Origin of the sequence: Polaromonas sp. CG_9.5, from assembly GCF_035984465.1 — a bacterium.
GTDB lineage: Bacteria > Pseudomonadota > Gammaproteobacteria > Burkholderiales > Burkholderiaceae_C > Polaromonas.
Genome location: NZ_JAXCHR010000013.1, coordinates 57,672 through 105,481, shown reverse-complemented (window position 1 = coordinate 105,481; position 47,810 = coordinate 57,672). Strand labels below are relative to the sequence as shown.

Genomic DNA, 47,810 nt, shown 5'->3' with positions numbered 1-47,810 from the left:
GCGTTCTTGCAGCTGAAGTTGCTGATACTGCTGGAGTTTTTTCATCTTCACACCTTAGTTGAATAAAGGTGTTGCACTTCAGATTTGAGTCCGCCATGCGCAAGCTGTCTTTTTGATGAAAAAATGATCGTTTTTTATTCAGAACGCATGCGCTCTGAAGCTCAAGAGCGCCGCGTCAGCAGTTGGGACGCCAATTGCTTCAAGGCGTCACTGTAAGGATTTTCGGGAAAGGTTTGCAAGGCGTCCAGCGCCCGTTGCGCTTCTGCTGCGGCAGCATCGCGCGTGGCTTGCATGGCGCCCGTTTGTTGCACGATGGCAATGATCTGTGCCATTTCCCCGGTGTGCCCGGTTTCAATGGCCTGCCGGATGGTGGCGCGCTCGGCGTCGGTGCCGCGCTGCATCGCAATGATGAGCGGCAGCGTCACCTTGCCTTCGCGCAGGTCATCGCCCAGGTTCTTGCCCATTTCCAGCACTTCGCCGTCGTAGTCCAGCACATCATCAATGACCTGAAAGGCCGTGCCCAGCGCCTGCCCGTAATCGGCGCAATGCTGCTCGACGGACGGGGAAGATTGCGCCAGCAGGGCCGCCAGCCGGGCGCTGGCTTCAAACAGCTTGGCCGTCTTGGAGCGGATGACGCGCAAATAGCCGTCTTCGGACAACGCTGCATCATGCATGTTCATGAGCTGCAAAACTTCGCCCTCGGCAATCACATTGGTGGCTTCCGCCAGCGTTTGCATGATGCGCATGTCGCCGACTTCCACCATCATCTGAAACGCCCGGGAATACAAAAAATCACCCACCAGCACGCTGGCCGGGTTGCCGAACACTTCATTGGCGGTCGAGCGCCCCCGGCGCAAGGTGGACTCATCGACGACATCGTCATGCAGCAAAGTCGCGGTGTGAATGAATTCCACCACTGCCGCCAGATTGAAGCGCTGGTCACCGCGGTAGTCCAAGGCACCGCACATCAGCAGCACCAGCGCAGGCCGCAGACGCTTGCCGCCCGCAGCAATGATGTATTGCGACACTTGGGCCACCAGCGGAACTTCAGATTGAAGCCGGCGGGCAATGACCGCATCCATGGCGCGCATGTCGTCAGCAATCAGGGACAGGGCAGCAGCGGTGCTTGAAGAGTTGGCAGACAAGAGAAAGTCCAGAGGTTGAGTGTGCGCAGATTATAGGAAGCCCAGCAGTCCCTTCATTACGCCAGAAATCGCGCAAAAACAAGCCGTACTCGACATTTTTTATGCATGATGCTAGAATCTTGGGCTCTGTGGAAATCCGTCCGCAGAACTCAATTTACGAGGGTTTACATGTACGCGGTCATAAAAACCGGTGGCAAACAATACAAAGTTGCTGCTGGAGAAAAAATTAAAGTAGAACAGATTGCTGCGGACGTAGGCCAAGAGATCGTTATTGACCAGGTATTGGCTGTCGGCGAAGGCAGTTCAATCAAGGTTGGTACGCCCTTGGTTTCCGGCGCAACTGTTACTGTCACGGTGCTGTCTCACGGCAGAGGCGACAAGGTTCGCATTTTCAAAATGCGCCGTCGCAAGCACTATCAGAAACGCCAGGGTCACCGGCAGAACTTCACTGAACTGCAAATCGGCGCGATCGTCGGTTAATCAGTTCAGCACCAGGAGTAACTAAAAATGGCACAGAAAAAAGGCGGCGGCTCAACGCGAAACGGGCGTGATTCACAGCCCAAGATGCTTGGCGTCAAGAAATTTGGCGGCGAAGTCATCAACGCAGGCAGCATCATCGTGCGCCAGCGTGGCACCCAGTTCCACCCGGGCGTCAATGTCGGCATCGGCAAAGACCACACCTTGTACGCACTGGTTGACGGTCAAGTCTCCTTTTCGATCAAGGGCTCGATGAACAAGCGCACTGTCAATGTGACCTCGGCGTAAGCTGATCACTTCGATGGCATCGAAGCCCCGACCTGTCGGGGCTTTTTTGTTTGTCGCCCGGCTGCCTGCATTAACCTCACTGATTTACCTGCGTCCCACACCACCATGAAATTTGTTGACGAAGCTTATATTGACATTGCCGCTGGCGATGGCGGGAGCGGTTGCGTCTCGTTCAGCCATGAAAAATACAAAGAGTTCGGCGGCCCGAACGGTGGCGATGGCGGGCGTGGCGGCCATGTGTATGCAGTTGCCGACATCAACCTGAACACGCTGGTCGACTTCCGGTTTTCGCGCCGGCATGAAGCACGCAATGGCGGGCACGGCATGGGCTCCGACATGTTCGGTGCCAAAGGCGACGACATCATCCTGAAAATGCCGGTCGGCACGATCCTGACCGATGGCGAAACCGGCGAAGTTCTTTTTGAAATGCTGGTGCCGGGCGAGCAGGTTTTGATCGCCAAGGGCGGTGATGGCGGCTTTGGCAATTTGCGTTTCAAAAGCTCGACCAACCGCGCACCGCGCAGCAAGACACCCGGCTGGCCAGGTGACCGCAAAAGCTTGAAGCTTGAGCTGAAGGTGCTGGCCGATGTCGGCCTGCTGGGCATGCCCAATGCCGGTAAATCCACGTTTATCTCGGCCGTGTCCAATGCCCGGCCGCGCATTGCCGACTATCCGTTCACCACCTTGCATCCGAACCTGGGCGTAGTACGGGTCGGACCCGAGCAAAGCTTTGTCGTCGCCGACTTGCCCGGTCTGATTGAAGGCGCTTCTGAAGGCGCGGGCTTGGGACATTTGTTTTTACGCCACCTGCAGCGCACCCGCCTGTTGCTGCATATCGTTGACATGGCCCCGTTCGATGAAAATGTCGATCCGGTCGCCCAGGCCAAGGCCATCGTCGGTGAGCTCAAAAAATACGATGAAGCGCTGTATAAAAAACCGCGCTGGCTGGTGCTCAACAAGCTCGACATGGTCGATGCCGACAAGCGTGAGGCGCTCGTCAAGGATTTCGTCAAACGATTCAAGTTCAAAGGCCCGGTCTTTGAAATTTCTGCACTGACGCGCGAAGGCTGCGAGCAACTCGTCAAGACGATTTACCAGCACGTCAAGAAAGTCCAGAAAAGCGAGCAACCCGAAGAAGAAATCGATCCACGCTTTGTGGAACTGCCGCCCGAGCCTAAAAGCCCGGCTTCTTCCGACTGATTGCTGCCCTCTTCCGGCAGCCAAAGCACTCTGGTTGCTCTGTAAATAATAGCTGGCTGCGCCCGCCCACCTTGCGCCAGCGCCTTAAAACACTGAAAAATGCAAGCTCCCTCAGGCTCTCCTGTTCTGCGCAACGCCCGGCGTATTGTGGTCAAGGTCGGGTCTAGTCTTGTGACCAACGAAGGCCGTGGCCTGGATGCCGAGGCCATCGGCCAATGGTCTGAGCAATTGGCGGCCCTGGTCAAGGACGGGCGCGAAGTCATCATGGTGAGCAGCGGCGCGATTGCCGAAGGCATGAAGCGCCTGGGCTGGCACACACGCCCCAAGGCCATCCATGAACTGCAGGCAGCGGCTGCCGTCGGCCAGATGGGCTTGGTGCAGATGTATGAAACCAAGCTGCGAGAAAACGGCATTGGCAGCGCGCAGGTTTTGCTGACGCATGCCGACCTGGCCGACCGCGAGCGCTACCTGAACGCCCGCTCTACCCTGCTGACCTTGCTGCAGTTGGGCATCGTGCCCGTTATCAATGAGAACGATACCGTCGTCAATGACGAGATCAAGTTTGGCGACAACGACACGCTCGGTGCCTTGGTGGCCAACTTGGTTGAAGCCGATGCGCTCATCATCCTGACCGACCAGATGGGTCTGTATACAGCCGATCCGCGCAAAGACCCTGATGCCCGTTTCGTGCATGAAGCCAAAGCCGGTGATACGTCTCTGGAAGCAATGGCGGGCGGCGCGGGGTCCAGCATTGGCCGGGGCGGCATGATCACCAAAATTCTGGCGGCCAAGCGGGCGGCAGGTTCCGGCGCATCGACCGTGATTGCCTGGGGCCGCGAACCGCAGGCGCTGATCCGTTTAACGCAAGGTGAAGCCATTGGCACGCTGCTGGTGGCACAAACCCAGAAAATGCAGGCACGCAAGCAGTGGATGGCCGATCATTTGCAGTTGCGCGGCGCGGTAACTGTAGACCCCGGCGCTGCCAGCATGGTGCAAGGCGGCGGAAAAAGCCTGCTGCCTATCGGCATGACGGCAGTTCAGGGTGATTTTTCACGCGGCGATGTCATTGCCATCAAGGATGCTTCGGGTTTTGAAATTGCGCGGGGACTGGCCAATTATTCCAGCTCCGAAGCCCGGCTGATTTGCCGAAAAATGTCATCGGAATTCGAAAAACTGCTCGGCTATACGGGCGAGGCCGAAATGGTCCACCGCACCAACCTGATCCTTAGCAGATAAGCAGGATCGTGATGCGGCTGCCAGTGCCGCAATCACATGACACGTCCCGTTATTGTGCTGTCCTGAAGTTAGGATTTTTCAATCGGCTGACTAATATATTCACTGACGAAGGCAGCCCCGCATTGTCGCAAGCGCCCGCCTGTGCAAAACGCAAGGCGTGTTTTGAGGGCATATTGCCAAACATGGTGCGCCATTCCGCGTTGTCGACCATGTTCCAGCGCCCTTCGGGCGAATAACGACCGTAGGTCTTGAATTCTCCGGTTTCACACCGTATCCCCTCATACATCACGTTGCGTGCGCCGCTTGCATTGGCAGCCACCATGACGTAGCGAACTACGCCGTCGCTTTGCGAGATGTTGATGGCCTCCGGATCAACACCAAAGACCAGCGAAGAGTTGGACGATACGTCAAACGTCACCAGTTTTTCGATATTGAAAGCCGGCGGTGGCGGCACACTGGACTCTTTCCACTCCGGCTCTTCGGGTACGGATTGCGCCCAGACTGTACTGGAAAAGCAGCATAAAAGTCCGCAAACAAACAGGGATGCCGACTTGAATTTCATGGTTTTTTCACCGGGGTATCTGCACCGAAATTGGTTTGTGGATCGGGCTCAAAAGTGGCGCCGGGCGGCAACTCAAAGGGCACGCCCGGCCTTAAGGAATAAGACAAGGGCCCTGAAACGTAGGGGTTTGATTCGGCGGTCTGGCTGGCCAGCAGATCGCGCTGGTGCAAGCCACCGCGCAAATAGCGGTTGCGTTGTTCAGGACGTCCGTCAAACCTGAAATCGCAGCGCGGCACGAAGCGCGACAACTCGGTCAGCGCCATTTCATAAACGCCCCGCTTGAATTCGACCACCACATCAAGCGGCACCCAGTAATCGTTCCAGCGCCACGCATCAAACTCGGGATGGTTTGTGGCGCGCAGGTTCAGATCCCAGTCGTGACCGACCAGCTGGAGTAGAAACCAGATTTGCTTCTGGCCTTTGTAATGTCCACGCGCATCGCGGCGGATAAACCGGTCAGGCACCTCATAGCGCAACCAGTCTCGGGTACGGGCCAGCACCTGAACGTGCTGCGGGTGCAAACCGACCTCTTCATGCAACTCGCGGAACATGGCTTGTTCAGGGTTTTCGCCCCGATCAATGCCGCCCTGCGGAAATTGCCATGAGTGGGTACGGATGCGTTTGCCCCAAAATACCTGACTTCGCTGGTTGAGCAAGATGATGCCGACATTGGGCCGAAAACCGTCCCTGTCAAGCATAATCAAACCTCAAATTTTTTAAACTGAGTCCATTATGCACAGCGAAGGCGGCCCCGCCAAGCGCACGGTCGGACGACAGTCTCCAAACCCAGAAAAATAGCCCATGAAAGCCTCTCAGTTCTTCATTTCCACCCTCAAGGAAGCCCCTGCCGACGCAGAAATCGTCAGCCACCAGTTGATGATGCGTGCCGGCCTGATTAAAAAACTGGGCGCCGGCATTTACAACTACATGCCCATGGGCCTGCGTGTGATCCGCAAGGTCGAAGCGATTGTTCGCGAGGAAATGAACCGCGCAGGTGCCATTGAAATGAGCATGCCGGTCATTCAACCGGCCGAACTCTGGCAGGAAACTGGTCGCTTTGAATCGATGGGCCCCGAGTTGCTGCGCATCAAAGACCGTCATGGCCGCGATTTTGTGGTGCAGCCGACCAGCGAGGAAGTCGTCACCGACGTGATGCGTCAGGACATTCGCAGCTACAAGCAGCTGCCTAAAAACCTCTACCAGATCCAGACCAAATTCCGTGACGAGCGCCGTCCACGTTTTGGCTTGATGCGCGGGCGCGAATTTATCATGAAAGACGCCTACAGTTTTGACCGCGACTCCACCGCCGCCAAAGTCAGCTACCAGAACATGGCACAGGCCTATCGCCGAATTTTTGATCGCTTTGGGCTGACTTACCGTGCTGTCGCGGCTGACAGCGGCGCGATTGGCGGCGACCTGAGCGAAGAGTTTCAGGTGATTGCCGCCACGGGCGAAGACGCCATCGTGTACTGCCCGACCAGCGACTACGCGGCCAACATGGAAAAAGCCGAAGCGCTGGCACCGGCAGGCCCACGCCCCGCCGCAACGCAAGCGCTGACCAAAACCGCCACACCCGGCAAAGCCACGTGCGCCGATGTGGCCGAGTTGCTGGGCATCCCGCTGGCAACCAGCGTCAAGTCACTGGTTCTGGCCACCGACCAGCTCAATGAAGCAGGCGAAGCCATCAAGACCCAGGTCTGGCTGCTGCTGCTGCGTGGCGACCACAGCATGAACGAAGTGAAGGTGGGCAAGGTCGCTGGCCTGGCCGGCTTCAGGTTCGCCAGCCTGGCCGAGATTGACGAACACTTTGGCTGCGAACCGGGTTATCTGGGGCCGCTGAACCTGAAAAAGCCGGTCAAGCTGGTGGTAGACCGCGAAGTCGCCGTGCTGGCCGACTGGGTCTGCGGTGCCAATGAAGCCGATTTTCATATGACGGGCGTCAATTGGGGCCGCGACCTGCCTGAACCCGACCTGATTGCCGACATTCGCAATGTGGTTGCCGGCGATCCCTCGCCTGACGGCAAAGGCGTGCTGGCCATTGAGCGCGGCATCGAAGTCGGCCATGTGTTCTACCTCGGCACCAAATACAGCCAGGCCATGAACGCCACCTTTCTGGGTGAAAACGGCAAACCGCAATTCCTGGAAATGGGCTGCTACGGCATCGGTATCACCCGCTTGCCTGCCGCAGCCATCGAGCAGAACCACGACGAGCGCGGCATCATCTGGCCCGACGCCATTGCGCCGTTCACCGTGGTTATTTGCCCGATCACGCCAGAGCGTTTTCCGGACGTCAAGGCGGCGGCAGAAAAGCTTTACCGCGAATTGTTGGATGCCGGCGTGGATGTCATTCTGGACGACCGGGGCGAGCGGCCAGGTGCCATGTTTGCCGACTGGGAACTGATCGGCGTTCCGCACCGTGTCACCATCGGAGATCGGGGCTTGAAAGAAGGCCATATCGAATACCAGCACCGCCGCGACACCGCCAGCAGCAAGCTGGAAGCAGCAGGCGCATTCGATTTCCTCAAGGCCAAACTCGCGTTGTAAAGCCAGCGCACTATTTTTTTATCCATGACTCTGCCGGTATCCCCTACTTCGATTTCAGCGCAAATTTCAAGAAGAAAGTGCCTCATACGCCTATCCAGCGGGGGTATGTTGCTATTATTTTCAGAGTATGCCAGCGCTGGCGGGCAGCTTGAAGAGCCGCTGATGGACTCGGTGCGCACGGCGCTGGGTTCAGCCATTGCCAACCACGCGCCGCCCGTGCCCGAGTTCAAGGACTCTGAAAGCAAAATAGCGTATTTGCGCTGGATGGGCGCGATGAGTGAGCGGCTCAAAAAGAAGATGCCGGAGCTGCAAATCCGCCAGGAATTTTTGCAGACGGTCTGGTACGAAAGCAAGCGTGCTGGCCTGGACGTGACGCTCGTCATGGGCCTGATTCAGGTTGAAAGCAATTTCCGCAAGTTCGCCGTCAGCAGCGTCGGCGCGCGCGGTTACATGCAGGTCATGCCGTTCTGGACGCGCGTGATTGGCGATGGCGACCCCGGCAAGCTGTTTCATATGCAGACCAATCTGCGCTTTGGCTGCGTGATCCTTCGCCATTACCTCGACCGGGAACGCGGCGACAATTTTCTGGGCCTGGGACGCTACAACGGCAGTCGCGGCCGGGCACCCTATCCGGAAGCCGTGTTTGCAGCGCAACGCAGCTGGTTGCCCGGTGATCGCGCCTTAGGCTGAATACAAGGTATTTTGCTGAACTTTAAACAGTGGCAACAGGCGCAGTCGTAATGCCTTCCGTCAGGCGCGACACCATCACCTGGTCGATGCGGTAGCTGTCAACGTCCAGCACTTCAAACTTGAAGCCTCCCCAAGTCACGCTGTCCGTGCGGCGCGGGACGCGGCGCAGCATCACCATCAGGAAACCGGCCAGGGTTTCATATTCCTCATCGTGCGGCAAGTGATCCAACCCCAGCGTTCGCAGCACGTCCTCAATCGGTGTGACACCATCAATCAGCCACGAGTTTTCGTCGCGCCGCACGATCAGCTCTTCATCGAACGGTGAAACCAGGTCGCCCATCACCGTACTCATCACGTCATTGAGCGTCACCACACCCACCACCATGCTGTATTCGTTGACGATGACGGCAAAGTCTTCGTGTGCCTGGCGAAACTGCTCAAGCACTTCCGACAGCGTCAGCCGATCGGGCACCACCAGCACCTTGCGCACCAGACTGTCGTCAGCCAGTGAAATCGGCTGGCTGTTAAGGACACGCTGAAAGAGATCCTTGGCATCGACATAGCCGACTACATGGTCGATGTTGCCCTCACACACCGGGTAAGTTGAAAACGGCTCGGCGGCAATGCGCAGCCGGATTACAGAGTCCAAGTCATCGCGCAAGAAAAAAGCAATACGGTCGCGCGGCGACATGGCGCTGCCCACCGTGCGCGTGTCGAGCTCAAACACATTGGTGATGACCTGCTGCTCGCGCGCTGCCAGAACGCCGGCCACAGCGCCGGCCTCCATCATGGCAAGGATGTCGTCGGACGTGATGCGGTCATCCCGCAGCGAAGACAGGCCGAACAGCCGAAACAGGGCATCTGCCCAGCGGCTGTAAAACCAGACCAGCGGACGCATCAGCATCATGCAGACCGCCATCGGCGACGAAACCCGAATGGCCAGCAGTTCAGGCGTCGCCATGCCCAGACGTTTAGGAAACAGGTCAGAGAACAGAATGAACAGCGACGTGACGATCAGGAATGAGCTCAAAAAACCTAAGGTCTGCGCCGTGGATGCGTCCAGCCAAAGCGCAAAAAGAGTGCTGAAATGCGGGCTCAGTGCGCCTTCCCCGACGATGCCGCCCAAAATGGCGACAGCGTTCTGGCCGATTTGCACCACCGTGAAATAGTCGCCCGGTTGCTCCTGAACCCGCAGCACCCGCTCGGCATGCAGATTGCCGTCATCGGCCATTTGGCGCAAACGCAGGCGGCGTGAGGCCGCCAGTGAAATTTCAGAGACAGAAAAAAATGCGCTGGCTGCAATCAGCAGGCCAATCACAAAAAGACTTTGGTACAGGGACATGGAATCAACTTTTGCCTGCCGCAAAAGGCGGCCTATGAAACCATGAGTTTAGAGGGCAACCCGTTTGACTGGCAACCACAGGACGCAAGAAACCAAGTATTTTTTGCTATTGTATTAATAGCTGCTAGCGCTTATGCAGCATGCACAACAGGCCTTTTTTATGTTTAATAGACCGTTTACTGATCAAAACGCGCGCGCGCCAGCTGACAAGCCTTTGATGTAGTAGGTTTATTCCGCCACAAACGCCCACAAAGCGAATACTGGCAACAAAAATTTTCAGGAGCTGCGGGTGCCCAGCTATGCGCTGCCAGCCGCCAACGCTTCACGTTCCTGCGCAAACCACTGCAGTACCGGAACCGCGCCCGGCAACACCGGCTCGACTTGAATCGGCAAGGACTGCCAGGCGAACGACTGGCTTTCGCGCATCTGCAACTCGCCCGCCCATTCATACACTTTGCAAAAGTGGAGCCGAACCAGCGCGTGCGGGTAATCGACCATCTCGACTTTCCAAGGATGCACAGCAGCAAGGGTGATGCCAATTTCTTCCTGCAGCTCACGGCGCAAGGCCTGCTCGACGCTCTCCCCCTGCTCCAGCTTGCCGCCCGGAAATTCCCAGTAGCCTTCATAGACCTTGCCTGCAGGGCGAGAGGTGAGCAAAAACTGACCGTCGGGCCGGATCAACACCCCCACGGCCACTTCAACGACCTTGCGCCCGACACCGCCTTCACGGGGCTGGGCCGCATCGGCAACCAGCAACTTCTGCGTCACCGCGCAAGGCCTGTGTGCTGCCCGGCGAAGTCGCGTGCAAATTGGTAGGCGACGCGGCCACTGCGTGAGCCACGTTCCAGCGCCCATACCAGAGAAGCCGGGCGCGCTGCGGCGATGGTTTCGGCGTCCACCCCAAACGAAGACAGCCACTGCGCCACGATAGTCAGGTACTCGTCCTGGCTGAACGGATAAAAACTGACCCACAAGCCAAAGCGCTCGGACAGGGAGATTTTTTCTTCCACGACTTCGCCGGGATGCACTTCGCCGTCTTCGCTGTGCGTGTAGGTCAGGTTCTCCGTCATGTATTCAGGCAACAGATGCCGGCGATTACTGGTGGCATAAATCAGCACATTCGGCGTTGCGGCGGCGATGGAGCCATCCAAAATGGACTTGAGCGCCTTGTAGCCGGGCTCGCCTTCTTCAAAACTCAAGTCATCACAGAAAACAATGAATTTCTCGGGCAGGCCGGACACCACATCAACGATGTCAGGCAAGTCAGTCAGGTCGGCCTTGTCAACCTCAATCAGCCGCAAGCCCCGCTCCGAATATTCATTCAGGCAAGCTTTGATCAATGAAGATTTACCTGTGCCGCGCGAGCCGGTCAGCAAGACATTGTTGGCGGGTTTGCCACTGACAAACTGCTCGGTATTGCGCCGGATTTTATCTTTCTGGTCTTCAATTTCTTTCAGGTCGATCAGTCGCATGGTGCCCAGATGGCGAACCGGCTCCAGCGCACCGTGGCCGCTGCTGCGTTTGCGGTAACGGTAAGCGACTGAGGCGGTCCAGTCAGGGGCCGACAAAGGTTGTGGCAGCACCGACTCGATGCGCGTCATCAGCGACTCGACCCGTGCCATCAGGCGTTCAAACTGTTCGTTCATGGGGTAAGGCCTGGCGAATTAACTGCGGTAATCGGCGTTGATCTTGACGTAGTCATAAGACAGGTCGCACGTCCAGACGGTGTCGGTTGCTTCGCCCCGACCCAACACCACCCGTACGGTAATTTCGCTTTGTTTCATCACGCGCTGGCCGTCGGTTTCGACATAGTCGGCATGACGACCCCCATTTTTGGCCACCAGCACGTCGTCCAGGTACAGATCGATTTGGTTGGGGTCCAGGTCGGTAATGCCGGCATAACCCACAGCGGCCAAAATGCGGCCCAGATTGGGGTCGCTAGCAAAAAATGCCGTTTTAACCAGCGGGGAATGGGCGATGGCATAAGCCACCAGCCGGCACTCTTCGCCAGTTTTTCCGCCTTCGAGCTGAATCGTCATGAACTTGGTGGCGCCTTCACCATCGCGAACAATCGCTTGAGCCAATTTTTGCGCAATGTCCATCATGGCTGCACACAAGGCCTGACCTTCAGGGCTTTCCAGCGACGTGACAGGCGCATGCGCGGCCTGGTTACTGGCAACGACCACGAAGGAATCATTGGTCGAGGTATCGCCGTCAATCGTGATGCGGTTGAAAGAGGCGTCGGCCAGTTCTTTGGCCAGTTGCGCCATCAAGTCCGGGGCCACGCAGGCATCGGTTGCCATAAAGCCCAGCATGGTCGCCATGTTGGGGCGAATCATGCCTGCACCCTTGCTGATACCAGTGATGGTGATGGGTGTACCGCCCAACATCAGGCGAGTGGAAAATGCCTTGGGCACCGTGTCCGTCGTCATGATGGCTTCAGCTGCGTTGCCCCAGTTGCCGGCCTTGGCATCAGCCAGCGCGGCCGGAAGCCCTGCCGCAATACGGTCATGCGGCAAAGGCTCCATGATGACGCCGGTTGAAAACGGCAGTATCTGCTCTGGCGAGATATTGAGTAATCGGGCCAGTTCAATACAGGTGGACTGCGCGCGAATCAAGCCATCGTGACCGGTGCCGGCATTGGCGTTGCCGGTGTTGATCAGCATGGCCCTGATGCCGTGATTCTGGCCTGAATTTTTCGCCAGATGCTCACGACAGATCTGCACCGGGGCGGCACAAAACCTGTTTTTCGTAAAGACAGCACCGACCGATGCGCCCTCATCCAAAAGCAACACGGCAAGGTCTTTTCGATCGGCCTTGCGGATGCCCGCTTTTGCAATACCCCAGCGAACGCCGGGCACAGGGTAAAGATCCGCAGCAGGCGTGGCCACCAGATTGACAGGCATGTAGGTTGACTCCAGAAAAACAGGGTTGATTACGTCAGCAGGCGATGCAGGGATCAGCTCAATTTACCGTGGCAAAGCTTGTACTTTTTACCCGATCCACACGGGCATGGATCATTGCGACCCACGCGTGGCATGGCATTTTCAGCCACTGCGGGCAGCTTGCGCTGCGTTGCTTCATCGAAAGTCGTTTCCACCTCGCCCGTTTCAGTAGGCGCGGTGTAAGTCACGTTGGCGATGTTCTCAGCCCGGCTCTCAAGGGCTTCGGCCGCTTCGCCAAGCTGCTCGGGTGACTGGACCTGAACGGTCATCAGCACCTTGGTGACTTCGTTTTTGACACTGTCAAGAAGCTGGCCGAACAACTCAAACGCTTCACGCTTGTATTCCTGCTTGGGCTGCTTCTGGGCATAGCCGCGCAGGTGGATGCCCTGGCGCAAGTAGTCCAGCGCGCTCAAATGCTCACGCCAGTGGCTGTCAATGCTTTGCAGCAGCACAACGCGTTCAAACTGGGTGAAATTTTCTTTGCCGATTCTCTCCAGCTTGTCGGCAAAGGCGGCCTCGGCGGCGGCCTGAACTTTGTCCAGCACTTCTTCATCGGTGATCGCCGTGGCAGCGTTGATTTCCTGACGCAAGTCCAGTTCGATGTGCCAGTCCTCACGCAGCGTTTTTTCCAGCCCGGCCACATCCCATTGCTCCTCGACACTTTCGACGGGTACGTACTGGCGCACCAGGTCGGTAAAGCATCCTTCGCGCAGGGAAGCGATTTGCGGCTGCAGGTCGCTGGCGTCCATGATGTCGTTGCGCTGCTGGTAAATCACCTTGCGCTGGTCATTGGACACGTCATCGTATTCAAGCAGCTGCTTGCGAATGTCGAAGTTGCGCGCCTCGACCTTGCGCTGCGCCGATTCGATGCTGCGCGTGACGATGCCGGCTTCGATGGCTTCGCCGTCGGGCATTTTCAGCCGCTCCATGATGGACTTGACACGGTCGCCGGCAAAAATGCGCATCAGCGGGTCATCCAGCCCAAGGTAAAAGCGCGAGGAACCCGGGTCACCCTGGCGACCCGAGCGGCCACGCAGCTGGTTGTCGATACGACGCGACTCATGCCGTTCGGTTGCAATGATGCGCAAACCGCCCAATGCGGTGACTTGTTCGTGCTCTTGCTTCCACTGGACGCGCAAGCGGGCAATTTCAGCTTCTTTGGCGGCAGCATCCAGCGACTCGTCCGCTTCAATCGGTTCGATCATTTTTTCTAGATTGCCGCCCAGCACGATGTCGGTTCCGCGACCCGCCATGTTGGTGGCAATCGTGATCATCTTCGGACGCCCCGCCTGCGCGACGATGTCGGCCTCGCGAGCGTGCTGCTTGGCGTTGAGCACCTGATGCGGCAAGTTTGCTTTGACAAGCAGGTCATCAATGATTTCGGAATTTTCGATGGAGCTTGTTCCCACCAGCACCGGCTGGCCACGCTCATAACACTCGCGAATATCCTTGATGGCTGCTTCGTATTTCTCACGCGTGGTTTTGTACACGCGGTCCAGCTGGTCTTCGCGTTTGCTCACGCGATTGGGCGGAATAACGATGGTTTCGAGTCCGTAGATTTCCTGGAACTCGTAGGCTTCCGTGTCGGCGGTGCCCGTCATGCCCGACAGCGTGTTGTAGAGCCGGAAATAATTCTGGAAAGTAATCGACGCCAACGTCTGGTTTTCGGCCTGAATTTCAACGCCCTCTTTGGCTTCCACAGCCTGGTGCAAACCATCACTCCAACGGCGGCCCGACATCAGGCGGCCGGTGAACTCGTCCACGATGACGACTTCGCCCTCTTGCACCACATAGTGCTGGTCACGGTGATAGAGCAGGTTACCGCGCAGTGCTGCGTACAGATGGTGCATCAACGAAATGTTGGCAGGATCGTAAAGCGTGGCACCTTCAGGAATCAGGCCCAGTTCAAACAGGATGCGTTCGGCGTTTTCGTGGCCCTGCTCAGTCAAAAACACCTGGTGTGTTTTTTCATCAATGGTGTAGTCGCCGGGTTTGGTTACGCCCTCACCGGTCCGCGGGTCGGCTTCACCTTCCTGACGCGTCAGCAAGGGAACCACCTTGTTGATGGCAAGGTACATCTCGGTGTGGTCTTCGGCCTGCCCGCTGATGATGAGCGGTGTGCGCGCTTCGTCGATCAGGATGGAGTCGACCTCGTCGATGATGGCGTAGTTCAGTTTGCGCTGCACACGGTCAGACGCCTCGTACACCATGTTGTCACGCAGGTAGTCAAACCCGTACTCGTTGTTGGTGCCGTAAGTGATGTCGGCGTTGTAGGCAGCCTGCTTTTCTTCCCGAGACATGTTGGGCAAATTAATGCCAACGCTTAAGCCCAGAAAGTTGTACAGCTTGCCCATCCAGCGCGCATCGCGACTAGCCAGGTAATCATTGACCGTCACTACATGCACGCCCTTGCAAGTCAGCGCATTGAGGTAAACCGGCAGCGTTGCGGTCAGGGTTTTTCCTTCACCCGTCCGCATTTCCGAAATCTTTCCGTTGTGCAAGGACATGCCGCCCATCATCTGTACGTCAAAGTGACGCATTTTCATGATGCGTTTGCTGCCTTCGCGAACCACGGCAAATGCCTCTGGCAGCAAGTCATCCAGCGATTCGCCAGCAGTTACACGGTCTTTGAACTCCTGGGTCTTGGCGCGCAACTGATCTTCGTCGAGCTTTTCATACTCAGGCTCCAATGCGTTGATGCGTTCAATCGTTTTGCGGTAAGTCTTGAGCAGCCGGTCGTTGCGACTGCCGAAAATTTTGGTCAGGATGTTGGAAGCCATAAATGCGAAGCCGCGAATGGCCGCTCCCATGAGCTGGCATTGCAGGCAAAATCCCTTATTGAGTACGGAACTTAGTTGTGGGCGCTAACAGTTAGTTCAACCGTGCGCAAACCGCCAATTTTAGCGCGGTCAAAAGAGCTTCAAATTATTCAGCAGCAACGGCGCAATAAATGCATCGAATCAGCTATCAAGCTTTACACGGCCCAGTCGGAAATATTCGGCATCACCCACTTCACGCCGGAAAGACTTGTATTTTTAACCACAGCACCAGGGTGTTTCAGGGTCACACTCTTGATTTTTGAACACCTATTTCAAGTTATCAAAAGACGAATTTCTTTGCTACAGTTTGCGGCACTATGGCCACGGCGCTTTAATTGAATTTGCTTGTGATCCGGTTTTTTATGGGTATCGCTACAGTCACCCGTCTCTCTTGAGTGACCACCAAAACGGACAGTTTCTACGATTTGCTAACTTGGCCGCACATACGTCAAAACCACGTCGCCAATCCGGCAAAGCGACGCAATTGCCCACTGGATTTACCTTGAATCACCATAGACGTCTTCCATCCACCGTGTCATTGCATCAGGCCGTCGGGGATTCACCCTCTCTGGCAAGGCTGACGCAACTGGTCCGTGAATCCAACCAGCGCCTCCAGGCGATTCAAGCGCTGATTCCAAGCGGCTTGCGACCCGCAGTCAAGGCGGGGCCGATTGATGGAGAAAATTGGTGTTTGCTGGTTAGCGGCAATGCAGCTGCGGCAAAAGTCCGGCAACTTATTCCACTGATGCAGGCGAGCCTGCTTCGCCAAGGATGGAAAGTGACAACCATCCGGCTGAAGATACTTTTCGCAAAAAGATAGTACCTTAATGCGGATGTAATGTTTCATTCACACTGTTTTTCATAGTGCTTTGCAAGACAAGGTTTGAATCCCTTGCTCATCAGGCGAAAAATGTGTGTTTTGAGAATTTCGAACGAAATTCTGATGGTGCCGCTTGTCGGAATCGAACTGACGACCTACCGCTTACAAGGCGGTTGCTCTACCAACTGAGCTAAAGCGGCACAAGTCGTATTCTACTTCACTCGTTTAAGAGTGGGGCGGGGCCTTGTTGGAGGCTTCGGCGGCTCCGTTGAAGTTGATTTTTTCCGTGTCTTTGAAGCACTGGAGTCGGTCGCCGGCGTCTTCTCAACCAATTGCATGATGTTGCTTTCGGGCGCATCCATTGCCACCTGTGTTGATGGCAATTCTTCTGCGACAGGAACGTCGTCAGGCGAAATTGCTTGCGCATCATTGGCTTCGCCGGTGCTGCCTCCAAAAGGTGCTTCTAGCGGAAAAGCCATGCCTTGCCCATTTTCTCGGGCATAGATGGCGATCACATGACTAATAGGCACCAGAATTTCTCGAGCACTGCCGCCAAAACGTGCCTTGAATTCAATGAACTCGTTACCGAGTGTCAGCGAACTGGTCGCATCGAACCCGATATTGAGGACAATCTCGTTGTTTTTCACGTACTCACGAGGCACCTGTACCGTGTTGTCGACTGACACGGCCACATAGGGCGTGAACCCGTTGTCTGTACACCATTCGTACAAGGCGCGGATCAGGTAAGGGCGGGTTGATGTGGCGTTAGGCGCGTTCATGAATTCAGCCAAAGTGCATATTCCGTTAATTCAGTGCAGCAATTATTTGCGCATGACCTTTTCCGAAGGTGTCAGCGCTTCGATATAAGCAGGCCGCGAGAAAATGCGTTCTGCATACTTGAGCAGGGGAGCAGCATTCTTCGACAGGTCAATGCCGTAGTAGTCCAGACGCCAGAGCAATGGGGCAATCGCCACGTCAAGCATCGAGAAATTGTCACCCAACATGAACTTATTCTTCAGAAAAATCGGTGCGAGTTGCGTCAGGCGGTCACGGATATGGGCGCGTGATTTCTCAAGCGCTTTCTCGTTGCCTTTGGACGCGCGGGACTCCAGTGCGCTGACGTGAACAAACAACTCTTTTTCAAAGTTAAGCAGGAACAGACGAACCCGTGCACGGTCAACCGGGTCACCGGGCATGAGTTGCGGATGCGGAAAACGCTCGTCAATGTATTCGTTGATGATGTTTGACTCGTACAAAATCAGGTCGCGTTCAACCAGAATCGGCACTTGCCCGTAGGGGTTCATCACATTGATGTCTTCGGGCTTGTTGTACAAATCCACATCGCGGATTTCGAAATCCATACCTTTCTCAAACAAAACAAAACGACAGCGGTGCGAGAACGGGCAGGTTGTACCTGAATAAAGGACCATCATGATTCGGAACTCCTAAAACAAAAGAGTGGAAGGCTAAGATTCAAACCTTAGAACCGTCCACTCCGAAGGTGCCGATGCGCACCAGGGCGCACCCAAGGCACATCGATCGGCGAAAATTTACTTGACGTCTTTCCAAAACGCCGCATTCAGGCGCCAGGATACAAAAGTCAGTCCAAGCAGGAAAATCAGTACCCACACACCAATACGAACGCGCGTATTCTGAATCGGTTCAGCCATCCATTGCAGATAACCAACGAGATCGCCCACAGCTTCGTCGTATTTCAAGGGTGTCATGGTTCCCGGCGTAACCTGTTCCCAGCCTTTAAAAACTTCAACCTTGTGACCGCCCTCTTCATGCTCGGCATAGACAGGTTTACGTTCGCCTTGCAATTCCCACAGCGCGTGCGGCATGGCTACATTGGGAAACGCCAAGTTATTCCAACCTGTGGCCTTTGTTTCGTCGCGGTAATAGGTGCGCAGGTAGGTATAGAGGTAATCTGCACCAGTGCCACCGGCGCCAGCACGTGAACGTGCAATGACAGTCAGGTCTGGCGGCGTGCCACCAAACCAGTCTTTGGCTTGCTTCGGATCAATCGCAGCCTTCATGGTTTCACCGACTTTTTCAGTCGTGAAAAGCAGGTTGTCCTTGATCTGCTGGTCGGTCAAGCCGATGTCTTTCAGACGGTTGAAGCGCATGAAAGCAGCCGAGTGACAGTTCAGGCAATAGTTGACAAACAGCTTGGCGCCATTTTGCAATGCAGCCACATCATTCGTCTTGTTGGGCGCCTTGTCCCAGGCGAGACCGCCTGTGTTGGCCTGTGCGCCTGCCACCAGGCCGACCACAGTAATCAGGGCGAGGATGATTTTTTTCATGGTTGTAGTTTCCTGCTCAATGGGCGGCAAAAGTAACGCGATCGGGAACGCGCTTGAAGGTACCCAGCCGGCTCCACCATGGCATCAGCAAGAAGAAACCGAAGTAGAACAGGGTTCCGACTTGCGACACACGCTCGCCAATCGCTGACGGCGGCTGAACGCCCAAATAGCCAAGAATCAGGAAGTTGATCACAAAAACGCCGTACAGGTACTTGTTCCAGCTCGGACGGTAGCGAATCGATCTGACTTCACTGTTGTCCAGCCAAGGCAAGAAGAACAGGATGACGACCGCGCCGCCCATGACGACGACGCCCCAGAACTTGGCATCGATCAGCAGCATCGCACCCACCAGCACCACAGCCGCACCGACGATGATGAGCTTGAAGAGACCGGCAATTTTGGCTTTCAACACACCGAGTACGGCACCGGCCAGCACGCAGGCGATCAACGCGTACATCATCTCGCTGGTAATGGCGCGCAGCATGGAGTAGTAAGGCGTGAAATACCAGACTGGCGCAATGTGCAACGGCGTTTTCAGCGGATCGGCAGGAATGAAGTTGTTGTATTCCAGGAAGTAACCGCCGAACTCGGGCGCAAAGAAAATGATGGCGCTGAAAATCATCAGGAAAATGCTGACGCCAAAAATATCATGCACCGTGTAGTACGGATGGAAAGGAATCGTGTCGAGCGAATGGCCGGCGGCATCGCGCGGGATGTTTGGCCCCTTGGCTTCAACGCCATCAGGATTATTGGAGCCAACTTCGTGCAGAGCAATGATGTGCGCAACGACCAAGCCCAGCAGCACCAGGGGTACGGCAATGACGTGGAAAGCAAAGAAACGGTTCAGGGTGGCATCGCCGACTACATAGTCACCACGAATCAGCAGCGCCAAATCAGGGCCGATGAAGGGAATGGCAGCAAACAGGTTCACGATGACCTGGGCACCCCAATAGCTCATCTGGCCCCAAGGCAGCAAGTAACCCATGAAGGCTTCGGCCATCAGGGCCAGGAAAATCGCGCAGCCAAACACCCAGATCAACTCACGCGGCTTGCGGTAGCTGCCATAGATCAGGCCGCGAAACATGTGCATGTAGACCACGACGAAAAAGGCTGAAGCGCCGGTGGAATGCATGTAGCGAATCAGCCAGCCCCAAGGCACGTCGCGCATGATGTACTCGACCGAGCCAAAAGCGAGTGACGCTTCGGGCTTGTAATTCATGGTCAGGAAAATACCGGTAACGATCTGGATGACCAGCACCAGCAAGGCCAGCGAGCCGAAGATGTACCAGAAGTTAAAGTTCTTGGGCGCGTAATACTCGCTCATGTGCTCTTTGAAGAGCTTGCTGGCGGGAAAGCGGTTGTCAACCCAGTTCAGCGCTTTTTCAGCGAGAGGGGCATCGGGAGATATTTCTTTGAATTCAGCCATAACTGATCCTGGTTCGGTGGGTTACTTTGGCTGTGCGCGGATACGGTGCGAAACGGCAGGGTATCGAAGCATGCAGCAAGGTCTTGTGGAGGAGTAAACGCGCTCTCAGGCCTTTTTATCTTCACCAATCAGCAATTTCGCGTCCGACAGGTACATGTGTGGAGGCACTTCGAGGTTGTCAGGCGAAGGCTTGTTTTTATACACGCGGCCCGCCAGGTCAAACGTCGATCCGTGGCAAGGGCACAGGAAGCCGCCATGCCAGTCATCGGGAAGCGATGGCTGCGCGCCGGTCTGAAACTTGTCGGAAGGCGAGCAGCCGAGATGCGGGCAAATACCGACCACCACCAAGGTATCGGGTTTGATGGAACGCGTTTCGTTGCGCGCGTATTCAGGCGTCCACTCGGGCAGTTTGCGTTCAGACTTGGGGTCTGCCAACAAACTGTCAACCTCAGGCAGAGTCGCCAGTTGCTCGGGGGTGCGCTTGACGATCCAGACCGGTTTGCCGCGCCATTCGACGGTCATTTTTTCGCCGGGTTTCAGGGCTGAAATATCGACTTCGACGGCAGCGCCACTGGCTTTGGCTTTTTCAGACGGCTGGAAGGTGCTGACGAAAGGTACGGCCACGGCAGCAACGCCTGCACCGCCCACGGCGCAGGTGGCGACGATCCAGTTTCTTTTATTTTTATCGACAGGCGCGCCGTGCGGCACACCGATTACGCTTGCTTGAGTCATGAGTATCCTTCAAGAACTGGCTTGAAATAGGCATAGTGGGTGTCAGCCCGCAATTGTAGCGGAGCGAGAAGTATTATTTCAAGCGCTGCACACCCTATTCCGTCTGCAAGAACGCCCCCCCTTCCCTGTCCTGGATTGCGCCCGCTTTGTTACCAGCGGGCATCAAAGCGCCTTGCGATTTAATGCCTGCATCGCATAATTGGTTGACCGAAAGCAGCGGCTCAATCATCAATCGAAAAAGGAGAAAAATATGACAATGGTGAAGGAATTCAAGGAATTTGCACTCAAGGGCAATGTCATCGACCTGGCCGTGGGTGTCATCATTGGAGCCGCCTTCAGCAAAATCGTTGACTCGGTGGTGGGCGACCTGATCATGCCGGTGATCGGCGCAGTCATCGGAAAAATTGATTTTTCCAATCTCTTTCTGGTGCTCGGCAGTGTGCCGCCGGGCGTTCCGGCCACACTTGACGCCCTGAAAAAAGCCGGGGTTCCGGTATTGGCTTATGGCAGCTTCATCACGGTCGCGGTCAACTTTGCGATTTTGGCGTTCATCATTTTCCTGATGGTCAAGCAGATCAACCGGCTCAAACGCCGTGAAATCGTCGCACCTACCGCGCCCCCTGCAGAAGACATCATGCTGCTACGTGAAATCCGTGACAGCCTGAAAAGGTAAACCTGCACCGCCCTGCCAAAAACATCAAGCCAGCCCACTCAAGCACTATTAATTCAATAGCTGCTTGCGCCCGTCCTCATTGCGCAATGAGCCATTTTCATCACTATTTTCTAGGCCGCCAGCCGGCGCGCCATGCGGATGGCCGCCAGCAAGCTGGAAGCGTCGGCGCGGCCGGTGCCGGCAATGTCAAAAGCCGTCCCGTGGTCTGGACTGGTGCGTACCAATGGCAGGCCGAGCGTGACATTCACGCCCTGCTCCACGCCCAGGTACTTGACCGGAATCAAGCCTTGATCGTGGTACATCGCTACCACCACGTCAAACTCGCCCGGCTTGGTCGGCGTGTTACGCGCCCGCATGAACACCGTGTCCGGCGCAAAAGGGCCGTGCACATCCAGCCCCTCTTGGCGCGCCACAACCACGGCCGGAACAATAATGGCCTGCTCTTCAGCGCCAAACAAACCGCCCTCGCCGGCGTGCGGATTCAGCCCTGCGACGCCGATACGCGGTGGCCGGCCAAGGCTAGCGCTGACTGCGGCATGTGTGATGCGCAAGGTTTGCAACACATTGTCAAATGTGACCGCCTCAATCGCCTGTCGAAGTGACATGTGGATGCTCACCAGCACGGTTTTCAACTCGTCGTTGGCCAGCATCATGCGCACTGGCACTTCGCTGACCGGTCTCCCCAGAAATCCGGCAGCCTCGGCTTGCAGCATTTCGGTATGCCCCGGAAAATGGGCCACCCAGCCCCCTGCGGCTGCCAGCGCTTCCTTGTGAATCGGTGCCGTCACCATCGCTTTGGCCTCGCCGGCCAGAACGGCGCGGGCGGCCCAGACGATGCAGTCAGCCGCCGCCTGGCCTGCCAAACCATTGATCTGCCCATAAGCAACAAGCGCCGGCAGCTCACATTTTTGCAGCACGCCGATGCAGCGCGGCGGCACGCAAGACGCTTCAGCCAGCAAATCAATTTGCGCCACGGGCAGTGCCAGAGTTCCAGTCTGGCTTGCGATCAGCGCAGTGGCGCGGCGCAAGGTGACCACGTCCCCGACGACGATGCAACCGGCCAGATCGACGGGCGACTCAGTAAACGCCTTGGCGATGATTTCGGGACCAATGCCGGCGGCATCGCCCATGGTGATCAACAGGGGTTTGTTCATGGTGGTCAAGCAGGGTTGTCAATATCAATGAACTGGTGCGTCAGTCCGAATTGCGCGGCAATCTGCGCCGCCACGGCGGGCGCGCCGTAACGCTCGGACGCATGGTGGCCGCAGGCGATGAACGCCACGCCCATCTCGCGCGCATAGTGGGCTTGCGGCTCGGAAATCTCGCCGGTAATGAAGGCGTCAGCACCGGCGGCAATGGCGGCTTCAAAGTAGCTTTGCGCCCCGCCACTGCACCACGCTATGCTTTTAATAGCTCCTTGCGCACGACCCACCTGCACTACAGGCCTTTTTAGTCTATTTTTAATGTGTTCAGCCAGTTCCAGGGCGCTGGAAAAACTGCTGCCATCGATTCGCCCGCCCAGAAAGCCCAAATCCTGCTCGCCAAAGCAGCTACTGACCTTCAAGCCCAGTTGCCGCCCGAGTTGCGCGTTGTTGCCCAATTCAGGATGCGCATCGAGCGGCAAATGGTAGGCGAACAGGTTGATGTCGTGGGCCAGCAGCAGCGCCAGGCGTTGCTTCATCCAGCCTGTGACACAGCCGTCCTGGCCGCGCCAGAACAGGCCGTGATGGACAAAAATGGCATCGGCTTGTGCATCGATGGCTGCTTCAATCAGCGCGCGGCTGGCCGTGACGCCAGAGACGATATGGCGAATCTGCGTTTTTCCCTCAACCTGCAGGCCGTTGGGCCCGTAGTCCTTGAAGCGCGCGGGCTGCAGCAGCGCATCAAACGCGTGCAGCAAATCCTGTCGGGTGGTGGTGCTCATACGGCAATTGTGTCAGCAGGCAGGCACCGGGCTTCATCTTTCGTGCCTCACAGCGCAGGCCAGTTAAGGCGCAACCAGAAATTCGCGCAGGCTGCGCGCATAAAGCACAATACGCATTCAGCGTTTGCTCACGCGCAGCGCCGCACCTGTTTGCCTCTATTCCACGCCTGCCAACCTGATTTTTGACCCATGAAGCGCACCTGGCTCCTGTTTTCCCAGACCGTCACCATTTTGGTGGCGGCTTATTTCGTGGTGGCCACGCTCCAGCCGCAGTGGCTGAACAAAAGAGTCTCGCTGAGCGGTGTTTCCGTCATCGAAGCGCCGGCCAACACCCTGCCACGCGCTGTCGGCACGGCCAGTCCGATAGGCAGTTTTGCGCCGGCGGCAAAAATCGCCTCGGCCGCCGTCGTGAGTATCAACACCAGCAAAGCCGCCGTTAAAAATCCGAAGATGAATGACCCGTGGTTCCGGTTTTTCTTTGGCGACCAGGGGCCGGGTGAAGCGCAGGCCGGGCTGGGCAGTGGCGTGATTGTGAGCAGCAGCGGCTACATCCTGACCAACAACCACGTGGTCGAAGGCGCGGACGAAATCGAGGTCGTTCTGAACGACACCCGCAAAACCCGGGCGAAAGTGATTGGCACCGACCCCGACACCGACCTGGCGATCCTCAAGATTGAGCTCGACAAGTTGCCCGTGATCATGCTGGGCAACTCGGACGAGCTTCAAGTGGGCGATCCGGTGCTGGCTATTGGCAATCCGTTTGGCGTCGGCCAGACCGTGACCGGCGGCATCGTGAGCGCGCTGGGGCGCAACCAGTTGGGCATCAACACCTTTGAAAACTTCATCCAGACCGATGCAGCCATCAACCCCGGCAATTCGGGCGGTGCGCTGGTCGATGGCAACGGCAATCTGCTGGGCATCAACACCGCCATCTACTCGCGCTCGGGCGGCTCCATGGGGATTGGTTTTGCCATTCCCGTTTCGACCGCCAAGCAGGTGCTCGAAGGGATTGTGAAAGACGGCCAGGTCACGCGCGGCTGGATTGGCGTGGAGCCGCAAGAGCTGAATGCCGAACTGATCGAAGCCTTCAAGCTCCAGCCCGAAGCAGCCAAGGCGGGCGGCGTCATCATCACCGGCGTATTGCAAAACGGGCCGGCTGCGCAAGGCGGGATCAAGCCCGGCGATGTCATTACCGCCGTCAATGGCCAGCCGGTCAAAAACGTGAGCCAGTTGCTGACAGCCGTGGCCGCCCTGAAACCCGGAACGCCTGCACCGCTGAGCGTGTTGCGCGGCAGTGGCGCGGTTGAAGTTGCCGTGACGCCCGGCAAACGCGAGCGCCCCAAGGTTCAACGCTGAACTGGCTCAGGGGAAACAGGCTGAGCCGGGGGTTGAAACAGATCAGCCAGTCAGCCGATCAGCAGGAGCGGCTTGGGCCGGCCAGTCAATCGCTATAAATTAGAGAGCTGCCAGCGCGCGTGCAGCATGCGCCAGCGCCTCATTTGACAGCGAATCAGTGCAAAAATTCAGAGCTTGGCGACTTCCGTATCGGTATCCGGCGCTTGCGTGCGCTTGACGAACACCTGAGCGGCCAGAATGCCGACTTCATACAAACCGCCCACCACCATGAGCAGCATGATCATCGAGCCGGCATCAGGCGGCGTGACGAGCGCGGTGCCAATAGCGGCAATCACCCAGAAATAACCCCGGTACTGGCGCAATTGAGCCACCGTGAGCACGCCCATGCGCACCAGCAAAATCACCGCAATCGGCACCTCAAAAGCCAGCCCGAACGCCAAAAACATGCCGAGTACGAAGTTGAGGTATTCCTCAATGTCTGGTGCGGCCGTGATGGACTTGGGCGCAAAGCTCTGGATGAAGTGAAACACCTGGCCAAAGACAAAGTAATAGCAAAAGGCAACGCCGAAGAAAAACAGCAAGGTGCTGGAAATCACCAGCGGCATGACCAGCTTTTTCTCATGCGAATACAGACCGGGCGCGACAAACGCCCACACCTGGTACAGCACCACCGGCAGCGAAATCATGAACGCGGCCATGAAAAGAATCTTGATCGGCACCACAAACGGGGAAATCACGTTGGTGGCAATCAATGTGGCACCTGCGGGCAGGCTGGCAATCAAAGGCGCGGCCATCAGGTCATAGAGCGCGCCAGGGCCGGGAAACAAGGCGAGAGCGGCCGCAGCAATGCCAATGGCAATGACGGCCTTGATCATGCGGTCGCGCAACTCCATCAGGTGCTGGACAAAGGGCTGCTCAGTACCTGCGAGTTCGTCGGGCTTGTCGCCGCCGCTAGAGTTGGAATCGCTCATGAAGAAAATTTGCGCCGGGTAAATTGCGCCGTCATGCGCGCAACGAGGGATTCAGGAAAAGTGCTTCACGCCTTGCGGCTGGACTGCGGGCGAAAACGGGCCACGCGCGCGGCGCCGGACTGCGCTTTGGTGCGCACGCCTGCGCGGGCTTTGAACCACTGCGGCGTTGCGCCCTGCTTGAGCCGCCATTTCTTTTTGGGATGCCGGTATTCAGGAAAAACTTCAAAGCCCGGCAAGCTGTCAGACGACGTTGTGGGGTTCGTGTCAGCCCATGATTTTTCAAAATCGCTGGCGCCGGTCTTGATCGAGTTTTCAACGTCTCGGGCAGCGTCTTGAACGCTTTCCTTCATTTTCTTGAACTCGTCCAGTTCCATGGAACGATTGACTTCCTGCTTCACGTCAGAAATATAGCGCTGTGCCTTGCCCAGCAGCGTACCGACGGTACGCGCCACGCGCGGCAGCTTTTCAGGGCCGATGACGATCAGGGCGACTGCGCCAATCAGCGCCATCTTGGAAATGCCGAGGTCAATCACGGCGGATCAGACGCGAAAAAGGTTCAGCGATGTCACGCATGACGCCGTCATCAGGGTTTTTGCCGCGCTTGGACATCAATCGTGTTCCGGTCTGCTTTTTCGGCAGCCTGGGCATTGGTAACCTGGCTGGCCGGGGTAACCGGAATGTCATCCTCCGGAGAATGGCCGCCCTCTTTCATGCCGTCCTTGAATCCTTTGACTGCACCGCCGAGGTCGCTGCCCATGTTTTTCAGCTTTTTGGTGCCGAACACCATCACGACGATCAACAAAACGATCAACCAGTGCCAAATTGAAAATCCACCCATGTTTAGCTCCTACTCTGAAATTGTCAAAAATGATCTAGCTACAGCAAAGGCTGATTCTAAAGGCCTTGTGTGACAGGTTCTATGACCCTGCCAGCTTGCTGGATAGCGTAGCCAGGGTTCCCTGGACGCCCACGCATCATGCGCTTCAACCCTTGAGCCACGGCCTGGCACCGCCAATCACATGCAAATGCAGGTGCTGGATTTCCTGCCCGCCTTCGACGCCGGTATTGGTCATGATGCGAAATCCGCCTTCTGGATAGGGGTTGCAGCCCTCTGCCATCGCCAGTTTCGGCGCCAGCACCATCATGCGCCCCAGCAGTGCAGCATGTTCCGGGCCCACGTGAGCCATTGACGCAATATGCGCCTTGGGAATGATCAGCAAATGCACCGGCGCATGCGGATGAATGTCGTGAAAGACGAACAGTTCGTCGTCTTCATAAACCTTGCGGCTGGGAATGGTGCCTGCGGCGATTTTGCAAAAAAGGCAGTTGTCTGGATGGCTCATGCGGCCTCCACCGCCAGGCCGGCATTCATGCGCATCATGCCTTTGACGATGCGGTAGAGGAACCAGATCGAAATCAGTCCCCAGGCAATCCAGCCCGGCACGATAAACAGCAGCCAGAGCCAGGAAGTCAGCAGGTACAAAATTCCGGCCCAAATCACCGAACGAATCCGCCAGCTGAAATGCGATGCCTGCCAAGTGTTGGCGGCGTCAGGGCGCTTGACCAGGTCAATCACCAGCGCGACCAGCAGCAAGGCGATGGAAACCTGCGCGCCGGGCAGCACAGCCGCCACGGCAACGACGAGGTGCAGGATGTAACTGATCCAGCCCCAGGTCATCAATCCTTTGTCAGCCTCTATGGTCACAATGTCATCTCGCATGGTGCGTTCCTTGGTTGGACAGGTTGTCAGTTGCCGTCAGCGTCGCGCTGCTGCACTTTGCGCAGCGCCTTTTCATCAATGCCGCTGGTGCCCTCACGGCGCTCCAGTTCGGCCAGCACATCGGCAGGGCTCAAGCCGTAGTGGGCCAGCGCCACCAGGGTATGAAACCACAAGTCAGCCACTTCGCCGACCAGTTTGCCTTTCAGGACTTCGGTGGGGCCGCCATGGTCAATGTCTTTGGCAGCCATCACGGTTTCGGTCGCCTCTTCGCCGATTTTCTTTAAAAAGGCGTCCGGGCCTTTGTGCAGCAGGCGCGCCACATAACTGGTAGACGGGTCGCCGCCATTCACAGGCTTGCGCGCTTCAAGGGTCTGCGCGAGGCGATCAAGGGTATCGTTAGAGGACATGGCTGCTTTGGGGGTTATTTATAGATGCTGCCCGGGTCTTTCAAGACCGGCTCGGTCACGACCCACTGGCCGTCCTGGTAAAGACTGAAAAAGCAGCTGTGGCGGCCGGTGTGGCAGGCAATGCCGGGTTCATGGCCCTGCTGCGTGATCTTGAGCAAGACCACGTCGCTGTCGCAGTCAAGCCGGATTTCATGCACGGTCTGGAAATGGCCGGACTCTTCGCCCTTGTGCCACAGACGATTGCGCGACCGGCTGAAATACACCGCCTGGCCCAGCTCGGCGGTTTTTTGCAGCGCCTCGCGGTTCATCCAGGCAAACATCAGCACGTCGCCGCTGGCGGCTTCCTGCGCGATCACGGGCACCAGGCCCTTTTCGTCCCAACGGACAGTTTCTAACCAATTCATGCACGCTATTGTCGGCGATTGTGGCGCAGGCTAGATACTATGAAATTAATAGCTGCTAACGCCCGTCCATCCTGCGCTACAGACTTAAAAAGCTTGAAAACTAGAGCCGGACAGGAATTCCGCGTGCCGCCATGTGCCGCTTGGCCTGCTCGACGGTGTATTCGCCGTAATGAAAAATGCTGGCCGCCAGCACCGCATCCGCGCCGCCCATCTGCACGCCGTCAGCCAGGTGGTCAAGGTTGCCCACGCCGCCCGAGGCAATCACCGGCACGCTGACCGCGTCGCTCACGGCGCGCGTCAGTTCGAGGTCAAACCCCGACTTGGTGCCGTCGCGGTTCATGCTGGTCAGCAGAATTTCGCCCGCGCCGCGCCGCGCCATCTCTGTCGCCCAGGCCACCGCATCCAGGCCGGTATTTTTGCGCCCGCCGTGGCTGTACACGTCCCAGCCCGCGCCGCGCAGCAAGGCTTCTTCGTCACTGCGGCGCTTGGCATCAATCGCCACCACGATGCATTGCGCGCCGTACTTGGCGGAGGCGTCTTCAATCACCTGCGGATTGGCCAGCGCCGCCGAGTTGAAGCTGGTCTTGTCAGCGCCAGCGTTGAGCAGCCGGCGCACGTCTTCCACCGTGCGCACCCCGCCCCCCACGGTGAGCGGAATAAACACCTGCGACGCCACCGCTTCGATGATGTGCAAAATCAAATCGCGCTCATCGCTGGTGGCGGTGATGTCGAGAAAGGTCAGCTCATCCGCCCCTTGGTCGTTGTAGCGGGCGGCAATTTCCACCGGGTCACCGGCGTCGCGCAGCTGGGTGAAATTGACGCCTTTGACGACCCGGCCGCCGGTGACGTCAAGACACGGAATGATTCTTTTAGCAAGCATGAACTGATATGCGTAATAAACGCCAGTGGGTGTCGCCAGGGCGAGAGGAATGAAAAGGGCGGCTCAGAAACCAGCCAGGGCCACGGAACCGGCTTTGCCGGGCCGCAGGCCCAGCGGCCCCCTCGGGGGGCAGCGCAGCACACGCAGTGGCAAGCGTGGGGGCCATCGATCAGCCGTTCAGCTCGTCAGCGCGCAGTTGGGCGGCTTCAAAGTCCAGGTCGCCGCTGTAAATCGAGCGGCCGCAAATCACGCCCTGCACGCCTTCGTCTTCGACCGCGCACAGCGCTTCGATGTCGGCCATGTTCGACAGGCCGCCCGAGGCGATCACCGGAATCGTCAGCGCCTGCGCCAGCCTGACGGTGGCCTCGATGTTGATGCCGCTGAGCATGCCGTCGCGGCCAATGTCGGTGTAGATGATGGATTCGACGCCGTAGTCCTGGAATTTCTTGCCCAAGTCAACCACTTCGTGCCCCGTCAGCTTGCTCCAGCCGTCGGTAGCGACCTTACCGTCTTTGGCATCGAGACCGACGATGATGTGGCCGCCAAAAGCGGTGCAGGCGTCTTGCAAAAAGCCCGGATTTTTGACGGCGGCGGTGCCAATGATGACGTAACGCAGACCGGCATCCAGATAACGCTCGATGGTGTCCAGGTCGCGAATGCCGCCACCCAGTTGCACCTCGATTTCATTGCCGACTTCGGCCAGGATGCGCTTGATGGCCGCTTCGTTTTTGGGCTTGCCCGCAAACGCGCCATTCAAGTCCACCAGATGCAGGCGTCTGGCGCCTTTGTTGACCCAGTTGCGCGCCATGGCGGCCGGGTCTTCGCTGAAAATGGTGGATTGGTCCATGTCGCCCTGTTTCAGGCGGACGCAGTGACCGTCTTTCAGGTCAATGGCGGGGATGAGTAGCATGTTGGGCTGAAGAAAATCGGTGGATGACGTTGAAAAATGATGGCCCTGTGCCAGGGTGCCATCGCGAAAAAGAAATCAAGGTTTCCAGTGCAGAAAATTGCGGTACAGGGCGAGCCCTTGATCGGCACTTTTCTCGGGGTGGAACTGGGTGGCAAAAATATTATCGCGCGCTATCGCCGCTGCAAACCGCCCGCCGTAGTCGGCCTCGCCCGCGATGTGGCGTTGATCCGACGGACAGGCGTAAAAGCTGTGCACAAAGTAAAAATACGACGCGTCGGGCACACCGGCCCAGACCGGATGGGCGTTTTGGCCGTCGGGCCGTGACTGATGCACCTGGTTCCAGCCCATTTGCGGCACTTTGTAGCGGCTGCCGTCGGGCTGGAGCTTGCCGGCCAGGTCGAACTTGACGACCTCGCCGTGGATCAGTCCCAGGCCGGGCGTGGGCGCGCCGTTCAGCCCTTCGTGGCTGTTGTCGAGCAGCATCTGCATGCCGACGCACACGCCAAACAGCGGCTTGTGGCCGGCGGCATGCAGCACGGCGCCGAGCATGCCCGAGTGTTCGAGCGCCAGCATGCAGTCATGCATCGCGCCCTGGCCGGGCAGCACGACGCGCTCTGCATCGAGCACGTCCTGCGGGTTGGACGTGACCCGCACCTCGTAGCCCGTGCCCTGCACCACATGCCGGACCGCCTGCGAGACCGAACACAGGTTGCCGGAACCGTAATCGACCACTGCCACCGTTTTCAAATTGGACATTCAGAAAGGAAAAATTAAATTGCTATTTTTTTAATAGCTGTCAACGCACGCCCTGCCTGCTCAGAATGGCTAAAACATGCAAAAACAGCGATCAGATATGGCTTACAGCGAGCCCTTGGTCGAAGGAATCACGCCCACCGAACGCGGATCGATTTCCAGCGCCATGCGCAGGGCTCTGGCAAAGGCCTTGAACACCGTCTCGGCCTGGTGATGGGCGTTTTCGCCCTTGAGGTTGTCGATGTGCAGCGTGACGAACGCATGGTTGACAAAGCCCTGGAAGAATTCATAGGCCAGCTGGCTGTCGAAGGTGCCGATCATGCCGCTCTTGAACGGCACGTTCATCACCAGCCCCGGGCGGCCTGAAAAGTCGATGACCACACGCGACAGCGCTTCGTCAAGCGGCACATAGGCATGGCCATAGCGGCGCAGGCCTTTTTTGTCGCCAATGGCCTGCGCCACGGCCTGCCCGAGCGTGATGCCGACATCTTCGACCGTGTGGTGGCCGTCGATGTGCAGGTCGCCCACGGCGTGGATGTCCAGGTCGATCAGCCCGTGGCGAGCGATCTGGTCGAGCATGTGGTCAAAAAAGCCGATGCCGGTGGACAGCTTCGCCTGGCCGGTACCGTCCAGGTTGACCTTGACGGTGATTTTGGTTTCGGCGGTGTTGCGCGAAACCTCGGCCGTGCGTGGTGCGGACAAGGCGGGCAGAGAGTCGGTGATGGAAGTGGTCATAGGGAGGGTTCAAGCGCGGCCAGCAATTGCGCATTTTCTTCGGCAGTGCCGACGGTCAGGCGCAGGCAGTTGGCCAGCAAAGGATGCATTTTAGAAATATTTTTGACCAGCACCTTGCGATTTCGCAAGCCGTCGAAGGTGCGCGCCGCGTCGGGCACGCGGATCAGGATCATGTTGGCGTCACTGTGCCAGGCCTTGACACCGGGCAAGGCGGCAAGCGCGTCGAACAGAAAGGCGCGCTGGGCGATCAGTTCCTGCGCCTGGGCTTCAAACACCTCGCGGTGTTCGAGGGCGAACAGCGCGCATTCATAGTTCAACACGCTGATGTTGTAGGGCGGACGCACCTTGTCGATTTCGGCAATCAGGGCTTTGGGCCCCATCATGTAGCCCAGGCGAACGCCGGCCAGGCCGAACTTGCTCAGGGTGCGCATCAAGAGCACATGGCCGTGCCGCGACATGCGGCCGGCATAGCTCTTGCTGGCAAAAGGCTGGTAGGCCTCGTCCATCACGACCAGGCCGCCCTGCGCACCGACCGCCCCGATGATCTTTTCAATCACCGCATCGTCCCACAGGTTGGCCGTAGGGTTGTTCGGATAGGCCAGGTAGGTGATCGATGGCTTGTGCTCCGCGATCGCTGCCAGCATCGCCGCTTCGTCGAGTTCAAAGTCGGGCGTCAGATCGACGCCGATGAACTTCAGGCCCTGCAACTGCGCGCTCATGGCGTACATCACGAAACCGGGCAGCGGCGCCAGCACCGAGCCGCCGGGCACGTCGCAGGCCAGCGCCAGCAGCGCGATCAGCTCGTCCGAGCCGTTGCCCAGCATGATGTCGAAGCCTTCGGGCATCTGTGCGTAGTCGGCCAGCGCGCGGCGCAGGTCGTTGACGCGGCCGTCCGGGTAGCGGTTCAGCGCCAGCGCGCCCAGGCGCTGGCCCAGGTGCGCCTGCAGGGCGGCGGGCAGCCGGTGCGGATTTTCCATCGCATCGAGCTTGACCATGCCCGCCGAGTCCTGAATGGCGTAGGCGTGCATCGACTGCACATCCTGGCGAATCAGTTGCTTGAGTTTCGGGTCGAGTGTGGAATCAGGCGCGGTCATTGGTTGGGTTTTCTCATGTCGGGCACGGTGGTCAAGCGCAGTTCGGCGGCGCGGGCATGCGCCTGCAGGCCTTCGCCATAGGCCAGTTCGGCGGCAATCGGGCCGAGGACTTGCGCGCCGGCTTCGCTGACCTCGATCAGGCTGGAGCGTTTCTGGAAGTCGTACACCCCCAGCGGGCTGGAAAAGCGCGCCGTGCCGCTGGTCGGCAATACGTGGTTCGGGCCGGCGCAGTAGTCGCCCAGGCTTTCACTGGTGTAGGCGCCAAGAAAAATCGCCCCGGCGTGACGCAGCAGCGGCTCCCAGCGGTGCGGGTCGCGGCTGGAGACTTCCAGGTGCTCGGGCGCGATGCGGTTGGAAATTTCGCAGGCTTCTTCCATGCTGCGGGTCAGGATCAGCGCGCCCCGGTCGGTCAGCGACCTGGCGATGATCTCGGCGCGCGGCATGGCGGGCAGCAGGCGATGGATGGCTACCTGCACGGCGTCGATGTAGGCGGCGTCGGGACACAGCAAAATGCTTTGCGCCAGCTCGTCATGCTCGGCCTGGCTGAACAGGTCCATCGCCACCCAGTCGGCCGGCGTCGTGCCGTCGGCCAGCACCAGAATCTCGGATGGCCCGGCAATCATGTCGATGCCGACCGTGCCGAACACGCGTTTCTTGGCGCTGGCGACATAGGCATTGCCGGGGCCGGTGATCTTGTCCACCTTGGGCACGGTCGCCGTGCCGTAAGCCAGCGCGGCCACCGCCTGCGCGCCGCCGATGGTGAAGGCACGCGTCACGCCGGCGACGTAGGCGGCAGCCAGCACCAGCGCGTTTTTCTCGCCCCTGGGCGTGGGCACGACCATGATGATCTCGCCGACACCGGCCACATGGGCGGGAATCGCGTTCATCAGCACCGACGACGGGTACGCCGCCTTGCCGCCGGGCACGTAGATGCCGACGCGGTCCAGCGGCGTGACCTTCTGGCCCAGCAGCGTGCCATCCTCGTCGCGGTAACTCCAGCTTTCGCCGCTGGCCTTTTTCTGCGCCTCGTGGTACGTCCGCACGCGCTTGGCGGCGGCCTGCAGCGCGCCCCGCTGTGCGGCGGGAATCGACTCGAACGCAGCCTTGAGTTCGGCCTGCGTGAGTTCGAGTTCTGCCATCGAGCCGACGCTCAGGCCGTCAAACCGCGCGGTGTATTCCAGCACCGCCGCATCGCCGCGCTGTTGCACGTCCAGCAGGATGTCGGCCACGCGCTGCTCGATGGCCGCATCAGTGTCGGCCGACCAGTGCAGCCGGGCCTTGAATTGAGACTCAAAAGTGCTGTCAGCGCACGACAGTCGGGCGGGAGTAGCTATCAATTTCATGGCAATCAGGGGGTTAGGGGCTTGGCAAGCGCCAAGGCAAACGCATCAATCAGTTTGCGAATCGGTGCCTGCTTGAGCTTGAGGGCGGTCTGGTTCACCACCAGATGCGAGCTGATGTCCATGATGCGCTCGACTTCCATCAAATGGTTGGCCCTGAGCGTGTTGCCGGTGGACACCAAATCAACAATCGCGTCGGCCAGGCCGGTGAGCGGGGCGAGTTCCATGCTGCCGTAGAGCTTGATCAAATCGACGTGAACGCCCTTGCTGGCGAAAAAGTCACGTGAAATTTCCACGTATTTGGTGGCCACTTTCAGGCGCGAGCCTTGTTTGACGGCGGCCGCATAGTCAAAGCCCTGGCGCACCGCCACGCTGATGCGGCATTTGGCAATCTGCAAGTCCAGCGGCTGGTACAGACCCTGACTGCCCGATTCGAGCAACGTGTCCTTGCCGACGACACCGATATCGGCGCCGCCGTACTGCACATAGGTCGGCACGTCGGTGGCGCGGACCAGCACCACGCGCAGGTCGGGCTGGTTGGTGTCAAGGATCAGCTTGCGTGATTTTTCCGGGTCGTCGAGCACCTCGATGCCGGCGCTTTTCAGCAGCGGCAGGATGTCGTCAAAGATGCGGCCTTTGGAGAGCGCGAGCGTGATCATGCTTGCATCCGTTCAATATCGGCGCCAATGCCGCGCAACTTGGCTTCCATGTGGTCGTAGCCCCGGTCGAGGTGGTAGATGCGTTCGACAAAGGTCTCGCCTTCAGCGACCAGACCGGCAATCACCAGACTGGCGGAGGCGCGCAAGTCGGTCGCCATGACGGTAGCACCCGAGAGTTTTTCGACGCCTTCGATGACGGCAACCTTGCCTTCAATCTGGATTTTTGCGCCCAGGCGGACCATTTCATTGACGTGCATGAAGCGGTTTTCAAAAATCGTCTCGGTCACCGTGCTGGTGCCCTGCGCGACGGCGTTGAGCGCCATGAACTGCGCCTGCATGTCGGTCGGAAAACCGGGGTATTCGGTGGTGCGGAACGACTGCGCCTTCATGCGGCCGCAGGCCTGGATGCGGATGAACCCTTCGCCAGCCGTGATGGTGGCACCGGCTTCGCGCAGCTTTTCAATCACCGCTTCGAGGTGGTCGGCACGGCCGTGCTGCAGGACCACATCGCCGCCGGCCGCCGCCACGGCGCACAAAAAGGTGCCAGTTTCAATCCGGTCAGCAACCACCTGGTGCGTGCAGCCGTGCAGCCGGTCGACGCCCTGAATGCGGATGCGGCGCGTGCCATGGCCTTCGATGTTCGCGCCCATTTTGATGAGCATCTCGGCCAGGTCGCCAATCTCGGGCTCCTGCGCTGCGTTTTCGAGAATGGTCTCGCCCTCGGCCAGCGTGGCGGCCATCAGGAAATTCTCGGTCCCGGTGACGGTCACCATGTCGGTCGTGAGGGTCGCGCCCTTCAGGCGCGTCTGGCCTGCGGGCAGCTTGGCCAGCATGTAGCCGTGCTCGACGATGATCTCGGCGCCCATCGCTTGCAGGCCCTTGATGTGCTGATCAACAGGCCGCGAACCAATGGCGCAGCCGCCGGGCAGCGACACCGTCGCCTTGCCAAAACGCGCCAACAGCGGCCCCAGCGCCAGCACCGACGCGCGCATGGTCTTGACCAGCTCGTACGGCGCCTCGGGCGAATTCAGCGGGCCGGCATTGAGCGTGACAGTGCCGGGAACACTGACACTGCGCTCGGCCTCGACGCCCATGTTGCGGATCAGCTTGAGCATGGTCGTCACGTCATGCAGGCCCGGAACGTTTTGCAGCGTGACCGGCTCAGCGGTCAGCAGCGCCGCGCAAAGCTCGGGCAATGCCGCGTTTTTGGCGCCCGAGATGTCGACGGAGCCGGCCAGGGACTTGCCACCCTTGATGCGTAGTTTGTCCATTTGTTTATTGCGCCTTGAGTGCAGCCCACTCGGCGGGCGTATAGGTCTTCATCGACAGGGCATGGACTTCACCGGTGTGAATCCGGTTACCTACCGTGGCATAAGCGCGGTGGTGGCGCGCAATCCGCGACAGGCCCTGAAAAGCGCTGGACACCATGGTGGCGTACCAATGGCTGCCGTCACCGGACACTTCGAGGTGCTCGCACGGCAAGTCGGCGGCAATGATGGCTTGGAGTTCTTCGCTGGTCATAAAGGTTTTCTAAAAAAATTCACAGTGCCTTGGTGGGCGTAAAAAAATGGGCGCAATGCAGTACATAGAAAGCGCGGCGACTCCGGCTGCCGTTCCAACCCAGCAGGGGCCGCGGGACTGGCTTCGCCAGACCGCAGGCGCAGCAGCCCCCTCGGGGGGCAGCGCAGTACGCGAAGCGACAAGCGTGGGGGTCATCCCCTGATCTTATAGCCCGTGCGCAGCATGTTGACCGCGACGGCGCTGATGATGAGAAATGCGCTCAGCACCAAGCCCAGGCTGAGCCAGGGCGAGACATCGCTGACGCCAAAAAAACCGTAGCGAAAACCGTCAATCATGTAGAAAAACGGATTCAGGTGGCTGACCTTCTGCCACATCGGCGGCAACGAGTGAATGGAGTAAAAAACGCCGCTCAAAAAAGTCATCGGCATGATGATGAAGTTCTGGAAGGTCGCCATCTGGTCGAACTTTTCGGCCCACAAACCGGCAATCACGCCCAGCGCGCCCATCATCGCCGAGCCCAGTACGGCAAACACCAGTATCCAGAGCGGGGCTTCAAAGCCGGGCTGGCCAAAAAACACCGTGACCGCAAACACGCCCGTGCCGACCATCAGGCCGCGCACGACCGACGAGCCCACATAGGCAAAAAACCAGTGCCAATGCGACAGCGGCGAGAGCAGCACAAACACCAGACTGCCCATGATCTTGCTCTGGATCAGCGATGACGAACTGTTGGCAAACGAGTTTTGCAGCACGCTCATCATCACCAAGCCAGGCACCAAAAAGGCGGTGTAGCTGACCTTGTCGTAGACCAGCACCTTGCCTTGAAGCACATGGCCAAAAATCAGCATGTAAAGCACCGCTGTCAGCACGGGCGCGCCAACGGTCTGGAAACCGACTTTCCAGAAGCGCAGGATTTCCTTGTAAAAAAGCGTTTGCCAGCCGGTCATGCTGCGGCTCCGGATTTGTCCGTCATGACTTCAATGAACACATCTTCCAGATCGGCCTTGCGGATTTCAACGTCTTCAGCGACCAGGCCGGCCTCCCGGACGGCGGCCAGGTATTGCTCGATTTCGCGGGCATTGTGCGCCGGAAACTGTACGATTCGGCCTGTAATACGCGCCTGGTCGGCCAGGTGCGGGGGAAGTTCGCTATCAATTTTAAAGCGCAGCAGATTGCTAGAAGCCGCCTTGAGCAACTCTGACGTTTGCGCCAGTGCCACCACCCGGCCCTGCTTGAGCATGGCAATGCGGTTGCACAGGGCTTCGGCTTCTTCGAGGTAATGGGTGGTCAATAAAACGGTGCTGCCTTGTCTGTTGAGTTTGGCGATGAACTGCCACAGCGTCTGGCGCAGCTCCACATCGACGCCAGCGGTGGGCTCGTCCAGCACGATGACCTGCGGTTTGTGGACCAGCGCCTGCGCCACCAGCACACGGCGCTTCATGCCGCCCGAGAGCTGGCGCATATTGGCATTGGCCTTGTCGGCCAGGCCCAGATTGAGCAGCAGCTCGTCAATCCAGTCGTCGTTGTGCTTAATACCGAAATAGCCCGACTGGATGCGCAGTGCTTCGCGGACGGTAAAAAACGGGTCGAACACCAGTTCCTGCGGCACCACGCCCAGTTTGCGCCGGGCGTTGGCGTAGTCGAGCAGCACGTCGCTGTCATGGACCAGAACCCGCCCACTGCTGGCACGCGACAGGCCGGCCAGAATGCTGATGAGGGAGGTTTTACCGGCTCCGTTGGGGCCGAGCAAGCCGAAAAATTCGCCTTGCTGAATGTCAAAGCTGACGTTGTCCAGCGCCTTCAGGCCGGAGCCGGGCTGGTTGCGTGTAGCGGGATAGGTTTTGGAGACGGACTGAAAGGATATGGCTGGCATGAGCCCGCTATTTTAGGGGTGGATGCGTTTTGTATCTGGCAGGGCAGCGTATGGCCCCGCAAGCCTTCATGACACAGGCAAAACCGGTTCAGCCGCAGGAATCAATTGGGCAACGCCATAGACGCCGGCCAGTTGCAGCAGGCGCTCCGGGGCGCCCAGAACGGCAAAAGTCTTGCCCGCCGCCAGCGCCTGACGACGGCATGCCAGCAAGATGGCCAGCGCCGACGAATCAAACTGCTGCAGGCCGCCGGCATCCACCACAACAGCTTTTGGGGCGGACAGCACTTCCTGGTTCACGGTCGGGAAAAATCCCGACGCGATGGCATGGGTCAGTACAGCAGGAAGTTTCAGCATGGCTGACGCAGGGCTCAGGACTTGCTGCCAGCGTTGGTCTTGTTGCGCTGCGACATGGATGCGATCAGGCCATCGACGCCGTTGGCACTGATTTCCTGCGCGAACTGGGTGCGGTAGGTTTCCACCAGCCAGACGCCCAGCACGTTCAGGTCATAAATCTTCCAGCCGGTCGGCGTTTTTTCCATGCGGTAGTCAAGTTGAACTGGATCACCCCGTCCCAAGACTTCGGTGCGAACCGTGACTTCGGTGTCGGTCGGTGCAGCACGCAGCGGTTTGACATTGAGCGACTGGTCTTTGACTTGGGAAAGCGCACCCGAATACGTGCGGATCAGCAGGGTCTTGAACTCTTCCTGCAGACGGGTTTTCTGCGCGGGGGTGGCTTGCCGCCAGTTGCGGCCCACGGCAGACGCAGTCATGCGGGTGAAGTTCACATTGGGCATGACCTTGGCGTCCACCAGCGCCAGCACCCGGCTTGTGTCGCCGGCTTGCGTCGCCTTGTCGGACTTGATACCGTCAAGCACTTCAGTGGAAACACGCTTGATCAGCGCATCCGGCCCCTCTTCGGCAGCGCGGACAAAAGGTGCAGAAGCCAGCAGTGCCAGACTAAGCGCAGCGGACAAAAGACGGCCAAGGGTTCTACGGTTCATGGTTGTTCTTTCAAAGTCGGTACAAACAGCCAACGAAACGGCTGATTTTCAAGAATAATTTTGCAAGCCGGCACCAGGCTTGGCGATGAAGATTTGCGGCAGCTTTGTAAAGCTTGTGACAAAGATTTTTTTACTGCACACCCGATGCAGGCACTGCAGGCGCACTGTTGGCCGGTGCGGTTTCAGGCAGGTCGTAACGCTCTTCCGGTTCGACGCGCGCATCGACACCGCTCTTGCCCAGCAGGCTGCGGCGGCGCTGCAAATAGAAGTCTCGGGTGAAGGTATATTTATCAAGTGCCGCCTGCTCCAGCACATTACTGGCCCCGAGCAGATTGGCGCGGGTATCGACCAGGCGCAGGCCCATCAAGGAGTTGCGTGCGGGGATATTGTCAGTACGTGACACCAGATTGCCGTTCATGTCCACAACCAGTCCGGCCGTGTCGCGCACGCTGGAAGGCCCGAACAGTGGCAGCACCACATACGGGCCGGATCCGACCCCCCAAGTGCCCAGCGTCTGGCCAAAATCTTCTTTGTGTTTGGGGATTTTCAATGCGGTGGCCACATCAAAAATACCGCCTACGCCCCATAAGGTATTGGTCGTGAAACGGAAAAGGGAATCGGCGGCTTGCGCCGGCCTGGCCTGCAGAACGTTGTTGACGAATGACCAGACATCCGAAATGTTCTCAAAGAAATTCGTCACACCCGTGCGGACGGGTTGCGGCGTCACGTTCTGGTAGGCCGTCGCGACAGGCTTCAGAACGGTGCGGTCCAGCCCTTCGTTAAAGCTGAACACGCTGCGGTTGAAGGGCTCCAGCGGATCGGCCGGATTGGCGGTGGGGCCACTGGCGCAGCCTTGCAAAAGGGCCAGAGCCAAACCGGCAGCAGCCCAACCCAAGGCCGGTTTCAAAGTGATGGATTTAGTCATTTTTTTTCTGCTGTTGCGGTTGGGGGAGTGATCTCGTCCGATCCGGAGCCTGCGCTTCCTTCGGCGGCTTTATTGAACAAAAATTGTCCGATGAGGTTTTCAAGCACGACGGCTGATTGTGTCTGCTTGATCACGTCGCCTGCAACAAGATTGTCTTCGGCGCCCCCGGCCTCCATGCCTATGTATTGCTCTCCGAGCAAGCCGCTGGTGAGAATTTTCAGCGAACTGTCTTTGGGGAAGGAAAAGCGGCTTTGCATGTCGAGCAACACGCGCGCCTGAAAGGTGGTGTCGTTGAACGTAATGTCTGCCACGCGTCCGATCACCACGCCCCCGCTGCGCACAGCCGCCTTGGGCTTGAGGCCGCCGATATTGTCAAACTCGGCACTGATCTGGTACGTGGACTGAAAATTCAGCTTCAGCAAGTTGGCGGCCTGCAGCGCCAGAAACAAAATGGCGGCAGCGCCAATCATGACAAAAATGCCGACCCACACATCTATTTTTGAGCGTTGCACCACACTCCTCCTTAATTGGTAAACATCATTGCGGTCAGGATGAAATCCAGACCCAGAACCGCCAGCGAAGCCACCACCACCGTGCGCGTTGTTGCGCTGGCCACGCCTTCAGGCGTTGGTTGCGCTTCAAAACCCTGGAACAGCGCCACGAAAGTGACCGTGAAGCCAAACACAATACTTTTGACAATGCCGTTGCCCACGTCGCGCCAGACATCCACACTGTTCTGGATCTGGCTCCAGAACGAACCGGCATCCACACCGATCATGATCACGCCCACCACCCAGCCGCCAATCACGCCCATGGCGCTGAACACGGCAGCCAGCAGCGGCATGGCAATTACGCCCGCCCAGAAGCGCGGCGCCAAGATGCGCTGAATCGGATCGACCGCCATCATTTCCATGACGCTGATCTGCTCGCCCGCCTTCATCAGGCCGATTTCGGCAGTCAGCGAAGTGCCAGCCCGACCGGCAAACAAAAGCGCGGTGACGACGGGTCCGAGTTCGCGCACCAGCGTGAAGGTCACCAGCTGGCCCAGCGCCTCGGTGGAGCCAAAACGCAGCAAGGTGTAGTAGCCCTGCAGACCAAACACAAATCCGACAAACAGGCCTGAGATGGCGATGATGACCAGCGAGTAGTTGCCCAAAAAGAAAATCTGGTCGCGCACCAGGCCAAAACGCTTGAAGGTCGAGACAAAGGTGGCCAAAAGCCGGATGAAGAGCCGCGCGCCATAGCCCAGGTTGCCCAGCTTCTTGCGGGTAGCAAAGCCCACATCGGCAGGTTTGTACCAAGTCATGATGAAGCTCCGGATTGGCGGGACGCAGGCGTCAAGGCGGGCCCAAAGTCTTCCTCGACCGTCACGCCGGGATAGTCAAACCGGACCGGGCCATCTGGCAGCGCATGCACATACTGGTAGACCAGCGGGTCGGTACTTTTGCGCACTTCGTCGGGCGTGCCTTCAGTGGCGACCTTGCCATTGGCCAGGATGATCACATGGTCGGCAATGGCAAACGTCTGCTCCAGCTCGTGCGAGACAAAAATACTCGTCAGCCCCATGCTGTCATTGAGGTGGCGAATCAGGCGTGCCGACGTTCCCAGCGAAATCGGGTCCAGCCCCGAAAAAGGCTCGTCATACATGACCAGTTCGGGGTCCAGCGCGATAGCACGGGCCAGCGCAATGCGCCGCGCCATGCCGCCCGACACCTCGCTGGGCATCAGGTCGCGGGCGCCGCGCAGACCGACCGCATTGAGCTTCATCAGCACGATGTCGCGGATCAGCGCTTCGGGCAGGCCGGTGTGCTCGCGCAGTGGAAAGGCGACGTTCTCGAACACGCTCAGGTCGGCAAACAGTGCGCCGAACTGGAACAACATGCCCATTCGGCGGCGGGCTGCGTAGATCTGTTCCTGGTTCATCGGCGTGACATCCTGGCCGTCGAACAGCAACTGGCCCGATTGCGCCCGGTTCTGCCCGCCAATCAGGCGCAGGATGGTGGTCTTGCCGCCACCGGATGCGCCCAGCAGGGCCGTGACCTTGCCCCGGGGCACCGACAGCGAAATATCGTCCAGAATGACGCGTTCGCCGTACCCAAAAGTCAGGTGGCGAAGTTCGACAAGGGAAGCGTTGGAGGATGGGGGCATAGAAAAAACAAAAGCCGGACATTCCGGCTTCTGGATCATAAGGGATTACGCGTAATCAGCGCGGCAGATCGCTGTAGCCCATCAGGAACTCATCGACTGAGCGCGCGGCTTGGCGGCCCTCGCGAATCGCCCACACCACCAGGCTCTGGCCGCGCCGGATATCGCCCGCTGCAAACACCTTGGGAAGGTTGGTGGCATAGCCACCGATGAAGTCGGTGCCGGCACGGGCATTGCCCCGGTTGTCCTTCTCGATGCCAAAGGCGTCGAGCACAGACGCCACCGGCGAGACAAAGCCCATGGCCAGCAGCACCAGGTCGGCTTTCAAAATCTGTTCGGAGCCGGCAACCTCAACCATCCTTCCATCCTTCCATTCAACGCGAACGGTCTTCAGGCCGGTGAGCTTGCCTTTTTCGCCAATCAGCTCCTTGGTCGAGATGGCGAATTCGCGCTCGCAGCCCTCTTCGTGGCTGGAACTGGTGCGCAGCTTGATCGGCCAGTAGGGCCACGTCATGGGGCGGTTTTCTTCGACAGGCGGCTCGGGCATCAGCTCGAACTGGGTGACGCTGGCCGCGCCGTGGCGGTTGCTGGTACCGACGCAGTCCGAGCCGGTGTCACCGCCGCCAATCACGATGACGTGCTTGCCATCGGCGCGCAGTTGGCCCTTGACCTTGTCGCCGGCGTTGACCTTGTTTTGCAGCGGCAAAAATTCCATGGCGAAATGCACGCCATCCAAATCACGGCCGGGCACCGGCAGGTCGCGCGACTGTTCGGCGCCGCCGGTCAGGACCACGGCATCAAAGTCTTTTTGCAGTTGCTCAGGGCTAATGGTTTCCTTGGCCCAGTTGGTGACCTTGGAACCCTTGGGCAGGCTGCCGATCATGACGCCGGTGCGAAACACCACGCCCTCGGCCTGCATCTGCTCGACGCGGCGGTCGATGTGGATTTTTTCCATCTTGAAGTCGGGAATGCCGTAGCGCAGCAGTCCGCCCATGCGGTCGTTCTTCTCGAACAGCGTCACGTCGTGGCCGACGCGCGCCAGTTGCTGGGCAGCGGCCATGCCAGCCGGGCCGGAGCCGACAACGGCGACCTTCTTGCCGGTCTTGTGCGGGGCCAGCCGGGGCTTGACCCAGCCTTCAGCCCAGGCGCGGTCGATGATCGCGTGCTCGATGGACTTGATACCCACCGCGTCGTCGTTCACATTCAGGACGCAGGCCGCTTCGCAAGGCGCCGGGCAGATGCGGCCAGTGAACTCGGGAAAATTGTTGGTGCTGTGCAGCGTGTCAATCGCGTTTTTCCAGTCGGCCCGAAACACCATGTCGTTGAAGTCGGGAATGATGTTGTTGACCGGGCAGCCGCTGTTGCAAAACGGCGTGCCGCAGTCCATGCAGCGCGCGGCCTGCACGCTGGCCTGCTGGTCATCCAGGCCAATGACGAATTCCTTGTAGTTCTTCAGGCGCTCGGGAACGGGCTTGTAGCCTTCCTCGATGCGCTCGTATTCCATGAAGCCGGTAATTTTTCCCATGATCGATTCCTGTGTAATTTTTTAAGCTTTTAAGGCCGCTTGTGCATAGCCAACGGGCGCAAGCAGCTATTAATACAATAGCAAAATAACGAACCAGCCAGGCCCGGCAGCAGCATGCTGACCGGCGCTGGCGTGGTCTGGCTTATTTGGCAGCTACCGTTTCCCGGTTGGTCGCGACTTGGACGCGGGTGGTTTCAGTCGAGGCCCGCACGCGGCGCTCCTGGCGCTCCATCAGGGCGCGCTTGTACTCGTTCGGGAACACCTTCACGAACCTCAGGCGTGACACGCTCCAGGTGTCGAGCAGTTCGCGCGCGCGCTTGCTGCCAGTCCAGCGGTTGTGGTCTTGCAGCAGGCGCTTGAGCTGCTCTTCATCGCTTTGGTCGGCATGCCAGTCGGATACGTCATGGGTGTGTTGCTCAGAGGTCGTGACCACGCGGTCCATCGACACCATTGAGGTGTTGCAGCGCGTGGCAAACAGGCCGTCCTCGTCATAAACATAGGCCACGCCGCCGCTCATGCCGGCTGCAAAATTGCGGCCGGTCTTGCCCAGCACCGCGACTGTGCCGCCCGTCATGTATTCGCAACCGTGGTCGCCCGTGCCTTCGACAACCGCCGTGGCGCCTGACAGGCGCACCGCAAAACGCTCGCCCGCCACGCCGCTGAAGAAAGCCTCGCCGCTGGTGGCGCCGTACATCACGGTATTGCCAACAATGGTGTTCTTTACCGAATCCCCCCTGAAATCAATGCTCGGGCGAACGATGATGCGGCCGCCGGAGAGGCCCTTGCCGGTGTAGTCGTTGGCGTCGCCGATCAAATACAGCGTGATGCCCTTGGCCAGGAAAGCGCCAAACGACTGGCCGCCTGTGCCCTCTAACTGGATGCGCAGCGTGTCGTCCGGCAGGCCTTCGGGGCGCAGGCGCGTCAACTCGCCCGACAGCATGGCGCCGACGGTGCGGTTGACGTTGCGCGCCACTTCGATAAACTGGACTTTTTCGCCTTTTTCCAGCGCGGCTTTCGATTTCTCGATCAGCCGCATGTCCAGTGCTTTATCCAGCCCATGATCCTGGTCCATCACATGCAGGCGCGGCACATCGGCCGGCACCTGGGGCTGATAGAACAGGCGGCTGAAGTCTAGGCCGCTGGCTTTCCAGTGTTCGATGCCTTTTTGCATGTCCAGTAAATCGGGCCGGCCAATCAGGTCGTCAAACTTGGCGATGCCGAGTTGCGCCATCAACTGGCGCGCTTCTTCGGCGACGAAGAAGAAATAGTTCACGACATGCTCGGGCTTGCCGCTGAACTTCTGGCGCAGCACCGGGTCTTGCGTCGCCACGCCGACGGGGCAGGTGTTGAGGTGGCACTTGCGCATCATGATGCAGCCCTCGACGACCAGGGGCGCGGTGGCAAAACCGAATTCGTCCGCGCCCAGCAATGCACCAATCACCACGTCGCGGCCGGTTTTCATCTGGCCGTCGGCCTGCACGCGAATGCGGCCGCGCAGGCGGTTCAGCACCAAGGTCTGCTGGGTTTCAGCCAGGCCGATTTCCCACGGCGAGCCGGCATGCTTGATGGATGACCAGGGCGAAGCGCCCGTGCCGCCGTCGTGGCCGGCAATCACCACGTGGTCAGCCTTGGCCTTGGCCACGCCGGCAGCAATCGTGCCGACGCCGGTTTCGCTGACCAGCTTGACGCTAATGCTGGCGCGCGGGTTGACGTTTTTCAAATCATGGATCAGCTGCGCCAAGTCCTCAATCGAATAAATGTCGTGGTGCGGTGGCGGCGAAATCAGCCCCACGCCGGGCACCGAGAAACGCAGCTGGCCGATGTAGTCGCTGACCTTGCCGCCGGGCAGCTGGCCGCCCTCGCCCGGCTTCGCGCCCTGGGCCATCTTGATCTGGATCTGGTCAGCCGACACCAAGTATTCGGCGGTCACGCCAAAACGGCCCGACGCCACTTGCTTGATGCGCGAACGCAGCGAATCGCCGTCTTGCAGCGGCAAATCAACCTCAACCACCTTGTCGCCAATCACGCTTTTCAGCGTGTCGCCGCGCTTGATCGGGATGCCTTTTAGTTCCTGACGGTAACGCGCCGGGTCTTCGCCGCCCTCGCCGGTGTTGCTCTTGCCGCCGATGCGGTTCATGGCCACGGCCAGCGTCGCATGCGCCTCGGTGCTGATAGAACCCAGCGACATCGCGCCGGTCACAAAGCGCTTGACGATTTCCTTGGCCGGCTCGACCTCGTCAATGGGAATCGCTTTGCTCGGGTCAATCTTGAACTCGAACAGGCCGCGCAGCGTCATGTGGCGGCGGTTCTGGTCGTTGACGAGCTGGGCAAATTCCTTGTAGGTGTTCCAGTTGTTGGCGCGCGTCGAATGCTGCAATTTGGCAATCGTGTCGGGCGTCCACATGTGGTCTTCGCCGCGTACGCGCCAAGCGTATTCGCCGCCGGCGTCCAGCATGTTGGCCAGCACCGGGTCGTCGCTGAAAGCGGCTTTGTGCATGCGCAGCGCTTCTTCGGCAATGCCGAACACGCCCATGCCCTCGACCTGGCTGGAGGTGCCGGTGAAGAACTTGTCCACCGTCTCGCGGCTCAGGCCGATGACCTCGAACAACTGCGCGCCGCAGTAGCTCATGTAGGTGGACACGCCCATCTTGGACATGATCTTGGACAGGCCCTTGCCGATGGCCTTGGTGTAGTTGTAGACCGCTTTTTCGGTGCTCAGGTCGCCCGGCAGGCCCTTGGACAGCTCGGCCAGGGTTTCCAGCGCCAGGTACGGGTGAACCGCTTCTGCACCGTACGCCGCCAGCACGGCGAAGTGGTGGACTTCCTTGGCCGAACCGGTTTCCACCACCAGCCCGGCGGTGGTGCGCAGGCCTTCCTTCACCAGGTGCTGGTGAATTGCCGACAGCGCCAGCAGCGCGGGAATGGCGACTTGCGTGGCGCTCAGGGCGCGGTCGCTGACGATCAGGATGTTCTTGCCGGTCTTGATGGCATCGACGGCTTCAGCGCACAGCGAGGCCAGCTTGGCCTCGACGCCTTCACTGCCCCAGGCCAGCGGATAGGTGATGTCCAGCGTGTAGCTCTTGAACTTGCCCTGGGTGCGGATTTTGATGTCGCGCAGCTTTTGCATGTCGGCCACGTTCAGCACCGGCTGGCTGACTTCGAGCCGCATTGGCGGGTTGACCTGGTTGATGTCCAGCAGGTTCGGCTTGGGGCCGATAAAGGACACCAGCGACATCACGATGGCTTCACGAATCGGGTCAATGGGCGGGTTGGTGACCTGCGCAAACAGCTGCTTGAAGTAGTTGTAGAGCGGCTTGTTCTTGTTCGACAGCACGGCCAGCGGGCTGTCGTTGCCCATCGAGCCGGTGGCTTCCTCGCCGTTGGCGGCCATCGGCGAGAGCAGAAACTTGATGTCTTCCTGGGTGTAGCCGAAGGCTTGCTGGCGGTCGAGCAATGACAACTCGTTCACGGCAGGCGCGGCGGCGGCGCTTTCCTGGGTCTTGCCGACCACGTCGTCGAGCCGGATGCGCAGATTCTCGATCCACTGCTTGTAGGGCTTGCTGTGCGACAGCGTGGCCTTGATTTCCTCGTCGTCGACCATGCGGCCTTGCTCCAGGTCGATCAGGAACATTTTGCCGGGCTGCAGACGCCACTTGCGAACGATCTTGTGCTCAGGGATGGGCAGCACGCCGGATTCGGACGCCATGATGACCAGGTCGTCGTCGGTGACGCAATAACGCGACGGACGCAGGCCGTTGCGGTCGAGCGTGGCGCCAATCTGGCGGCCGTCGGTGAAGACGATGGACGCCGGGCCGTCCCACGGCTCCAGCATGGCGGCATGGTATTCGTAGAAGGCCTTGCGGCGCTCGTCCATGGTGGTGTGCTGCTCCCACGGCTCGGGAATCATCATCATCACGGCCTGGCTGATCGGGTAGCCGGCCATCGTCAGCAACTCCAGGCAGTTGTCGAAGGTGGCAGTGTCGGACTGACCCGGAAAGCTGATCGGATACAGCTTTTGCAGGTCAGCACCCAGCACGGGCGAAGACATCACGCCTTCGCGCGCCTTCATCCAGTTGTAGTTGCCCTTGACGGTGTTGATTTCGCCGTTGTGCGCCACATAGCGGTACGGGTGGGCCAGCGGCCACTCGGGAAAGGTGTTTGTCGAAAAGCGCTGATGCACCAGACCGAGTGCCGAGACGCAGCGCTCATCCTTCAGGTCCAGAAAATAGGTGCCAACCTGGTCAGCCAGCAGCAGCCCCTTGTAAACCACGGTGCGGCTGGACATGCTGGGCACGTAATACTCTTTGCTGTGCGTCAGCTTGAGGTTCTGGATGGCGGCGCTGGCGGTCTTGCGGATCACATACAGCTTGCGCTCCAGCGCGTCTTGGACGATGACGTCGTTACCCCGGCCAATGAAGATCTGGCGCAGGATAGGTTCTTTTTTGCGCACGTTGGGCGACAT

At 58.7% G+C, this 47,810-nt stretch carries 50 protein-coding genes and 1 tRNA gene (1 of these 51 only partly in view); 9 read left to right on the top strand and 42 right to left on the bottom strand.

The window, feature by feature from the left end; genetic code table 11:
- Positions 1-161 precede the first annotated feature (161 nt).
- Positions 162-1,145 (bottom strand): polyprenyl synthetase family protein, encoded by a 984-nt coding sequence (locus RCH06_RS11850; protein ID WP_327081668.1) that lies wholly within the window; start codon positions 1,143-1,145, stop codon positions 162-164.
- Positions 1,146-1,313: 168 nt separating this feature from the next.
- Between RCH06_RS11850 and rplU the strand changes: the two genes are divergently transcribed.
- The 4 genes from rplU (at position 1,314) to proB (ending at position 4,346) form a co-directional block, all read left to right on the top strand.
- The gene (rplU, locus tag RCH06_RS11845) at positions 1,314-1,625 is read left to right on the top strand and encodes a 50S ribosomal protein L21 (protein WP_327081667.1); all 312 of its coding nucleotides are present in this window, start codon (positions 1,314-1,316) and stop codon (positions 1,623-1,625) included.
- Positions 1,626-1,652: 27 nt separating this feature from the next.
- Complete coding sequence (gene rpmA / locus RCH06_RS11840; protein ID WP_327081666.1) at positions 1,653-1,910, top strand: 50S ribosomal protein L27; 258 nt, start codon at positions 1,653-1,655, stop codon at positions 1,908-1,910.
- 105 nt (positions 1,911-2,015) lie between these two features.
- Entirely contained in the window at positions 2,016-3,110 is a 1,095-nt protein-coding gene (gene cgtA / locus RCH06_RS11835) for an Obg family GTPase CgtA (protein ID WP_327081665.1), read from the top strand.
- A gap of 99 nt (positions 3,111-3,209) precedes the next feature.
- Complete coding sequence (gene proB, locus RCH06_RS11830; RefSeq protein WP_327081664.1) at positions 3,210-4,346, top strand: glutamate 5-kinase; 1,137 nt, start codon at positions 3,210-3,212, stop codon at positions 4,344-4,346.
- A 49-nt stretch (positions 4,347-4,395) separates the two neighbouring features.
- Here proB and RCH06_RS11825 read toward each other — a convergent pair whose 3' ends face one another.
- Entirely contained in the window at positions 4,396-4,908 is a 513-nt protein-coding gene (locus RCH06_RS11825; RefSeq protein WP_327081663.1) for a CNP1-like family protein, read from the bottom strand.
- On the bottom strand, positions 4,905-5,606 hold the full coding sequence (locus tag RCH06_RS11820; protein ID WP_327081662.1) for an RNA pyrophosphohydrolase: 702 nt from the start codon (positions 5,604-5,606) through the stop codon (positions 4,905-4,907). Before RCH06_RS11820 ends, RCH06_RS11825 begins: the two co-directional genes overlap by 4 nt.
- A 103-nt stretch (positions 5,607-5,709) precedes the next feature.
- On the opposite strand from RCH06_RS11820, the gene RCH06_RS11815 reads away from it, so the two are divergent.
- Both RCH06_RS11815 and RCH06_RS11810 read left to right on the top strand, forming a co-directional pair.
- A complete protein-coding gene (locus RCH06_RS11815) occupies positions 5,710-7,452 on the top strand; it encodes a proline--tRNA ligase (RefSeq protein WP_327081661.1) in 1,743 nt (580 codons plus the stop codon).
- Between the two features lie 24 nt (positions 7,453-7,476).
- Complete coding sequence (locus RCH06_RS11810; protein ID WP_327081660.1) at positions 7,477-8,142, top strand: lytic transglycosylase domain-containing protein; 666 nt, start codon at positions 7,477-7,479, stop codon at positions 8,140-8,142.
- A gap of 22 nt (positions 8,143-8,164) precedes the next feature.
- Here the strand turns inward: RCH06_RS11810 and RCH06_RS11805 are convergent, their stop codons facing one another.
- The 5 genes from RCH06_RS11805 to secA form a co-directional block, all read right to left on the bottom strand.
- Complete coding sequence (locus RCH06_RS11805; RefSeq protein WP_327081659.1) at positions 8,165-9,484, bottom strand: hemolysin family protein; 1,320 nt, start codon at positions 9,482-9,484, stop codon at positions 8,165-8,167.
- 297 nt (positions 9,485-9,781) lie between these two features.
- Complete coding sequence (locus RCH06_RS11800; RefSeq protein ID WP_327081658.1) at positions 9,782-10,252, bottom strand: NUDIX domain-containing protein; 471 nt, start codon at positions 10,250-10,252, stop codon at positions 9,782-9,784.
- Positions 10,249-11,130, bottom strand: a complete 882-nt coding sequence (locus RCH06_RS11795) for an ATP-binding protein (protein ID WP_327081657.1) — start codon at positions 11,128-11,130, stop codon at positions 10,249-10,251. The genes RCH06_RS11800 and RCH06_RS11795 overlap by 4 nt, the downstream gene beginning before the upstream one ends.
- 18 nt (positions 11,131-11,148) lie before the next feature.
- Entirely contained in the window at positions 11,149-12,390 is a 1,242-nt protein-coding gene (argJ, locus tag RCH06_RS11790; RefSeq protein ID WP_327081656.1) for a bifunctional glutamate N-acetyltransferase/amino-acid acetyltransferase ArgJ, read from the bottom strand.
- Between the two features lie 53 nt (positions 12,391-12,443).
- A complete protein-coding gene (secA, locus tag RCH06_RS11785; RefSeq protein ID WP_327081655.1) occupies positions 12,444-15,209 on the bottom strand; it encodes a preprotein translocase subunit SecA in 2,766 nt (921 codons plus the stop codon).
- Between the two features lie 541 nt (positions 15,210-15,750).
- On the opposite strand from secA, the gene RCH06_RS11780 reads away from it, so the two are divergent.
- Positions 15,751-16,068, top strand: coding sequence for a hypothetical protein (locus tag RCH06_RS11780; RefSeq protein ID WP_327081670.1), 318 nt, complete (start codon positions 15,751-15,753; stop codon positions 16,066-16,068).
- A 124-nt stretch (positions 16,069-16,192) separates the two neighbouring features.
- On the opposite strand, the gene RCH06_RS11775 is transcribed toward RCH06_RS11780, so the two are convergent.
- The 6 genes from RCH06_RS11775 to petA all read right to left on the bottom strand — a co-directional run bounded on the left by RCH06_RS11775 (position 16,193) and on the right by petA (position 20,532).
- Positions 16,193-16,268: transfer RNA gene (locus RCH06_RS11775), tRNA-Thr, on the bottom strand.
- A gap of 12 nt (positions 16,269-16,280) precedes the next feature.
- Entirely contained in the window at positions 16,281-16,847 is a 567-nt protein-coding gene (locus RCH06_RS11770; protein WP_327081669.1) for a ClpXP protease specificity-enhancing factor, read from the bottom strand.
- A 42-nt stretch (positions 16,848-16,889) separates the two neighbouring features.
- Complete coding sequence (locus RCH06_RS11765; protein ID WP_036806026.1) at positions 16,890-17,501, bottom strand: glutathione S-transferase N-terminal domain-containing protein; 612 nt, start codon at positions 17,499-17,501, stop codon at positions 16,890-16,892.
- A gap of 117 nt (positions 17,502-17,618) precedes the next feature.
- A complete protein-coding gene (locus RCH06_RS11760; protein ID WP_327081654.1) occupies positions 17,619-18,374 on the bottom strand; it encodes a cytochrome c1 in 756 nt (251 codons plus the stop codon).
- 16 nt (positions 18,375-18,390) lie between these two features.
- Positions 18,391-19,800 carry a cytochrome b gene (locus RCH06_RS11755; RefSeq protein ID WP_327081653.1) on the bottom strand — a complete coding sequence of 470 codons (1,410 nt, stop codon included), beginning with the start codon at positions 19,798-19,800 and terminating at the stop codon, positions 18,391-18,393.
- Between the two features lie 105 nt (positions 19,801-19,905).
- Entirely contained in the window at positions 19,906-20,532 is a 627-nt protein-coding gene (gene petA / locus RCH06_RS11750) for a ubiquinol-cytochrome c reductase iron-sulfur subunit (RefSeq protein WP_327081652.1), read from the bottom strand.
- A 250-nt stretch (positions 20,533-20,782) separates the two neighbouring features.
- On the opposite strand from petA, the gene mscL reads away from it, so the two are divergent.
- Positions 20,783-21,205, top strand: coding sequence for a large conductance mechanosensitive channel protein MscL (gene mscL / locus RCH06_RS11745; RefSeq protein WP_327081651.1), 423 nt, complete (start codon positions 20,783-20,785; stop codon positions 21,203-21,205).
- A 110-nt stretch (positions 21,206-21,315) separates the two neighbouring features.
- On the opposite strand, the gene pdxA is transcribed toward mscL, so the two are convergent.
- Positions 21,316-22,359, bottom strand: a complete 1,044-nt coding sequence (pdxA, locus tag RCH06_RS11740) for a 4-hydroxythreonine-4-phosphate dehydrogenase PdxA (RefSeq protein ID WP_327081650.1) — start codon at positions 22,357-22,359, stop codon at positions 21,316-21,318.
- 5 nt (positions 22,360-22,364) lie between these two features.
- On the bottom strand, positions 22,365-23,129 hold the full coding sequence (locus RCH06_RS11735) for a Nif3-like dinuclear metal center hexameric protein (RefSeq protein ID WP_327081649.1): 765 nt from the start codon (positions 23,127-23,129) through the stop codon (positions 22,365-22,367).
- Between the two features lie 189 nt (positions 23,130-23,318).
- On the opposite strand from RCH06_RS11735, the gene RCH06_RS11730 reads away from it, so the two are divergent.
- Positions 23,319-24,485 (top strand): S1C family serine protease, encoded by a 1,167-nt coding sequence (locus RCH06_RS11730; protein WP_327081648.1) that lies wholly within the window; start codon positions 23,319-23,321, stop codon positions 24,483-24,485.
- A gap of 167 nt (positions 24,486-24,652) precedes the next feature.
- Here the strand turns inward: RCH06_RS11730 and tatC are convergent, their stop codons facing one another.
- The 26 genes from tatC to RCH06_RS11600 all read right to left on the bottom strand — a co-directional run.
- Positions 24,653-25,456: a twin-arginine translocase subunit TatC gene (gene tatC, locus RCH06_RS11725; protein WP_327081647.1), complete on the bottom strand. Its 804-nt coding sequence runs from the start codon at positions 25,454-25,456 to the stop codon at positions 24,653-24,655.
- 65 nt (positions 25,457-25,521) lie between these two features.
- Positions 25,522-25,989, bottom strand: a complete 468-nt coding sequence (gene tatB / locus RCH06_RS11720) for a Sec-independent protein translocase protein TatB (protein WP_327081646.1) — start codon at positions 25,987-25,989, stop codon at positions 25,522-25,524.
- A 50-nt stretch (positions 25,990-26,039) separates the two neighbouring features.
- On the bottom strand, positions 26,040-26,294 hold the full coding sequence (gene tatA, locus RCH06_RS11715) for a Sec-independent protein translocase subunit TatA (protein ID WP_327081645.1): 255 nt from the start codon (positions 26,292-26,294) through the stop codon (positions 26,040-26,042).
- A gap of 145 nt (positions 26,295-26,439) precedes the next feature.
- Positions 26,440-26,799 carry a histidine triad nucleotide-binding protein gene (locus tag RCH06_RS11710; RefSeq protein WP_327081644.1) on the bottom strand — a complete coding sequence of 120 codons (360 nt, stop codon included), beginning with the start codon at positions 26,797-26,799 and terminating at the stop codon, positions 26,440-26,442.
- Positions 26,796-27,176, bottom strand: coding sequence for a DUF4870 family protein (locus RCH06_RS11705; protein ID WP_327081643.1), 381 nt, complete (start codon positions 27,174-27,176; stop codon positions 26,796-26,798). Before RCH06_RS11705 ends, RCH06_RS11710 begins: the two co-directional genes overlap by 4 nt.
- A 26-nt stretch (positions 27,177-27,202) precedes the next feature.
- Positions 27,203-27,583 (bottom strand): phosphoribosyl-ATP diphosphatase, encoded by a 381-nt coding sequence (locus tag RCH06_RS11700; protein WP_327081642.1) that lies wholly within the window; start codon positions 27,581-27,583, stop codon positions 27,203-27,205.
- A gap of 14 nt (positions 27,584-27,597) precedes the next feature.
- Positions 27,598-27,987 carry a phosphoribosyl-AMP cyclohydrolase gene (gene hisI / locus RCH06_RS11695; RefSeq protein ID WP_327081641.1) on the bottom strand — a complete coding sequence of 130 codons (390 nt, stop codon included), beginning with the start codon at positions 27,985-27,987 and terminating at the stop codon, positions 27,598-27,600.
- 100 nt (positions 27,988-28,087) lie between these two features.
- A complete protein-coding gene (gene hisF, locus RCH06_RS11690) occupies positions 28,088-28,867 on the bottom strand; it encodes an imidazole glycerol phosphate synthase subunit HisF (protein ID WP_327081640.1) in 780 nt (259 codons plus the stop codon).
- Positions 28,868-29,036: 169 nt separating this feature from the next.
- The gene (gene hisA / locus RCH06_RS11685) at positions 29,037-29,777 is read right to left on the bottom strand and encodes a 1-(5-phosphoribosyl)-5-[(5-phosphoribosylamino)methylideneamino]imidazole-4-carboxamide isomerase (RefSeq protein ID WP_327081639.1); all 741 of its coding nucleotides are present in this window, start codon (positions 29,775-29,777) and stop codon (positions 29,037-29,039) included.
- 75 nt (positions 29,778-29,852) lie between these two features.
- The gene (gene hisH / locus RCH06_RS11680; RefSeq protein ID WP_327081638.1) at positions 29,853-30,533 is read right to left on the bottom strand and encodes an imidazole glycerol phosphate synthase subunit HisH; all 681 of its coding nucleotides are present in this window, start codon (positions 30,531-30,533) and stop codon (positions 29,853-29,855) included.
- A 102-nt stretch (positions 30,534-30,635) separates the two neighbouring features.
- A complete protein-coding gene (gene hisB, locus RCH06_RS11675) occupies positions 30,636-31,265 on the bottom strand; it encodes an imidazoleglycerol-phosphate dehydratase HisB (RefSeq protein WP_327081637.1) in 630 nt (209 codons plus the stop codon).
- Positions 31,262-32,359 (bottom strand): histidinol-phosphate transaminase, encoded by a 1,098-nt coding sequence (gene hisC / locus RCH06_RS11670; RefSeq protein WP_327081636.1) that lies wholly within the window; start codon positions 32,357-32,359, stop codon positions 31,262-31,264. The genes hisB and hisC overlap by 4 nt, the downstream gene beginning before the upstream one ends.
- Positions 32,356-33,702: a histidinol dehydrogenase gene (gene hisD / locus RCH06_RS11665; RefSeq protein WP_327081635.1), complete on the bottom strand. Its 1,347-nt coding sequence runs from the start codon at positions 33,700-33,702 to the stop codon at positions 32,356-32,358. Before hisD ends, hisC begins: the two co-directional genes overlap by 4 nt.
- Positions 33,703-33,707: 5 nt before the next feature.
- Complete coding sequence (gene hisG / locus RCH06_RS11660) at positions 33,708-34,358, bottom strand: ATP phosphoribosyltransferase (protein WP_327081634.1); 651 nt, start codon at positions 34,356-34,358, stop codon at positions 33,708-33,710.
- Positions 34,355-35,629 carry a UDP-N-acetylglucosamine 1-carboxyvinyltransferase gene (gene murA / locus RCH06_RS11655; RefSeq protein WP_327081633.1) on the bottom strand — a complete coding sequence of 425 codons (1,275 nt, stop codon included), beginning with the start codon at positions 35,627-35,629 and terminating at the stop codon, positions 34,355-34,357. Before murA ends, hisG begins: the two co-directional genes overlap by 4 nt.
- A 4-nt stretch (positions 35,630-35,633) precedes the next feature.
- Entirely contained in the window at positions 35,634-35,879 is a 246-nt protein-coding gene (locus RCH06_RS11650; RefSeq protein WP_327081632.1) for a BolA family protein, read from the bottom strand.
- A gap of 191 nt (positions 35,880-36,070) precedes the next feature.
- Entirely contained in the window at positions 36,071-36,826 is a 756-nt protein-coding gene (locus RCH06_RS11645; protein ID WP_327081631.1) for an ABC transporter permease, read from the bottom strand.
- The gene (locus RCH06_RS11640) at positions 36,823-37,752 is read right to left on the bottom strand and encodes an ABC transporter ATP-binding protein (protein ID WP_327081630.1); all 930 of its coding nucleotides are present in this window, start codon (positions 37,750-37,752) and stop codon (positions 36,823-36,825) included. Before RCH06_RS11640 ends, RCH06_RS11645 begins: the two co-directional genes overlap by 4 nt.
- 66 nt (positions 37,753-37,818) lie before the next feature.
- Positions 37,819-38,106 (bottom strand): STAS domain-containing protein, encoded by a 288-nt coding sequence (locus RCH06_RS11635; protein ID WP_327081629.1) that lies wholly within the window; start codon positions 38,104-38,106, stop codon positions 37,819-37,821.
- A gap of 14 nt (positions 38,107-38,120) precedes the next feature.
- Positions 38,121-38,753, bottom strand: coding sequence for an MlaC/ttg2D family ABC transporter substrate-binding protein (locus RCH06_RS11630; RefSeq protein WP_327081628.1), 633 nt, complete (start codon positions 38,751-38,753; stop codon positions 38,121-38,123).
- 130 nt (positions 38,754-38,883) lie between these two features.
- Positions 38,884-39,678 (bottom strand): MlaA family lipoprotein, encoded by a 795-nt coding sequence (locus RCH06_RS11625; RefSeq protein WP_327081627.1) that lies wholly within the window; start codon positions 39,676-39,678, stop codon positions 38,884-38,886.
- Entirely contained in the window at positions 39,675-40,190 is a 516-nt protein-coding gene (gene mlaD, locus RCH06_RS11620; protein WP_327081626.1) for an outer membrane lipid asymmetry maintenance protein MlaD, read from the bottom strand. The genes RCH06_RS11625 and mlaD overlap by 4 nt, the downstream gene beginning before the upstream one ends.
- Positions 40,191-40,201: 11 nt before the next feature.
- Positions 40,202-40,984, bottom strand: a complete 783-nt coding sequence (mlaE, locus tag RCH06_RS11615) for a lipid asymmetry maintenance ABC transporter permease subunit MlaE (RefSeq protein ID WP_327081625.1) — start codon at positions 40,982-40,984, stop codon at positions 40,202-40,204.
- Entirely contained in the window at positions 40,981-41,826 is an 846-nt protein-coding gene (locus RCH06_RS11610; RefSeq protein WP_327081624.1) for an ABC transporter ATP-binding protein, read from the bottom strand. The genes mlaE and RCH06_RS11610 overlap by 4 nt, the downstream gene beginning before the upstream one ends.
- A 55-nt stretch (positions 41,827-41,881) precedes the next feature.
- Positions 41,882-43,348 (bottom strand): glutamate synthase subunit beta, encoded by a 1,467-nt coding sequence (locus tag RCH06_RS11605; protein WP_327081623.1) that lies wholly within the window; start codon positions 43,346-43,348, stop codon positions 41,882-41,884.
- 142 nt (positions 43,349-43,490) lie between these two features.
- Positions 43,491-47,810 carry the 3' portion of a glutamate synthase-related protein gene (locus RCH06_RS11600; RefSeq protein WP_327081622.1) on the bottom strand. It continues 423 nt past the right edge of the window, so only the last 4,320 of its 4,743 coding nucleotides appear in the window; the start codon falls outside the window, past its right edge; it ends in the stop codon at positions 43,491-43,493.

Coding starts and splice junctions, on each gene's coding strand:
- RCH06_RS11630 (WP_327081628.1), bottom strand. CDS start 38,753: ATGAACCGTAGAACCCTTGGCCGTCTTTTGTCCGCTGCGCTTAGTCTG.
- hisB (WP_327081637.1), bottom strand. CDS start 31,265: ATGACCACTTCCATCACCGACTCTCTGCCCGCCTTGTCCGCACCACGC.
- hisD (WP_327081635.1), bottom strand. CDS start 33,702: ATGAAATTGATAGCTACTCCCGCCCGACTGTCGTGCGCTGACAGCACT.
- murA (WP_327081633.1), bottom strand. CDS start 35,629: ATGGACAAACTACGCATCAAGGGTGGCAAGTCCCTGGCCGGCTCCGTC.
- RCH06_RS11645 (WP_327081631.1), bottom strand. CDS start 36,826: ATGACCGGCTGGCAAACGCTTTTTTACAAGGAAATCCTGCGCTTCTGG.
- RCH06_RS11820 (WP_327081662.1), bottom strand. CDS start 5,606: ATGCTTGACAGGGACGGTTTTCGGCCCAATGTCGGCATCATCTTGCTC.
- RCH06_RS11795 (WP_327081657.1), bottom strand. CDS start 11,130: ATGAACGAACAGTTTGAACGCCTGATGGCACGGGTCGAGTCGCTGATG.
- RCH06_RS11805 (WP_327081659.1), bottom strand. CDS start 9,484: ATGTCCCTGTACCAAAGTCTTTTTGTGATTGGCCTGCTGATTGCAGCC.
- rpmA (WP_327081666.1), top strand. CDS start 1,653: ATGGCACAGAAAAAAGGCGGCGGCTCAACGCGAAACGGGCGTGATTCA.
- RCH06_RS11610 (WP_327081624.1), bottom strand. CDS start 41,826: ATGCCCCCATCCTCCAACGCTTCCCTTGTCGAACTTCGCCACCTGACT.
- RCH06_RS11810 (WP_327081660.1), top strand. CDS start 7,477: ATGACTCTGCCGGTATCCCCTACTTCGATTTCAGCGCAAATTTCAAGA.
- secA (WP_327081655.1), bottom strand. CDS start 15,209: ATGGCTTCCAACATCCTGACCAAAATTTTCGGCAGTCGCAACGACCGG.
- RCH06_RS11625 (WP_327081627.1), bottom strand. CDS start 39,678: ATGACTAAATCCATCACTTTGAAACCGGCCTTGGGTTGGGCTGCTGCC.
- hisC (WP_327081636.1), bottom strand. CDS start 32,359: ATGACCGCGCCTGATTCCACACTCGACCCGAAACTCAAGCAACTGATT.
- RCH06_RS11730 (WP_327081648.1), top strand. CDS start 23,319: ATGAAGCGCACCTGGCTCCTGTTTTCCCAGACCGTCACCATTTTGGTG.
- tatC (WP_327081647.1), bottom strand. CDS start 25,456: ATGAGCGATTCCAACTCTAGCGGCGGCGACAAGCCCGACGAACTCGCA.
- proB (WP_327081664.1), top strand. CDS start 3,210: ATGCAAGCTCCCTCAGGCTCTCCTGTTCTGCGCAACGCCCGGCGTATT.
- RCH06_RS11635 (WP_327081629.1), bottom strand. CDS start 38,106: ATGCTGAAACTTCCTGCTGTACTGACCCATGCCATCGCGTCGGGATTT.
- rplU (WP_327081667.1), top strand. CDS start 1,314: ATGTACGCGGTCATAAAAACCGGTGGCAAACAATACAAAGTTGCTGCT.
- pdxA (WP_327081650.1), bottom strand. CDS start 22,359: ATGAACAAACCCCTGTTGATCACCATGGGCGATGCCGCCGGCATTGGT.
- hisG (WP_327081634.1), bottom strand. CDS start 34,358: ATGATCACGCTCGCGCTCTCCAAAGGCCGCATCTTTGACGACATCCTG.
- hisF (WP_327081640.1), bottom strand. CDS start 28,867: ATGCTTGCTAAAAGAATCATTCCGTGTCTTGACGTCACCGGCGGCCGG.
- RCH06_RS11700 (WP_327081642.1), bottom strand. CDS start 27,583: ATGTCCTCTAACGATACCCTTGATCGCCTCGCGCAGACCCTTGAAGCG.
- RCH06_RS11760 (WP_327081654.1), bottom strand. CDS start 18,374: ATGAAAAAAATCATCCTCGCCCTGATTACTGTGGTCGGCCTGGTGGCA.
- argJ (WP_327081656.1), bottom strand. CDS start 12,390: ATGCCTGTCAATCTGGTGGCCACGCCTGCTGCGGATCTTTACCCTGTG.
- RCH06_RS11735 (WP_327081649.1), bottom strand. CDS start 23,129: ATGAGCACCACCACCCGACAGGATTTGCTGCACGCGTTTGATGCGCTG.
- mlaE (WP_327081625.1), bottom strand. CDS start 40,984: ATGACTTGGTACAAACCTGCCGATGTGGGCTTTGCTACCCGCAAGAAG.
- RCH06_RS11605 (WP_327081623.1), bottom strand. CDS start 43,348: ATGGGAAAAATTACCGGCTTCATGGAATACGAGCGCATCGAGGAAGGC.
- hisA (WP_327081639.1), bottom strand. CDS start 29,777: ATGCTACTCATCCCCGCCATTGACCTGAAAGACGGTCACTGCGTCCGC.
- tatA (WP_327081645.1), bottom strand. CDS start 26,294: ATGGGTGGATTTTCAATTTGGCACTGGTTGATCGTTTTGTTGATCGTC.
- RCH06_RS11640 (WP_327081630.1), bottom strand. CDS start 37,752: ATGCCAGCCATATCCTTTCAGTCCGTCTCCAAAACCTATCCCGCTACA.
- mscL (WP_327081651.1), top strand. CDS start 20,783: ATGACAATGGTGAAGGAATTCAAGGAATTTGCACTCAAGGGCAATGTC.
- hisI (WP_327081641.1), bottom strand. CDS start 27,987: ATGAATTGGTTAGAAACTGTCCGTTGGGACGAAAAGGGCCTGGTGCCC.
- cgtA (WP_327081665.1), top strand. CDS start 2,016: ATGAAATTTGTTGACGAAGCTTATATTGACATTGCCGCTGGCGATGGC.
- RCH06_RS11825 (WP_327081663.1), bottom strand. CDS start 4,908: ATGAAATTCAAGTCGGCATCCCTGTTTGTTTGCGGACTTTTATGCTGC.
- RCH06_RS11705 (WP_327081643.1), bottom strand. CDS start 27,176: ATGCGAGATGACATTGTGACCATAGAGGCTGACAAAGGATTGATGACC.
- RCH06_RS11765 (WP_036806026.1), bottom strand. CDS start 17,501: ATGATGGTCCTTTATTCAGGTACAACCTGCCCGTTCTCGCACCGCTGT.
- RCH06_RS11755 (WP_327081653.1), bottom strand. CDS start 19,800: ATGGCTGAATTCAAAGAAATATCTCCCGATGCCCCTCTCGCTGAAAAA.
- RCH06_RS11815 (WP_327081661.1), top strand. CDS start 5,710: ATGAAAGCCTCTCAGTTCTTCATTTCCACCCTCAAGGAAGCCCCTGCC.
- hisH (WP_327081638.1), bottom strand. CDS start 30,533: ATGTCCAATTTGAAAACGGTGGCAGTGGTCGATTACGGTTCCGGCAAC.
- petA (WP_327081652.1), bottom strand. CDS start 20,532: ATGACTCAAGCAAGCGTAATCGGTGTGCCGCACGGCGCGCCTGTCGAT.
- RCH06_RS11710 (WP_327081644.1), bottom strand. CDS start 26,799: ATGAGCCATCCAGACAACTGCCTTTTTTGCAAAATCGCCGCAGGCACC.
- RCH06_RS11650 (WP_327081632.1), bottom strand. CDS start 35,879: ATGACCAGCGAAGAACTCCAAGCCATCATTGCCGCCGACTTGCCGTGC.
- RCH06_RS11770 (WP_327081669.1), bottom strand. CDS start 16,847: ATGAACGCGCCTAACGCCACATCAACCCGCCCTTACCTGATCCGCGCC.